Genomic DNA, 51,272 nt, shown 5'->3' with positions numbered 1-51,272 from the left:
GGCGGCGCCTCCGCCGGCGCGGGCCCCGCAGGCCTCCGCTCCCGCCGCGCCGGTCGCGGCTGCGCCCGCGCCCGCCGGCCCCGTGCGCAGCGCCGCGCGCGATCCCATCGCCGACATGATCCGCATGGGCGGCCCGGTGCCGGTCCCGCCCGGCAATGTGGGCCGGGCCGACCAGGGCGACGTGATCCTGGCCGGCCAGCGGGCCCTGGCGCGGCTGGGCTACAGCGTGAAGGTGGACGGCCTGATGGGCTCGGGCACGCGCCAGGCCATCGAGCGCTTCGAGCAGGACCGCCGGCTGCCGGTCACGGGCGAATGGAACGCCAGGACAATCCGCGAGCTCTCCGCCGCGTCCGGCATCGCGGTCCCGTAATGTCCCGGCTTCGCTCGGACTTCTGGGTCTCCGCCTATCTGCGCCGGTGCTCGGTGGAGGGGGTCGACGCCGCCCTGCGCAAGCGCGGCGCCGCCGAGGCCGGGGCGATCTTCGTGAAGGTCGACCGGCTCGACGGCACGGCGAGCCTCTACGGCCCCGCCCCGCAGCTCTTCCTCGACGAGAGCGGCGAGCGCCTGTTCTCGCCGATCCTGGAGGCCGTGATGCCCCTCGACGTGGAGGAGCGCATGGCCCGCGAACTCCGGTTCGACCCGGACCTCTGGCTGGTCGAGGTTGACGACCGGGCCGGGCGCCACTTCCTCGACCTTGCGGCGGACGCTTAGAGCATCGGACGTGAAAAGTGGACCCACTTTTGGGATCGATTCCGATGCTCCACTCTTGGCTGGCGCATCGTTCTTCGCGGACCCGAAGGGCCACGCCAGTGAAAACCGGGTCCACTTTTCCGCACGATGCGCTAGGCGACCGGCAGGGCAGGCAGGTCGAGGCGGTCGAACTGTCCGCCGGCGCTGCGCTGCTGCGTGGCTGGGTCCTGGAGCATCGTGTAGGGGAAGACCGGCGGCAGCGCGCTGACCTGGTCGAGCCGCGCGATCTGATCGGGCGTCAGCCTGAGATCGGCCGCGGCAAGGTTGCTCTCGAGCTGGGCCACGGTGCGGGGGCCGATGATGGGCAGCGCGCCCTTGGCCGCCACCCAGGCGATGGCGACCTCGCCCGGCGTGACGCCGAGGTCTTCGGCGACGGCGAGAACCGCGTCGAGCACCGCGCTGCGCTGGGCGGAGTTCTCGGCCTGGAACACCTTGCCGCCGAAGCCCTGCGCCCGTCCCGTCTCGCCCTTGCGATACTTGCCCGTCAGCATGCCGCCGCCGAGCGGCGACCAGGCGACGAGGCCGAGGCCGAGCGCCTGGGCGGCCGGGATGAGCTCCTGCTCGGTCGTGCGCTCCACCAGGCTGTGCTCGACCTGGAGGCCCGCGATGGGCAACGTTCCGCGCAGTTCCGCGATCGTGGCCGCGCGGGCCACGCGCCAGGCCGGGAAGTCCGAGAGGCCCGCGTAGAGGATCTTGCCGGACCGCGCGAGATCGTCGAAGCCGCGCACGATCTCCTCGACCGGCGTGACGCCGTCCGAGTAATGCGCCCACAGGAGGTCGATGCGATCGGTCTTCAACCGCCTCAGGCTCGCCTCCACGGAGGCGATCATCGCCTTGCGGCTGTTGCCGGTGACCAGGATGCCGTCCTTCGGATCGGCGCGCTGGGTGAACTTCGTCGCCACGACGAAATCGTCGCGCCGTCCCTGCAGCAGGTCGCCCAGGATCTCTTCCGACTGGCCGAACTGGTAGCTGTCCGCCGTGTCGATGAAGTTGCCGCCCGCCTCCGCATAGGCGTCGAAGATGCGGCGGGCTTCGGCGGGCTCCGTGCCGTGGCCCCACCGGGTGCCGAAATTGCCGGTGCCGAGAACGAGCTCGGACACGCGAAGGCCCGTGTGCCGGCCGAAGAGTTTGTAGCGCATGACGTCAGGCCTTTCGGTGCGTGGGATGAAAGATCAGGAGGGCGAGAGCCGAGCCGCCGGTCAGGATGACGCCGAGCGCGCCGGTCGCCGACAGGGGCAGGGACGTGGTCAGGGCGGTGCCCAGCGCCGCGCAGGCCATCTGCAGGAAGCCGAGCAGGGCAGAGGCCAGCCCGGCCTGCCGCCCGAACGGGTGCAGGGCGATGGCCGTGCCGAGCGGATTGACCAGCCCCATGCCGAGCAGGAACACCGTGATCGCCGCGGCGAAGCCCGGAAAGGTCGGCGCCGCGCTCGCCGCAAGGAGCAGGGCGCCGCTGAGAAGCGCCAGGACGATGCCGAGCGTCGCGATGGAGCGCGCTCCCCACTTCTGGGCCAGGCGCGGGGCCAGCAGCCCGCCGGCGAAGACCACGAACACCGTCGCGGCGAAGAACAGGCCGAGCTGCAGCGGGGAGAGGCCGAGGCTCAGGATCAGGATTGCGGGCGCCGCCGCGAAGAAGGCGTAGAGCCCGCCGACGACGAGGCTCACCGCGAGGGCCGGGAGGACGAAGCGCAGGTCCGCCAGAAGCCCGCCGTAGTCGCGCATGGTGGCGCCCAGGGAGGCGGCGGCGCGGCGATCGGCCGGATGGGTCTCGCCGGCTCCCATCGCGTAGCAGAGCGCGAGCAGGGCGGCCAGGGCTCCCACCACGAGGAAGGCGGCGCGCCAGCCGAACTGTGCGTCCAGCGCGCTGCCGAGCAAGGGGGAGAACCCGGGCGCGGCCGCCATGGCCACCAAGGTCAGCGACAGGGCCCGCGCCAGCGTTTCGCCGTCGAAGAGATCCCGCGCGATGGCGCGGGAGAGGACGGACGACGCGCAGACGCCGAGGGCCTGAACGACCCGCCCTGCGATCAGCACCGGGAAGCTTTCGGCTCCCGCGCCGACGGCACTGCCGACGATGAAGACCGTCAGGCCGCCGAGCACGAACCATCTCCGGCCGAAGCGGTCGGACAGGGGGCCGACGAACAGCTGTCCGACCGCGAAGGCGATGAAGAAGCTCGAAAGCGTCAGGCCGAGATCGCGGGGCGGAACATGCAGCGCCGCCGCGATGGACGGAAAGGACGGCAGGATGATGTTGGTGGACAAGGCCCCGATGGCGGCGAGTCCCGCCAGAAGGGCCAGCAGGCCGGGCGTCAGCCTGCGCGCGGCAGCGGGCGTGGCCGCATCGGCCGGTAACGTCTCGATGAGGGACACGGGCGTTCTCCTGCGGGGTTCAGGGCACGATGCGCTCAAGCATCCGGCGTGTCATCGAACTCACGCCCGATGCTTGAGGCTTTTGTTTTGGAGCATCTTTTCGCGCAAAACCGGTTCCCACTTTTGCGCCCGATGCTCTAGGCCGACCGCGCGATGTCTCCGGCAGCCGCCGAGAGAATCCGGCGGGACAGATCCTCGTCGCCGACCGCGCGCGACAGGACCAGCGCGCCGACCAGGGTCGACAGGGCGGCGATGGACTTCTCACGCCGATCCTCGCCCGGCGCCGCCGGCACGATTGTGTCGAGCAGCTCGAGATAGCCCTCGATGCCCTCCTTGAAGGCGGCCTGAAGCTCGGGCGAGGACCGGGGCGCATCCGCGCCGAGCGCCGCCAGGGCGCAGCCCTCGCCGCGGTGGTCCCGATGAACGTCCGACAGATAGAAGCGCGCGAGAGCCTCCAGCTTTTCCTGCGGCGCGTCGGCGAGCACCTGGGCCCATCTGTCCCGGTTCCTGGACAGGGCCCGGCGGCTCGCCTGAACCTTGAGGTCTTCCTTGGACCTGAACTGACCGTAGAAGCCGCCGTGGGTGAGGCCGGCCTCCTTCATCAGGTCGGCGACGCCGATCCCATCGAAGCCGCGCTCCCGGAACAGGCGGCTCGCCCCATCGATCACCTGCTCACGGTTCCTGTCCGCCTGTTTCCGACTGACCCTCATTGGACCTCTCCCGCCTGGAAGGTGCGAAGAATATATGATGATCGACATCTCAATGCAATGATAAATGTTGACCATCATATAAAATAGCCTGGCCTGTGCGCGCGCCGTCCCAGGCCGGCGCCCTCATGCCCGGAACGGCCGGCGAGATCGCGGTTCCGGATCAGACCGGACGGCCGACGCTCATGGTCGCGCGGAATTCGGCATCGTCGTCGATGAACACAGGCTCGGTGCCAGCGCCCATCGCATCGAAGAAGCGGCTGACGAAGCAGCGGAAGGCCGCGCACAGGGCGATGTCGCAGATCTGCTGGTCGGAGAACCCCACGCCGCGCAAGCGGCCGATGTCGGCCGGGGTGATCCGGGACGCCTCCCGGACGACCTTCTCGGCATAAGCCAGCATCTCGACGTCCCGGTCCGGCAATCCTGCGGCGCGGAAGTCCCACTGAACCGCCAGGACGGCCTCCTTCGAGCCGAGATCGTCGATGAGCTGCCTGCTGTAGACATGGGAACAATAGGTCGACGGGATGTGCTTTGCGGCGATCAGCGTGATCAGCCGCCATTCCCGCAGCCCGAGCGAGAAACCGGCGCGGATCCGGTCGGAGAAATCCGTGTAGATCGGCAGGAGGTCCGGCCGAGCCGTGAAGCATTTCGCGGCCTCCATGACGAAACCGAGCTGCGCTTTCTGCCTCTCGTAGATTTCCGCGACCTGGCCGGTGGCTTGCTCTTCCTCGATCGTGCGCAGGTACATCCAACCCTCCGGGCAGACCGCCGATGCAAGCAATCTAGAGCATCGGGCGTGAAAGGGGACCCGGGCCGGCCCGCCTGCGTCCGCACGATGCGCTCGGCGCCTCTCGGATCGGGATCACCGGGACGGGCCCGGCGATGACAGAGGGAGCATGAGACACCCGGCTCGCACGACCCTCCCACGTCATGGCCGGCCTTGTGCCGGCCATCCCAATCCGGCGAGGCGCGGCGTTCCCAACAATCGAGATCACCGGCACAAGGCCGGTGATGACGTGGAGAGGTGGGACAGGCGAGTCACAACACCCTCCACACGTCATGGCCGGCCCTGTGCCGGCCATCCCGATGCGGTGAGGCGCCGCGCTCCACCGGATCGAGATCACCGGGACGAGCCCGGTGATGACGTGGGAGGGTTGTGTGAGCGGGTGATGATACCCTCCGCACGTCATGGCCGGCCTCTTGCCGGCCATCCCGATGCGGAGAAGCGCCGCGCCTCAAACAATCGGGATCACCGGCACAAGGCCGGTGATGACGTGGAGAAGGTGGTAAGGGCCGGCGACAACACCCTCCACACGTCATGGCCGGGCTTGTCCCGGCCATCCCGATCCGATGCTCTCGGAGCCCTTCCTCAGCGCATGTTCAACGGGAGCCGGCCAGGGGGTTTTTAGGCATCCTCCCCCGGGAACAGAAGCGCGGCCGTGATTGTTGTTTTCATGTCAGGGCGAGGGATTTTCTGAAGTGCCGAGCCCCGCGGAAACGAACTGTTAACCATAGGTCACTTTTTGTGAGTCAGTCATAGAGGCAGCCAGTGGCACGATAGAGGAGGGCACAATGCGAGACGTCTGGACCAGATCACCGGGAATGGTGATCGCCTTTCCGGGTCATGCCGAGCGTCCACAGCGCCCCGTCCTGTCCCCCGACGAGCCTCGAGGCGAGATCCTTCTCTTCACCGGCGTGCGCTACGAGCGGCCTTCTCCCAATCCCGGCCCGTCCCATCCGGTGGCCTCCAACAGCCCTGGACGTCGCCGCTCGTAATCCATCCTGATGTCCATGACGACGAGGCGCCGTCAGGCGCCACGCGACGGGCTTGCCAGAGGGTGCATCATGAGCACCGCTTCCGGCCCGTAGCTCGCAAGTTTCGCCGTCAGGCTCCCTGCGGCCAGCACGCGAAAACCAGCTTTCTCCCAGAACGTCCGAGACCCGTTGACGGCGACGAGCGACAGGTTGTCGAGGCCTGCCTCGCGCGCCTGCGCGATCAGCCTGTCCGTCACCTGCGCGGCGTAGCCCCTGCCGCGCGCGGTCGGCAGCAGCGCCACGTCGTGGATGTAATAGGTCGTCGGGCTCGACGGGAGTTCCCCGAGCAGCCTGTTCAGCCGCGGCGGCTCCCCCAGGTGCCAGGGATGGGTGAGCGCGTAGCCGATGACCTGCGCATCCTCGGTCAGCACGAAGCACCCGGACGGGTAAAGGCGCTGGCGTTCGGCCAGCACGGCCCGGTCTTCCGGGTGGTCCACGTGGATTGCGTCCGCGAGAACCTGCACCTGGGCGAGATCCCCGGGCGTCATGAGGCGCCAGGGCACGGGATCAGGGGTCCTGCTCGGCCGTGCAGGACACCGCCTTGGCCGCGTCCTCGGCCTGGGGTCGCAGGCTCGGGCTCGGCGCCGCCACGCGGACGATCACGAAACCCTGCTGTTCCGGAGCGACGATCCTCACGTCGCGCGATGGATCGTTCTCGTCTTCGGCCGCGCGGGCCTCGTCGAGCTGGCGGGCCGTCATGGCGACGATCTCCAGCTCGCCCCGCACGGCGGCGCGGTCCGTGACGGCGAAGAACACGCCGCCGGATTCCTTGTGGAACGAGAAGGACAGCGGGAGCGATCCGGTCCGGGCCGCGATGCGCATGGGGCCGTTGCGCAGGTCGAACGCGCAGGTCGCGACGGCGACCGCCGGATCGGGGCGCGGCAGCCAGGTGTTCTCGCCGCCCGGCGCGCTGATGATCTGCGCCTTGTCGGCCGTCAACGTGCCCTGCACCTTGCCGAAGGCATCCTGTTCGGCAAGGTACGGGCTCGCGAGAATGGCCGCGATATGGACGCCCGCGGCGATCACGATGCCGCACAGGGTGGCGATGAGGAAGCGACCGAAGCCTCTCATGATCCGCACCCCAGGCGCTGGATGACGGGAAAATCCACCTCTTCCAGGTTGGCGCCGGCGGCCCCCGGGGGATCGTATAGCCGCAGGGCGACCGCGAAGGATCCCGATGCGGGAAGCTGGAGCCAGTTGCCGGGCTGGAGCGTGCGGGACAGGACGATGCTGAACCGGTCCTGACTGTCCCGCAGCACCTCGGCCGAGGTGAAGCTCCGGCGTCCGAGCTCGGTCACCGGGAGCCGCCCGTCTCCGTCGTAGAGGGTGAGCGTCCAGAGGCGCGCGACCGGGGCCAGGGACCCGACCGCGTAGGTGCAGGCCGAGTCGAACGGCATGCCGTCGCTGTCGGTGCGGGCGGTGAAGCCCAGGCCCTCGCCGGTGGCCAGGGGAATGTCGCCGCGCCGGGCGAGGATTGCGCGCATGTAGGGATCCGCCTCGGGCGATCCGAGCTTCGGCCAGGCCTGCCAGGGGCCGAGCCGCAGGCTTCCGAACGGCGGGTCGCCGTTGATGGCCCAATAGGCCGAACCCAGCCCGAGCCCCAGCCCCAGAACGAGCGCGTAGACGACGAGGAAGGCGGTCGGGACCCGTCTGACGGTCACGGACGATCCGGAGGGCGATGGCGCGCGCAGGGACGCGGCCGGAGGGGCGTTCGTCAAGGGAGCCTCGGTCTGCATCGTTACGGCATGGCCACTTGGCGGCGGCCATCGACCGCGGAGCTGCTCGGCGTCTCGGGCGCCTTGCCCATGGTGGCGGAGCGGTCGATCGACTTGAACAGGGTGCCGATGCCGCCCAGGACCTCATAGGACTTGCGGGAGAGCGTGCCGGCCAGGAAGGCCTGCGTCGGAGCCTGCGCCTGATCGGCCGCCGGCCCCTTGGCGGAGGCCACCCGCGAGGCATTGGCCGGGCTCGCGCCCGGGATGGGGCGGATCTCCAGGTTCTGGTGAGCGACGCCCATCACTTCGTGCCATGTCATGGCCGGAAGGGTACCGCCGGTCATCTCGTTCATCGGGCTCGAATCGTCGTTGCCGTACCAGACGCTGGCGACCAGGTTTCCGGTGAAGCCCACGAACCAGGCGTCCTTGTAGCCGTTCGTGGTGCCGGTCTTGCCCGCGACCGGAATGCCTTCGAGCGCCGCGCGCTTGCCTGTGCCTTCCTCGACCACCTTGTTGAGCATGAAGTTCATGTCGTTGACCACGCGGATGTCGAGAACCTGCTTGGGCGGCGTATCCCGGTCATGACGGTAGATGACCTCGCCCGACGAGTTGCGGACCTCCCAGGCGGCATAGGGATCGGCGCGCTTTCCGCCATTGGCGAAGACCGCGTACGACGCCGCCATGTCGATCGGGGTGACCTCGGCCGCCCCGATGGGCAGCGAGCTCGAATCCGTCAGCGGGTGGGTCAGGCCCATGCGCTTGGCCGTGTCGATGATCACCGCCCGGCCGGCCTTGGCATTGCCCTTGCCGATCTCGAGCGACATCCGGACCGGGATCGAGTTGATCGATCGGGCCAGGGCCGAGACCAGGGGCATGGAGCCCGAGAAGGAGCGGCCGTAGTTCTGCGGGCACCAATTGCCCAGACAGATCGGCTGGTCGACGACGATCGAGTTGGGGCGCAGTTTCGGATTGGTGGTCAGAGCGGCCGCATAGACGAAAGGCTTGAAGGACGAACCGGGCTGGCGCAGGCCGGCCGTGGCGCGGTTGAACTGGCTCTGGCCGTAATCCCGCCCGCCGACGATCGTGCGCACGGCCCCGTCCACGTCCATGACCACGATCGCGCCCTGGCCGGCCTTGTACTGGCGGCCGTGCTGGCGAAGCATGTTCTCCAGGGTCTCTTCCGTATGCCGCTGAAGGGCCGTGTCGAGGGGCGTCTTCACGATCAGCACGCGCTCGTGGCCGAACTTCTTCTGAGCGGCCAGGGCCTTGACCTGGTCATAGGCCCAGTCGAGGTAAAAGTCCGGAGTCGTCTCGCGCTCCCGGTTCACCGGCGTCGCAGGGTTCCGCCGCGCCGTCTGGATCTGGCCTTCGGTCAGGAACCCGGCCTCGACCATGTTGCGCAGGACCTCGTTCGCCCGGGCGCGGGCGGCGGGCAGGTTCACGTGCGGGGCGTATTTGGTCGGGGCCTTGAACAGGCCGGCCAGCATGGCGGATTCCGCCAGGGTCAGCTCCTTGGCGGGTTTGCCGAAGTAATAGTCGGCCGCCGCCACGACGCCATGGGCGCCGCCGCCCATATAGGCCCGGTCGAGATAGAGCTTGAGGATCTCGTCCTTGGTCAGGTGGAACTCCAGCCACACCGCCAGGAAGGCTTCCTTGATCTTGCGTTCCAGGGAGCGCTCGTTGGTGAGGAAGAGGTTCTTGGCCAATTGCTGGGTGATCGAGGAGCCGCCCTGCACCACGCCGCCGCCCTGGGCATTCACCAGGACGGCCCGGAAGGTGCCGATCGGATCGATGCCCCAGTGGTCGTAGAAGCGCCGGTCTTCCGTCGCCAGCGCGGCCTTGATCATGTAGTCCGGGAAATCCTCGAGCTTGTAGGAATCGTCCAGGTGCAGGCCGCGCCGCCCGACCTCCTGACCGTAGCGGTCGAGGAAGGTGACGGCGAGATCCTGGGTCTTGAGCCAGTCATCCTCGGTTTCGCGGAACGCCGGCAGGGCGAGCGCCAGCATGACGACGGCGCCCAGGGAGCCCAGGGTCGTGGCCTCGCTGGTCAGGTCCAGGACGACCCGGAGGGGCCCACGGAACCGCAGGCCCTTCATCTTCTCCGAGTACCAGCCCCAGGCGCCCGCCAGTCCGCGCCCGCTCTGAAACAGCGCGGAATTGAGCCACGCGTCGAACCAGAGCGCCGCGCGCTTGATCCGCGTCGTCAAGGGGATGGGAGGCTGCTGGCTCACGGCGGTCCTTTGGGCAGTCAGGAACTGACATGCCTCGATTATGATCTTCGAATTCCCTAGAGCATCGGCCCCGAAAGTGGAATGCACTTTCGGGCTGCGGCCGAGGCTCGACCCTCTCGGCAGCGCCTCGCGCGGTGCGGCAGGCCCGGTCCCCTTCGTGCTGACGCGGACGTCCCGTTCGGCTCGATACGCTGGCGGCAACGCCGAAGCGTGGCGCTGCCGATATATATAACTCAGAACCTTGTTTGTAGGTTCACGGAGATTTACCTCTTCGGAAGTAAGGGCGGGCTGCCTTGCGGTTTAGCCCCTTCCTTCAAACCGCCTCAAAGAGACGTCAGACCGCCCCCATGCCAAATGCCGCACCCGTCATTCGCCCTCTGCCGGAGGAGCAGCCCTTCTGGCGCGTGAAGCCGCTCGAAGCCATGAGCCTCGACGAATGGGAGAGCCTGTGCGACGGCTGCGGGCGCTGCTGCCTCGTGAAGCTCGAGGACGAGGACACGGCCGAGGTGATGTACACGGACGTGGGCTGCACCCTTCTCGACGACCAGACCTGCCGCTGCCGGGACTATCCGAACCGTCAGGCCAAGGTGGCCGATTGCGTCCGACTGACGCCTCAGGCGGTGCGCAGCCTCTCCTGGCTGCCGGAGACCTGCGCCTATCGTCGTCTCGCCGAGGGGCACGACCTCTCCTGGTGGCATCCGCTCGTCTCGGGCGATCCGGAGACGGTGCACGCGGCCGGGATCTCGGTCCGCGACCGGGTCGCCGGACCGGAGGAGGAGTTCACGATCTCCGAACTGCTCGAGCGCATCACCGACTGGCCGATGGAAGATCCGAGCGTCAGGAACGGCTGAGCGCCCGGCGACCGCGCGGAGGACCCTGCCGTCCTGCGTCGGGCGGGCGGTTCATCCGGCCGGACAAAATGTCGCAGATCCGGTCTTCGGAAGCCCGTGGCCCGCTGCGGTGCGCAGGAAGCGCTCGGCGTTCCAGACCATCGAGATCACCGGGACGAGCCCGGTGATGACGGGGAGGGTGTGGGTGTGCCGGCTCGCACCACCCTCACACGTCATGGCCGAGCTTGTCCCGGCCATCCCGATCCGAAAAGCGCCGCGCCTCTCAGAAGCGGGATCACCGGCACAAGGCCGGTGATGACGTGGTGCGTGTGTGACCCGGTGATGACGGGGAGGATGGGACAACCGGGCCCGGGCGCCCGCGTTCGTCGGCACGGGACCCGGTTCTACCCCTTTAGAGTCGCCGCCATCTCTTTCGGGTAATTGCCACGGTCGCGCCCAACGGCAAACCTGACCGACCCCGCAACAGGTCTGATCCCGTTATTCTTCAGAATAATTTCCGAACAGGGTGGTTATATGCCTGCTATTGCTTCTTACGGCATGACTGGAAATGCGTATATCGATGGTGTTCTCGGCGGATTTAAATGGGCTTCCAGCAGTTTAACCTATAGCTTTCCCGCAAATGGCTCCTACTACGGAAATTCTTACGGGACAGCGGAGAATATTACGAATTTCGGCAGCCTCAGTGCAGTTCAGCAGACGACGGCGCGCAATGCCCTGAAGGCCTATGCCGCCGTCGCGAACCTGACCTTCACCGAGAGCAGCGAAACGGCGACGCAGCATGCCGACATCCGCTTTGCCATGTCGGACAAGACCGAATCCGCCTGGGCCTACCTGCCCAATACGGCGGCGGAAGGCGGAGATGTCTGGTTGAACAGCTCGAACGGCTATTTCACCAGCCCCGTGAAGGGCAACTACGCCTTCATGGTGTTCCTGCACGAGCTCGGGCACGCGCTCGGGCTCGAGCACACGCATGAAGGCAACGTCATGCCGCAGGACCGGGACTCGCTGGAATATACCGTCATGAGCTACCGCTCCTATGTGGGGGCCTCGACCACGGCAGGCTACACGAACGAGACCTGGAGCTATGCGCAGTCGCCGATGATGTACGACATCGCGGCCATGCAGCAGATGTACGGGGCGAACTACGCCACCAATGGCGGCAACTCGACCTATGCGTGGAGTCCGACGACGGGAGAGATGTCCATCAACGGCGTCGGCCAGGGGAGGCCGGGCGCCAACAAGGTGTTCCTCACGATCTGGGACGGCGGCGGAAACGACACCTACGACCTGTCCGGCTATACGACGAACCTCACGGTCGATCTCCATCCTGGCCAATGGACCAAGACGTCCACGGCTCAACTGGCGAAACTGAATTGGGACGCCACGAAGATCGCCGCCGGAAACATCGCCAATGCCTTGCTCTATCAGGGCGACGGCCGGTCGCTCATCGAGAACGCCATCGGCGGATCGGGCAACGATTCCCTGACCGGGAACAACGGCGCCAACGGGCTCAAGGGCGGTGCCGGATCGGACAAGCTGTACGGGCTCGAAGCCGGCGACTCGCTCGACGGCGGCGCCGGCGCCGATACCCTGTCCGGAGGTGCCGGCGCGGACATCTTCGATTTCAACGCCGTCAAGGATTCCCTTCCGGGCGCGCGGGATACGATCCAGGACTTCCTGCCGGGCTCGGATCGCATCGATCTGCGCACCATCGATGCCAACACGGCGGTCGGCGGGGATCAGGCGTTCGTGTTCATCGGCGCCAAGGCGTTCACGGGCGAGAGCGGACAGCTGGCCTTCTCCGGCGGCGTGCTCTCGGGGGACGTCAACGGCGACAGGATCGCGGATTTCCGCATCAACGTCGCGGGAATCACGGCGCTCGCCGCCACCGACTTCATTCTCTGACGGCCGTTCGCGGAGGCCCGCCGATGAGCGAGTGGATCGACTTCGACCGATGGCCCGGCTGCCGGCAGCTGGAGCGGCCCGGCTTCGTGTTCGAGGTCAGGAACGGGGAGGGGCGCAGCCTGCTGACCACCTGCTCCGTTCCTCTCCAACTGCCATTCGACTGGACGTCGCCCCCCGTGCGGTTCCGCCTCGTGGAGGCGCCGAAGCCGCGCCACTCCGATCCGGTTCCGAAACCGCAGATCTGAGAAGGCCGGGAGGCCGGCCATGCCGATCCGGCGAGGCGCGGCGCCTCTCGCATCGGGATCACCGGGACAGGCCCGGTGATGACGTGGTGTGTGTGTGGTCCGGTCCTGCCACCCTCCCCACGTCATGGCACCCTCCGCCCTTCCTGCCCCCCTCCGCACGTCATGGCCGGCCTTGTGCCGGCCATCCCGATACGGAGAAGCGCCGTACCTCAAACAATCGGGATCACCGGGACAAGCCCGGTGATGACGCGGAGAGTGGGACAAGCCCGGTGATGACGAAGGGGTGCCCATCCGGCCGAGCGGTCAAGACACGGTCCCGGACGATGCTCTACTGGGCGGCTTTCCGGCGACGTGACGTCAGGGTCGGGCTCGTTCCCTGGGCGACCTGCAGGCAGGTGAGCATGTCCACATAGCTGGGCGTCCCGCCGATCTGCGCCTCCTGCCCGCAGGTCGCACGCGTGCCCTCCGGGGCGGTGCTCCAGATGTCCCGGAGCTGGCGTTCCGCCGCCGTTTCGTCCCGCATGCAGCTCTCGTAGGGGTTCGTATCCTGAGGGGTGAGGGGCTGAGCCTCCTTGCAGGTCGCCTCCACGTTGAAGCGGGGGAGCTGCTGCGCGGCGGCAGGCAGGCCCGACACGAGTCCGAACAGCACCAATATCCCGACCGACGACGCCCTCATGCCAGCCTCCTTCCCATGGGGTCCCCGCCGGACCCCGGTCGCGATCGCTCACCCCTGGACGCGAGACCAGGGTTCGACCTGCATGGCGGGCCAGGCGCGGAGCGCGCAGGATCTCGTTCCGCCGCGTAGAAGCTCGCCATAGTCTAAGGCGCAGGCTCAGGCTCTCAAGGGCTCAGGCTCTCAAGGGCTCAGGCTCTCAAGGGCTCAGGCTCTCAAGGGCTCAGGCTCTGGGGATTCCGGGCCCGTGCGACCAGGGCGGCCGTGAGCCCGTGCGTGGACCATCACCCGTGCGAGCCGACCTCCTGCCGGGCGTCGCCGCCGGGCTCGCCCGGAACGTCCGTGGGCTCCCCGAGCGTCTCGCGCACATAAAGCTTCTTCACCAGCACATAGGTGACCACGGCCAGGGGGAAGCCGAAGATCAGCCCCAGGGTGCCGAACAGGACGCTTCCGATCAGGATGGCGAACAGCGCCAGGGCCGGAGGGATGCTGATCACCCGTCGCGCCACCAGCGGGAAGATCACGTTGCCCTCGATCTGCTGAATGGCGATCACCGCGACCACGGTCCAGAGCGCCGCCTCGCCGCTGACGCTGAAGGCGATCAGGACGGCCGGCAGCGCTCCCAGGATGGGCCCGAGAAACGGGATGAAGTCGGCCATGCCCGCGATGAGGCCGAGCGCAAGCGCGGAGGGCAGGCCGATCAGCCAGAACGCGATGGTCGACAGCACCGCCACGCAGCTCATGGCGATCAGCTGCGAGGTCAACCACAGCTTCAGGGCTTGGCCGGAGGCCTGCAGGGAGCTTTCGACCCGCCCATGGTGCTTCACGGGAAACAGCTTGACCAGACCTTGACGGTAGACGCGCGGCGCGGCCGCGATGTAGAGGCCCGCAATCACCACCAGGATGAAGTCCGCCAGCCCGTCCAGGATGGCGCCGCCGATCCCGGCGAGCCGCGCGGCCATTCCGCCGGTCGGCGCCTGGCTCACGATCTCCGAAAGATCGTCGCTGACGGGCCCGACGCCGAGCTGCTTGCTGAAATTGTCGATCGCCGAAGGCAGCTGCTCGACCACGTTGGAGAACTGAGCCCGGACCTGGGTGCCGAACAGCGCGATGATGCCCAGGAACAGGATGAAGATGAGCAGACCGGCGACGGTCAGGCTCCAGCGGCCGGGGACCCTGAGAAAGCGCTCGAGAGCGTCCGAGGCCGCATGCAGCAGAATGGCCACCAGAACGGCCCCGAAGGCGAGAAGAAGCACGTCCGACAGCTTCCACAGGAGCAGGGCGAGCGCCCCGATCCCCAGGACGATCAAGGTCTTACGGACGAATTGCGCATCGTCCATGCGGCCCCATCCGGAACGGTCCTGATCCTTCATCGTTTACGCCTCACGCTGTCCGTTGTGACAATCGAGGGGGCGAGGCTCGGTTCCCTCCCGCGCTAGAGGCGTAGATCAAAGTTATTTCAGACTACATCCTTGTGGTTCCGCGAGAGCTGTTTGCGCAGTTTCGTAGTACGGCGGAACGTATTTCAATGTTACCAGTTATCGTGCCATGGAGGGATTCATATGACTTCGCAGGTCATCTGTTTTATTCTTGGCACTGTTTTTCCGCTCGCGATGGTGGGGTGGTTATTCATCCACTGACGGGTGTTTTGAAGAGGTTGTTCATCGCCGAGGAATGCTGTGAGGAATGCTTTGGGATTGTTTTAGTCCCGCGTAGCGAGAAGCCCGCCTGGGGAACCAGACGGGCTTCTCGGCATCTCGGACCGACGTCGCCGCTATCGAACGACGTCCGTGCAGGCCTGATTGCCGGAGGCGTCCACCGTGCATGTCCGCTGCCGGACCGACCCGGTCGTTGCGGCATCGGGGACCACGACGACGGCCGGGGCGTTCTGCATCTTGGCGTTCTGCTCGGCGAGACCGCCCGCGATGCCGCCGACCCCCGCGCCGACGACCGCGCCCACCGGACCGCCGATGATGGCACCCGTCACGGCACCGGTTGCGACGCCCGCAGCCGTGCCTTCCTGCGCAGAGGCAAGTTGAGGCATGATCAACAGGGAGGCTGCGGCGATTCGGAAAGCAATCTTACGCATCACTTTGTCCTTCATCAGATCATCGTCTGACTGGGAACGCTCATGTTACGCTCAAGGTTCCAGCATTAGCCTTAAAGCTTGGGCCTAGACTTCGTCGCGGCGCTCGCGCGCTTGATCAATTCTTCCCGAAGCGGCTCGGGAAGTTCGATTCCCGTCAGGCGCCAAGTGGTGCCGCTCAGGCGCAGGGTGATCCTGAACTGACGCTCCTTCGGCTCATCGGGCGGGAGCGGGATGGTGACCGATCGGAAGCCTTGGGATTCCGAAAAGAGGAAGGTCCGCCACCCTTTTTCGAGCGAAGAGGCATCGAAGCCGACGGGGAAAAACAGGGCGCCGGTGCCCTGTGGCCCGGCGACCTGCTGCAATTGTCCGTCGTCGAGAAGGTCGATGACCGCCTGCGGCGTGATGAGTTGCTCGAGGACCGGGTTGAGGACGGCGGTGCCGGCCTGCGCGGCCGCCTGCTGGCCAAGCCCGTCGAGGTCCTGGCTCTTCAGATACTCGCCCAGGATCTGCCGGGCCAGGGAGGCGCGCAGCGCATTGAAGTTCACCCGCTCGGTGATCCGGGCGACGTCCCGTGCTTCGACGGCCTTCGAGAGGTCGTAGAGCGCGACGAAGGGGGAGACCATGAAGATCGCCCAGGCGAGGAAAAGAAGGAAACTGATCCGGAACGTCCAACGCATCGTCTGTAGCCGACCCCTTGATACTCACGCGATGGCCCAACGTCCGGCGAGGCGCGAGCGCTCGAGATCCGTTGCCGCGAGGGTGTTATCTGGGCACGACGCGGGCGAGAAAAAAGGGCGGCCTCTCGGCCGCCCCTCGTCACGGTCATGGCTCCGGACGGATCAGCCGCGGGCGCGGGCGCGGATCATGAAGGTGTCGTAGGCGTATTCGGCCACCTGGAACCAGAGATACTCTTCGTTCCGGAACGCCTTGACCGCATCGACGACCTTCTTGAAGTCCGCGTTCTTGGCCGAGACCTCGTCGAAGACCTCGTTGGTCGCCTTGTAGGCGGCTTCGAGGATTTCCTGCGAGAACGGACGAAGCTGCGTGCCGGCCCCGAGGAGGCGGCGCAGGGCGGCCGGGTTGCGGGCGTCGTACTTGGCCAGCATGTCGTTGTTGGCGTAGGCGGCCGCCGTCGTCAGGATGGCCTGATACGATTTCGGGAGTTCCTTCCACTTGCCCTGATTCACGAACAGGTGGATCGCCGGTCCGCCTTCCCAGAAGCCCGGATAATAGTAGTACGGGGCGACTTTCGAGAAGCCGAGCTTCTCGTCGTCGTAGGGGCCGACCCACTCGGCGGCGTCGATGGTGCCGCGCTCGAGAGCCGGGTAGATGTCGCCGCCCGGGATCTGCTGCGGCACCGCGCCGAGCTTCTGCAACACCAGGCCGGCGATGCCCGCGATGCGCATCTTGAGGCCCTGCAGGTCCTGGACGGTCTTGATCTCCTTGCGGAACCAGCCGCCCATCTGCACGCCGGTGTTGCCCGCCGGCATGCCGTAGAGGTTGAACTTGGCGTAGAACTCGTTGAGCAGATCGTTGCCGCCGCCCTGGTAGAGCCAGGCGTTCATCTGACGGGCGTTCAGGCCGAACGGCGCCGCCGTCCCGAGGGCGAAGGTCGGATCCTTGCCGAAATAGTAGTAGGAGCAGGTGTGCCCCAGCTCGACCGTGCCGTTGCCGACCGCGTCGGCGATCTGCGGCTGCGGGACGATTTCGCCCGCCGCGAAGGGCTGGATCTGGAACTTGCCGTCCGTCGCCTCCGAGACGTATTTCGCGATCACTTCGGCGGCGCCGAAGATGGTGTCGAGGGATTTGGGGAAGCCCGATTGCAGGCGCCACTTGATCTCCGGCATCGACTGGGCGATCGCCGGGGCGGCCACCGCGGTCGCGGCGGCGCCGACCGTTGCGGCCTGCAGGAACTGACGACGTTTCATTGCTTTTTTCCCTCTCTGGCTCGTGACTTCTGTCACTTGCGGCCACTTGACACTAAATCCCGCTCCCTCCGCAAGAAGCCTGGCGGTACTATCGACTAATGATCTATGCGCCGGTCCCTCAGGGCCTTGATCTTGCTCGGGAAAGGTGCGGGGCGCGCCCGTCAGCGCCGGCGCCGGGCGGCGCTCGCCGCGCCGCGCTTCGTCCAGGGCATGATGCGGCGCGGGCCCAGGGCGGTTTCGAGGGTCGCCCAGGCGACGAAGTCGCGAGGGGCGGCCGGGCCGCCGATCGCGTCGGGCGGCTCGGCTTCGTGCCGGCATCGCCCCGCCGCGTCGCTCGCCGTGTCGCTCATGGCGACGCCATGGTCGCCGCGCGGGTCGGGTTCGCAGGAGGCCGGAGGGTGAGGGTCGGGCATGGTCATGCCGGAAGGATTAGCACGACCCGATACGAATGCAACGATTTATCGTAGCGACGGCTGAAGAAACGCCGGTGCCGCCATGGTCGGGCCGCCGCTCGCGGCACGGGCGGCCGGTCAGGCTTCAGGGGTCGGAGATCTCTTGTCGAGGGGCGAGCCCTTCGGGATGCTGAAGACCTCCGCGGCGCAGACCAGGGTGAACAGGGCCACGACGCCGCCGATCTCCGCCAGGCTCACAAGAGCCGAGGACAGGGCCGAAGCGAGGTCGCCGACATAGACGAATGCGCCCACGACGAGCGCAACAACAGCAGCCCAAAAGATCATGGGCTTCCTCCCCGGCAAGGCTTGATGCGCACACATAACGGACTTCGCCTAAAAAAGTTCCTAAGGGACGCGCTGAAAAATTCCTGAATCAGGACCGTCCGGCCGGCGGCGGCGCGCCCTATCTGGCCAAAAACCGAGATCATCACCGAGATCATCGCCGAGATCATCGTTGTCAGAGGCCCGCGCATCATGGGGTCCGTCGTCGACAGGGTCGTGCCGCATCTCCCGGCTCCCGAAGAGACCGTCCTGGAGGAGGCCCGCGCCGCATCCCGGCGCGGGCCGGATGCGCATGGGCGCCTGCTGCGGCGGATCCCGGCCTTCGCGGCGATCGAGCAGCGCCCGCCCGACCGCGTCCGGGCCTGTCCGGCGATTCTGCGGATTGCGGCCTTCAACAGCGAGCGCCTCGGAAACCGGCCGGCGACCCGCTTCCTCCTGGAGCAGGCCGGCGCCGATCTCGCGCTCCTGAGCGAGGTCGATTGCGGCATGGCGCGCTCGGGCAACACGCACAATCTGCGCGACCTCACCGCGACCGGCCGCGAGGGCTATCTCTTCGGCGCCGAGTTCGTGGAGCTCGATCTCGGCGACCGGGGCGAGATGCGCGCGCATGCGGGCGAGCGCAACGTCGCAGGCCTCCACGGCAACGCCATCGTGACCGGCCTTGCCCTCGAGGCGCCCCACCTCATCCCGCTGGAGGCGGGAGGCCTGTGGTTCTCCGGCTTCGAGGGCGCGCAGAGGCGGATCGGCCGGCGCATGGCGCTCGCCGCCCGCGTGGGCGATGCGCCGCTCCCCCTCTGGGTCGTGAGCACCCACCTCGAAAGCAAGACCGATCCGGCCGACCGGCAGCGGCAGATCCAGGCCCTGCTGAAGGCGCTCGACGCCATCGCGCCCGATGCGCCCTGCGTGATCGGCGGCGACTTCAACACCAAGGCCCTGCCGCGGTCCGAGGACGAGCGTCATCTGCTCCTCGATGCGCCGGATCGATACGAGCCCCTCTTCGGCGATCTCGCGCAAGCGGGCTTTGCCTGGACGGGCGCCAATCTCGCGCGCCCGACGCAAACGCCGGAGCCGAAGAACAAGCACGCGCCGCCCTTCGGCAAGCTCGACTGGATCGTGGCCCGCGGGCTCGCGGTCGCGAATCCGCGGATCGTCCCGGCCGTCGACCGGGAGGGCAGGGCGGTGTCGGATCACGAGATGATCGCCGTGGACGTGAGGCTCCCCTGACGGAGCGCTCTCCTGTCATCCGACGATGGCCAGGGCTGCCCTTCAGACGATCGGGATGGCCGGGACGAGCCCGGCCATGACGTGTGGAGGGTGTTCGCACCGCCTCACACAACCCTCCACGTCATCACCGGGCTCGTCCCGGTGATCCCGATTGGACGAGCGCCGCGGCCTCGGAATGATCGCCGGTCGGTGCCGGGCAGGAATTCCCATGCCGAATGCCGCCATTCCGACGCCGCATGGAACCGAATCGGGGTTTCCCGTTAATTGGCCACTTGTTCCGATTTCGGTCCCCGAATCCTGTGACATTATCCTTTAATTCCTGGCCTTTCCGGAACATCCGCGAACGCTCCCTAGCTCCGACTCGTCGCCACGCCCGTCCCACCCTTCCCCGCCATCACCGCTCTCACCACCCTCCCACGTCATCACCGCTCACACCACCCTCCCACGTCATCACCGGCCTTGTGCCGGTGATCCCGATTGTTTGAAGCGCCGCGCCCCACCGATAGGGATGGCCGGCACAAGGCCGGCCATGACGTGCAGGGTGTCGGTCCGACTATGGGATGGCCGGGACAGAACTGACCATGGCGGGGAGGGCGGCGCCCTTGGAACGCCCTGTCCCCCTTGACAGCGCCACGCTGCTAGAGTACAAAACGTGAACACTGATGAAGTGTGAATCAGGCCCCCGCATTCACCGCTCGGTGCAACCTCCGCCGCTCAAGCGCCCCCGCTTGGGCGGTTTTTTATGGGCGTCCTCCATCCTCCGCACGTCATCACCGGCCTTGTGCCGGTGATGACGTGCGGAGGGCGCGGTGGCCGGCACGAAGCCTTCGAGAAAAAACGCCCCAGCCGAAGGAGGGTGTTCACGCACGCATCGGCCGGGGCACCGTGACTCCCGTAGGGGCAAGAGATGGAGCCACAACCGTTAAGGTAAGCGGTGCGCCGCGATGCTCAACGTCTCCTGATGAGGTGAGCCTTTCGGGCGAGCCTGTCTCCAAAGGAGCATGGCGGCTGCAGGGCCGGGGCGGATGGCAGTCCATCCGTGCCGAATCCGCCCCGCCGTCTGCCTCGCGCCGTCCCGGATAGGAGACAGGACGGCCGAGCTCGAGAAATCTGATGGTCGCGCCAGCCGAGGGGGGGACCCGCTCGGCTGGCGCGTGAATGTCGCCGGATGCCCCTGCAACGATCACAGCGTACCGCAGGGTCTGTGACCGTCCAATGACATCCGGGCGGAAACTGCCGCCTTCTTCGGCACGCGCTGCGGAAGTTGTCGCCAGCGTGGAGAACCGGCAGGCAGATCGTCCATGCGTTCGCGGTCCACCCACCAGACCCGCACCGGGATCACCGGGCTCGTCCCGGTGATCTCGATTGTTCGAGGCGCCGCGCCTTTCTGATCGGGATGGCCGGGACGAGCCCGGCCATGACGTGGGGTGGGTGTCGTCACCCGCTCACACCACCCTCCACGTCATCACCGGGCTTGTCCCGGTGATCCCGGTCGTTCGAGGCGCCGCGCCTTTCCGCATCGGGGCGGCCGGAACAAGGCCAGGCCCCGACCCCCTCCAACGGAGCTCCATTGCGAGAACAAACCATGAACACATTCGATCAGATCGCCGAAGCCGTCATCCGGCGCGGGGACCTCGCCCATCTGGCCCTGTTCGTCTGGGCGAGCGGGGCCTCTGCCCTGCTGGCCATGACCCTGCGCGACCTCTTCGCGGCGAACCGCCGGTTCGACGAATTCGTGCGCGAATTGTCCCTCTTGAACCGCCGTCACTCGGGAGATTCCTCGTGATCCAGCCCCGAGATCCGGCTCAAGATCCGGACCATCTTGGCCCGCGCCACGCAAGCCGAAGGCCGCCCGCCCGACGCGCGCCTCCGCCGGGCCGCACTGCGATTATTGTCCTGAACCTTGTCCATGGGCGCGCGTTAGTTGAACGCCCCCGCGGATGCGGAAGCGGCGGGCCCTTTCTTCGACGGGAAGGCGTCGGATCTCCGCGTATCTTGGCGCGTATCTTGGGAGGTTGTCATGAAGAAGCTCGCTTTCGTTGCGCTCATCGGCCTGGCGGCCGCGGCCTGCACCACCACGGAGGAGCGCGTCGGCGGCGCGGCCGTCGGGGCGGGCGTCGGCGCCGTGGCCGGTCCCGTGGGCGCGGTGGCGGGCGGCGCCATCGGGGCGGCCACCGGACCGACCGTGACCCGCACGGTGCAGAAGAACACCCGTCGCGCCCGTCACTGAGCCTCGCCCGGCATCGGGCCTTTCTCGTCGACGCGCTCCGACACCACCCGGCGCGTGGGCGGCGTGCGGGACGACGCGGCGATCGCGCTCTTCCCCGTCATCACCGGGCTCGTCCCGGTGATCCCGATGACGAAGAGCGCGGCGCTTCAAACAAGCGGGATGGCCGGGACAAGACCGGCCATGACGTAAGAGGGTGTTCGCACCGCCTCACACAACCCTCCCCGTCATCACCGGGCTCGTCCCGGTGATCTCGATCCGAAGAACGCCGCGCTCAAGACAAGCGGGATGGCCGGGACAGGGTGGTGTGAACGGCGGGCGCTCAGTTGCCCGACCAGGCGCTGCTGAGCCCGCCGAGGCCGCGCATGGTCGAGGCGATCCAGCCCATATGCTCGACGATCGGCGTGACGGCCGTGAGGCCCCCGCAGGCGCTCGGCTGGCGGCTGCGCAAGGGGCCGCTCGACCAGCTCGTGATGCCGTAGAGCAGATAGCCCGACCGGGTGGCGGCCAGGATCGGCCCGCCGGAATCGCCCCGGCAGGCGCCGGCGCCCGCCGTCTCGGCAAGCCGGTCGCGGTCGACGACGATCAGCACCCGGTTGGCCACCTCGATGGGGCCGAGCGACACCAGGTTGGTCTGGCGCAGGGTCCGGGCGGTGCCTCGCGCGCGTTCGGTGAGCACGCCGAAGCCGGCGATCGTGACGCCGTCGCCCACGTCGATCCGGCCGGCCTGGGTCGGATCGAGGGCGAGGAAGTCCGGCCCGACCGGGCGATCGAGCTTGAGCAGCGCGAGATCGATGCCGGGCTGCGTGCGCGGCGTCGTGCCGGGCACGAAGCTCGGATGGACGGCGAGCGCCGCCACGTTGAATCGCTGCTGCCGGAACGCGCGGCTGAGCCCCGTGACCCGGTAGGCGGCGCGGTCCGTCATGCAATGCGCCGCGGTGAGCACCACATCCGGCGCGACAATCACCCCGGAGCAGAGCTCGCCCGTGGAACTCTCGATGGAGACCACGGACCGCCGCAGCCCGTTGGGATCGCGCGAGGCGGCGCCCTGCAGGATGGCCCATGCGGGAGTGGCGACGAGGGTGAACACCGCAAGGGCGAGACTGGGCAGAGCGCGCATGGGAGGATGATGCCGTGAGGGGAATGAATTTTTCAAGGCAAGATCTGGGCAGTCGCGATGGTTCCGGGTTTTTCCGAATTTCCAAGCTGGCTGCTCTCCCTGTCATCGCCGGCCTCGTCAAGGCGATCTCGATTGTCGGTGCGCCGTGCCTCACCGGATCGGGATGGCCGGCACAAGGCCGACCATGACGTGCGGAGGTGACCCAGCCGGAGGAGGCCGGCCATGACGGGGCGGATGGGCGCCACGACCGGGAGGGTGCGAGACTCTACTCGCCGGCCCACAGGGCGGCGCGGCTCCAGCCTTTCAGGATGCGGTCGATCCAGGCGCGCTGCGGAGCCACGAGAATGCCCTGCGTGATGCCCCCGCACGGCCGTCCCCTGGCCGGCGACGACCAGCTCGTGATCGCCGCGACGGTCTCGCCGGACGCCATCGGGCCGCCGGAATCGCCCTGGCAGGCGCCGGCCGGGCCGGAGCCCTCGGCCCAGAGCAGGATCCGGCTCGGACCGAAGGGCTCGACGGCCGTCAGCGACGCGGTGCGGAAGGTGCCCGTGGTCCTGGCGTCGCCGTCCCGCGACAGCCCGTAGCCGCCGACGGTGACGGGATCGTTCTCCGCGACCGTCGCGGTCGCGAGGGTCGCGCGCTCGAAGCGCCCCGGCAGCGCCTCGGGAATGCGCAGCAGGGCGAGGTCGACGGAGCGCTGGCGGGTCTCGATGGCCTTGGCGTTGTAGCCCGGATGCACCGCCTTCGCGGCGGGGGCGATCAGCACCGGCTCGCCGGCCTCGTCGCGGAAATGAACCCGGTGCTCGGCCGCGCCCGTCACGCAATGGGCCGCGGTGAGCACCACGTCGCGCGCCAGCACCACGGCGCTGCAGACGCCGCCGTTCGAGCTCAGCACCATCACGCTGCGGCGGGCGAGGGGGCCGGAATCCTCGCTGCCTCCCACCACGGCATTCGCCCCCGACGCGGCGAGCGACAGGGCGAGAGAGAGCAGCACCACACGTTGCATCACGTCAGAGGATCCCCGTTCGAAATGATGTCCATCGTCATCAGCGGCCCGGCCGTCGAGCCCGTCACGCGCGAGGACATGAAGACCCATCTCGGCGCCGACGGCGTCGACGGCCCACAGGACGACCTGATCGCGGGTCTCGTCAAGGCGCCGCGCTTCACCGAATCGGGATCACCGGGACGAGCCCGGTGATGACGTAGAGAACGTGGTAAGGGCCGGTGCCGACAGGAGGGTGAACACCCGGGACGTCACCCGCCCGCGCGGTCGAGCATCGCCATGATCTCGTCCTTGATCTTCAGGCGGCGGCGCTTGAGCTCCTCCTCGACCTCCTCGGGCTTGGGCTCCACCCGGGTCTCGATCCGGTGGATGGTGCGGTTCAGCTCGTCGTACTCGTCGTAGAGCCGCGCGAAGTGGTTGTCGCTCGTCTTGAGCTGGTGGATCCGCTCGCGCTTGTCGGGGAAATCCTCCGCGAGGTCGTTGGGAGCGTTGCTCATCGCCAGTGGCCTCCGTGCCGTTCGAGGTTCGCACCGTCAACGCCACCCCGGTTCTTTCGTTTCCCGTCCCGGCAGGATCCGTCATGGCCGGCCTTGTGCCGTGGCGACTCCTCCCACGTCATGGCCGGGCCTGTCCGGGCCATCCCGATCCGAAGAGCGCGGCGTATGAGACCCCGATGGCTCCCGGCCGGCGCCCCGTTCGGCGGATCGGCTGGCGCCGTCGGTCCCCTGTTTTCGGGTAACCTGGCCTTCATCGCCCTGCGGGCGGAATCATGGGGGCATGATCATGGGGACACGCGGATGACGGGTTCTTCGTCACGCTTCGAGACGGCGGTCGAACAGGTGCTCCGGCACGAGGGCGGCTTCGTGCAGCATCCCCGCGACCCGGGCGGGGCGACCCGGTTCGGCATCACCCGCGAGACCCTCGCCCGGGCGAGGGGCCGGCCGACCTCCGCGGCCGACGTGCGGCGCCTGAGCCGCCGGGAGGCGGTCGCGATCTACCGGCGGCTGTTCTGGAACGCCGTGCGGGCCGACGAGCTGCCGCCCGGGCTCGATCTCGCGGTGTTCGACCTCGCGGTCAATTCGGGGCCCGCGCGGGCCGTCCGGATGCTGCAGGAAATCCTCGGCGTCCCGGCCGACGGCATCGTCGGGCCGGTCACCCTCGAGGCCGCCCGCGCGGCCGATGTCCCGGAGACGATCCGCCGCCTCACGAAGGCGCGCCTCGGCTTTCTCGGGCGCCTCGCCGCCTGGCCGGTCTTCGGCATCGGCTGGCGCCGGCGCGTCCTGTCCGTCGAGCGGGAGGCCCTCCGGCTCGCATCCCGTCCACCCTCGTCCGCGACGGCCGTCTGACGGGCGTCCCTGCCTCGCCGGCGTTGCGCATCCCGGTCATGAAACAGAAGCCCGGAAACAGATCCCGAACGACAAGCATTTCCAGCAGGATGGGGCCGGTCGCCGGCACAAGGGCCGGCCCGATCGCATTCAGAATTCGTTCAGTGCGGCAAAGGCATGGTCGTCTCATGCGTCTGGTCTGGGTGGTCATAGCATCGTGGGGCATGGTGGGGGCGGCGTCGGCGCAGAGCGCGGCCGCGGCCCTGAAGAACTGCCTGCCTCCCCGCGAGATGCAGGAGGCGGTGGCGGCCAAGGGCGTCGTCGCTCCGGCATCCGCCGTGATGACGGCGCGGCGCCAGATCCCGGGCGCGGATGTGGTCCGGGCCAGCCTCTGCCGCAACAGCGACGACCTTGTCTATGTGATCTCGGTCCTGCAAAAGGACGGTCGCATCGTCCAGGTGACGATCGACGGCCCGTCCGGCCGCGTGAAGTCGGTCCAATAAGGGAAGCTCCAGCCGTGCGCCTACTCGTTGTCGAGGACGACAGAACCCTCAATCAGCAGATCGTGACCGCCCTCGAGCAGGCGGGCTACGCGGTGGATGCCGCCATGGACGGCGAGGAGGGACAGTTCCTCGGCGAGACCGAGCCCTACGACGCCATCATCCTCGACCTCGGCCTGCCGAAGGTGGACGGGGTATCGGTCCTGACCGCCTGGCGGCGGGAGGGGCGCAAGACCCCGGTGATCATCCTGACCGCGCGCGACCGCTGGAGCGACAAGGTCCAGGGCTTCGACGCCGGCGCCGACGACTACGTGACCAAGCCGTTCCACATGGAGGAGCTTCTCGCCCGCGTCCGCGCGCTGCTGCGCCGCTCGGCCGGCCACGCCACGAGCGAGATCGCCTGCGGGCCCGTGAAGCTCGACACCCGCTCGGGCCGCGTCGCCGTGGACGGCAACCCGGTGAAGCTCACCTCGCACGAGTACCGGCTCCTGTCCTACCTCATGCACCACACGGGCCGCATCGTCTCGCGCGGCGAGCTGACCGAGCATCTCTACGACCAGGATTTCGACCGGGATTCGAACACCATCGAGGTCTTCATCGGCCGCCTGCGCAAGAAGCTCGGGGTCGACATCATCCAGACGGTGCGCGGTCTCGGCTATCTCCTCGACGCGAGCCAGACCAAGACGTGACCGGCCTGTCGCCGCTCGTCAAACGCTTCGCCGGCCGGCCCATCGCGGTCCGGCTCGCGGTCTCGTCCGTGTTCTGGAGCTTCGTGATCCTGCTGATCGCCGGGCTCATCCTGTCGACGCTCTACCGCGACAACACCGAGCGCGCCTTCGACCAGCGGCTCCTGGTCTACGCCAACACCCTCGCGTCCAACCTCGTCGGGCCGGGCGATCCGGACCGGGATCTCGGCCCCATCGGCGATCCCCGCTTCGAGCTGCCCCTGTCGGGCTGGTACTGGCAGGTGGCGCGGCCCAACGCGGCCGCGGGCGAGATCCGCGCGTCGAAATCCCTGTTCGGCGGGCCGTTGCCGAGCCTCGCCACCGGGGACAACCGCTTCGGCCAGATCCGCCGCGGCTACGGCCGGGCGCCGGACGAGCGCAACCTGCGCATCATCGAGCGCGACATCGATCTCGGCGAGGACGGACGCTACATCATCCGGGTCGCCGGTCCGGCCGACGAGATCGACGGGGCCGTGCGGGACTTCATCTTCGCGCTCACCGTCACCTTCGCGCTCCTGGGCATCGGGCTCGGCTTCACCACGCTCCTGCAGATCCGCTTCGGCCTGCGGCCGCTCGCCAACCTGCGCAGCGCCCTCGGGGCGATCCGGCGCGGGGAGGCGGAGCGGATCGCCGGCGAGTACCCGCGGGACATCTCTCCCCTGGCGAGCGAGCTGAACCTTCTCCTCGACACCAACCGGGAGATCCTGGAGCGCGCCCGCACGCAGGTGGGCAATCTCGCCCACGCGCTCAAAACGCCGCTCAGCATCATCATGAACGAGGCCGAGAACGCCCCCGAGGACGTGGCCGCCAGGGTTCGCGAGCAGGCGACCACCATGCGCGACCAGGTGAACTACTATCTCGACCGCGCCCGCGCCGCGGCGCTCGCGGGAACCCTCGGGACCCTCACCGAGGCCGAGCCCGTCGTCGCGGGCCTCGCGCGCACCTTCGCCAAGATCTACCGCGACAAGGACCTGGAGGTCGCGCTGGCGATCCCCCCGGACCTGCGCTTCCGCGGCGAGAAGCAGGACCTGGAGGAGATGGCCGGCAACCTCATCGACAACGCGGCCAAATGGGCCGTCGGCAAGGTGGAGGTCTCGGTCGAGTTCGTGCGCGAGGACGACCGGCCCCGCTTCCGCCTGCTCATCGACGATGACGGGCCGGGCCTGCCGGAGGCGGCCCGCGAGGAGGTTCTCAAGCGCGGCCGCCGCCTCGACGAAACCAAGCCCGGATCGGGCCTCGGGCTCTCCATCGTGAGCGATCTCGCGGCCCTGTATCGCGGCTCGCTCCGCCTCGACGCCTCGCCCCTGGGGGGCCTGCGCGCCATCCTGGAACTGCCAGGGGACAGGAGCGCGGCTTAACGCCAGCGCCCGCTTCCCCTTCATCACCCGCTCACACCACCCTCTACGTCATCACCGGCCTTGTGCCGGTGATCCCGATGCGAGAGGCGCCGCGCTTCACCGGATCGGGATGGCCGGCGAGAAGCGCGTGATCACTGGCCGGCCATGACGTGGGAGGGTTTTTATCCTGGCTGGCGCACCGTGCGAAAAACCGGGTCCACTTTTTCGCACGGTGCGCTAAGGACATTTACGCGTGACACCGTGCCACCGTCGTGCTTCAGGGGGACACGCAGTAAATAGGACTTTATGGTGATCTGGATCATTCTCCTGGCGATGACGGCGGCGGCCGTGATGGCGGTGCTGTGGCCGTTGTCGCGTCATTACGCGGTCGCCCGGCAGGCGGATCCGGACACGCAGTTCTACCGCGAGCAGATCGCCGAGATCGAACGGGACCAGGCCCGCGGCGTGCTGATGCCGAGCGAGGCCGAAGCCGCCAAGGCGGAGGCCGGGCGGCGCCTCCTGCGGGCGACCGGCCTGCGCGGCGAGGCCTTCGCGGCGGTCGGCGAGCCGGCCCTGCGCCGCCGTCGGGCGGCCTCGACCCTGGCCCTGTCGATCATCCCGATCCTGGCCCTCGCGACCTATGAGATCTACGGGTCTCCCCAGGCGCCCGTCCAGGCGGCAGCGGTCGCGCCGGCGGCCGCCCAGGCGGCCGGCACCGTCGATCTCATGCAGGCGGTGGCCCAGATCGAGGCCCACCTGGCGAAGAACCCGCAGGACGGCCGCGGCTGGGAGGTCATCGCTCCGGTCTATCTGCGCATGGGCCGGGTGGACGACGCCGTGAAGGCCTACGAGGCGGCGGTCCGCTCCCTGCCTCCGGATTCCGACCGGTTCGCCAGTTACGGCGAGGTCCTGGTGATGGCCAGGGACGGGCTCGTGTCGGCCGACGCCCAGGCGGCCTTCGAACAGGCCCTCACGCTCGATCCGGGCTCGCCCAAGGCGCGGTTCTATCTCGCCCGCGCGGCCGTGCAGGACGGGCAGATCGCGAAGGCCAGGGCGGCCTATGCGCAGCTGCTCGCGTCGTCGCCCGCGGACGCGCCCTGGGTCGAGGCCGTGAGGCAGGAAATGGCCGCCCTCGACGGCCCGGCCGGCGAATCGCCGGACGGCCGGATCGGCCCCGAGGCGATCGCCGGCATGGTGGCGGGCCTCGCTGGCCGTCTCGAGGCGCAGGGCGGCACGGCCGAGGAATGGGCCCGGCTGATGCGCTCCTATGCGGTTCTGGGCCAGCGTGATAAGGCGGTGGCGGCCGCGCGACGGGCCCGCGAGGCGCTGGCGCAGGACAACGCGGCCTTGAAGACCATCGACACGATGGCCCGGGAACTGAAACTGACCGACGCGCAGCCATGACGAGAAAACAACGCCGCCTCACACTCATCGGTGTCGCAGGATGCGTCCTGGCGGTCGCGCTCGGCCTCGTGCTCTACGCCATGAACGACACCATCGTGTTCTTCAATTCGCCGGCCGACATCCAGGCGAAGAACGTGCAGCCCGGCACGCGCATCCGCCTCGGCGGCCTCGTCAAGGAAGGCTCCGTGCAGCGCGGCTCCGACCAGCAGATCTCCTTCGAGGTCATGGACGCGCAGGCGGCCGTCCAGGTGACCTACAAGGGGCTGCTGCCCGACCTGTTCCGCGAAGGGCAGGGGGTGGTGGCCGAGGGCGTTCTCGTCGGCCCCGGCACGTTCCGGGCCGATTCGGTGCTCGCCAAGCACGACGAGAACTACATGCCCCGCGAGGTGGCCGACACCCTGAAGAAGCAGGGCCACTGGATGGGCGAGGCCAATGCCGCGCCCAAGACCCAGTGACCTGACCCGGTAACGTGACGCAGTAGCAAGGGAGAGCCTTCGTGTTGGTCGAGGCCGGACATTTCGCACTCGCGCTGGCGCTTGGGCTGTCCCTGATCCAGTTCGTCGTGCCGCTCTGGGGCGCGCGCGCCAACGACCCGGTGCTGATGGCCGTGGCGCCGGCCGGCGCGCTCGCGGTGCTCGCCTGCATCGCGTTCTCGTTCCTGGCCCTGACCCTGGCCTATGTGAGCTCCGACTTCTCGGTGCTCAACGTGGTCCAGAACTCCCATTCGGCCAAGCCCCTGATCTACAAGATCTCCGGCGTGTGGGGGAACCACGAGGGCTCCATGCTGCTCTGGGTGCTGATCCTGGCCCTGTTCGGCGCCGTGGTGGCGGTGGCCCGAAACACCATCCCGATGCGGCTGCAGGCGAACACCCTCGCCGTTCAGGCCCTGATCACCATCGCGTTCCTGCTGTTCATCCTCACCACGTCCAATCCCTTCACCCGCGTCATCCCGGCGGCGCCCGAGGGGCAGGACCTCAATCCGCTGCTGCAGGACCCGGGCCTCGCGATCCATCCGCCGCTTCTGTACATCGGCTATGTGGGCTTCTCGATCTCCTTCGCGTTCGCCTGCGCGGCCCTGATCGACGGGCGCATCGATGCGGTCTGGGCCCGGATCGTGCGGCCCTGGACGCTCGGCGCCTGGGCGTTCCTGACCCTGGGCATCGCCATGGGGTCGTACTGGGCCTATTACGAGCTCGGCTGGGGCGGATGGTGGTTCTGGGACCCGGTGGAGAACGCCTCGCTCATGCCGTGGCTCGCCGGCACGGCGCTCCTGCATTCCACCGTCGTCATGGAGAAGCGCGACGCGCTCAAGGTCTGGACGATCCTGCTCGCCATCCTGACCTTCTCCCTGTCGCTGCTCGGCACCTTCCTGGTCCGCTCGGGCGTGCTCACCTCGGTGCATTCCTTCGCGGTCGATCCGGAGCGCGGCACCTTCATCCTCGGCATCCTGATCCTGTTCATCGGCGGATCGCTGGCGCTCTTCGCCTGGCGCGCCCCGATGCTCCGGCAGGGCGGCCTGTTCGCGCCCGTATCGCGCGAGGGCGCGCTCGTCCTCAACAACGTCTTCCTCGCCACCGCCTGCGCGACCGTGTTCATCGGCACGCTCTATCCGCTCGCCCTCGAGGTCCTGGCCGCCGAGAAGATTTCCGTCGGGGCGCCGTTCTTCAACTTCACCTTCCTGCCGCTGATCGTGCCGCTGCTGCTGCTGCTGCCGCTCGGCCAGACCCTGGCCTGGAAGCGCGGCAACTTCCTCGGCACGGCCCAGCGCCTATATGCGGTGTTCGGGGTCTCGCTGCTGGCCACCATCGCCCTGCTGGCGCTCCGGCACGGCGGCCCGGTGGCGGCGCCGCTCGGCATCGGGCTCGGGGTCTATCTGGTTCTCGGCTCCCTCAATGAGATCCTCACCCGGTCCTGGTCCCGGGGCACGCCGCTGTCCGTCGCCTGGCGCAAGGCGCGCGGCCTGCCGCGCTCCGCCTGGGGCACGGCGATCGCCCATGCGGGCGTGGGCCTCACGGTCATCGGCATCGCGGCGACCGCCTGGGGCGTCGAGACCATCGGCAGCCTGCGGGTCGGCGAGCGGCTCGGGGCGGGCGATTACGAGGTGCGTCTCGAGCGCGTCATCCCGCGCGTCGAGGCGAACTACCGGGAGGACGTGGCCATCCTGACGGTTTTCGGCGCGGGCCGGGAGCTCGGCACGATCGAGACCATGAAGCGGCTCTACGTGACCCGCGGCATGCCGACCACGGAGGCCGGCATCCTGACCACGGGCCTCGGACAGATCTATGCCAGCATCGGCGAGGTCCAGGCGGACGGCTCCATCGGCATGCGGCTCTACCACAAGCCCCTGGTCCTGCTGATCTGGATCGGGGCCCTCGTGATGGCGGCCGGCGGCGCCCTGTCCCTGACCGATCGGCGCCTGCGCATCGGCGCGCCGGCCCGCGCCAAGACGGCGCCGCCCGCCGCGGTTCCGGCGGAGTAGGCCATGCGCTTCGTGCTCGCTCTCCTCGCGGCCCTCCTCGCGGCCCTCGTGCTGGCCGGTCCCGTCCTCGCCGTGCAGCCGGACGAGGTGCTGAAGGATCAGGCCCTGGAGAAGCGCGCGCGGGACATCTCGGCGGGCCTGCGCTGCCTCGTCTGCCAGAACCAGTCCATCGACGATTCCGACGCGCAGCTCGCCAAGGATCTGCGGCTCCTCGTGCGCGAGCGCCTGATGGCGGGCGACACGGACGCGCAGGTGCGCGACTTCCTGGTGCAGCGCTACGGCGAGTTCGTGCTGCTCAAGCCGGCCTTCCGGGGGCACACCCTGCTGCTCTGGCTGACGCCGGCTCTCGTCCTGGTCCTCGGCGGCATCGGCGCCTACGCGGCCCTGCGGCGCCGCCCGCGGCCCGCCGCTCTCGACGCGCAGGAGCAGCAGGCGCTCGAGGACCTGCTCAAGCGCGATCAGGGCGCCTGAGGGCACGGGCCGGCCCCTCGAATGGCGCTGCGGCGCGCGTTAGAGCATCGGACGGACCCAGCGGGCCGCGTCAGCGACCCGAAGGGCCACGCCAGTGAAAAGTGGATCCGGTTTTCGCTGGCGCGGCCCGCTGGGTCCGTTCTGACCGATGCTCTCATTCAAGAAGAAAGCATCGGATGGATCCCAAAAGTGCAAGTCCACTTTTGGGTCCGATGCGTTAAGCACGTTCGATCCTTTGTGTTGAGCACGCCATTTTGTCGCGGCGCCAAGGGTCGAATCGGCTGATATCCGACACCGACATTTCCCGATATTCCCCTGCGAAAGGTCCGGTCGTGAAGCTTGCGGCCCATGGATTGTGTCTGTTCCTTCTCGCCCTGCCTTTCGCCGCCCGCGCGAGCGAGGATCTTGTGGCCAAACGCGAGGCCTGCCGCATCGAGGCGCGGAGCCGGATCGTGCCCAAGCGCAAGATCCAGGTGGACGATTACCGGCGCATCGTGGAGCGGCGCGCGGCCTACGTGACCCAGTGCCTCAGCAGCACGGTGGTGGCCCGCAGCAGCGCGCCGCTTCCGCCGCAGCGGGTGCTCGACGATGCGGCGGGCGGGCATCCGGACGTGGTCCCGTCCGGGCGTGACGAGCCGGGCAGGACCGCGCGCGCGAGCCGGCGTGACTCGAAGGTGGCGGCGGCGAAGCCGGCCAAGGCGGCGAAGTCCAAGGCCAGGAAGGCCAGGGTCTCGTCGCGACGGGGGCGGTGACGTCCCCCCCCTCATCACCGGGTCACACACACACCACGTCATCACCGGCCTTGTGCCGGTGATCCCGCTTCCGTAGGGCGCCGTGCCTCACATCATCGGGATGGCCGGCACAAGGCCGGCCATGACGTGTGGAGGGTGGCAGGACCGGGCCACATACACACCACGTTATCACCGGGCTTGTCCCGGTGATCCCGCTTCCGAGAGGCGCCGCGCCCCACCGGTCGGGATGGCCGGGACAAGCCCGGCCATGACGGGGGAGGGGCGCTCGGCGCGCCCCGTGCCCGACCCTCGAACCTTACCAACAATTCATCTGCGCGTGAGGGTGCCGTAAGGCGTGAGCCCCCATCTTGCTCCCATGACGAACCCGACAGGGTTCCGCCGAAGATTCTTCGAGGAGAGACAAGACATGTTGGACAAGATTTCCACTCCCGCCCGCACGCGCACCGCAAAGTGGCTCGGCGCAGCGGCCGTGGCCGCGATCATCGCGGGCGGCGCCGTCGAGAGCGGTCTGGTTGCTCCCACGCCCGCCCATGCCGAACTGCGCTCGATGGCGCAGCCGGTTCAGAACGTCCCGTCCTTCGCCGACGTCATCGACCGGGTGAAGCCCGCCGTGGTGGCCGTGAAGGTCAAGGTGCAGAACGTCGCCGACCGCAACAGCGACGACGACGAGGACGGCCAGCAATTCTCGATGCCCGACCTGCCCCCGGGCCATCCGATGGAGCGCTTCTTCCGCCAGTTCCGCGACCAGATGCCCGGCCGCGGCGACCGCGGCCCGCGCCAGGAGCGTCCGCGCCAGTTCGGCCAGGCTCTCGGCTCCGGCTTCTTCATCTCGGGCGACGGCTACGTGGTGACCAACAACCACGTGGTCGAGAACGGCTCCGCGGTCGAGATCACCATGGACGACGGCAAGACCCTCGACGCCAAGGTGATCGGCACCGATCCGAAGACCGACCTCGCCCTGCTGAAGGTCGAAGGCAACGACTTCCCCTATGTCCGCCTCGCGCCCCAGAAGGCCCGCATCGGCGACTGGGTGATGGCGATCGGCAACCCGTTCGGTCTCGGCGGCACCGTGACGGCCGGCATCGTGTCGGCCCAGCACCGCGACATCGGCTCGGGCCCCTACGACGACTACATCCAGATCGACGCCTCGGTGAACAAGGGCAATTCCGGCGGCCCGACCTTCAACCTGGCCGGCGAGGTGGTCGGCGTGAACACGGCGATCTTCTCGCCGTCGGGCGGCAATGTGGGCATCGCCTTCGCGATCCCGGCGAGCACCGTCGAGAGCGTGGTGGCGTCCCTGAAGGACAAGGGCTCCGTGACCCGCGGCTTCATCGGCGTGCAGATGCAGCCGGTGACCAAGGAGATCGCCGAGGCGATCGGCCTGAAGGAGCCCAAGGGCGCCCTCGTGGCCGAGGCCCTGAAGGACAGCCCCGCCGCCAAGGCGGGAATCCGGACCGGCGACACCATCGTGGCCGTCGACGGCGAGCCGATCAAGGAGGCCAAGGACCTGTCCCGCAAGGTGGCCAGCGTCGCTCCCGGCAAGTCCCTGTCGCTCACCCTCTGGCGCGAGGGCAAGGAGCGGACCGTGACCCTGGAGGTCGGAGCCCAGCCGAAGGGCGCCTGATCCATACAAGGTAGTGAGACACCGGGGTTTTGAGTTGATTGCCCCTGACACCTGGTGTCTTCTGCCCACGGCAGGCCGGCCTCTCCCCCTCCAAGGCCGGCCTGCCGTCGGGTTTTTCCATCGCGTGACAAGCGGGCAGATGCGCATTCTCATCATCGAGGACGACAAGGAGGCTGCCTCCTATCTCGTCAAGGCGTTCCGGGAAGCGGGCCACGTGGCGGACCACGCCGCCGACGGGCTCGACGGCTACGCCATGGCCGAGGAGGGCGATTACGACGTGCTCGTGGTCGACCGCATGCTGCCCAAGCTCGACGGCCTCTCCCTGATCCGGTCCCTGCGCGAGCAGCGGGTCGAGACGCCGGTCCTGATCCTGTCCGCCCTGGGCCAGGTCGACGACCGGGTGAAGGGCCTGCGCGCCGGCGGCGACGATTACCTGCCCAAGCCCTATGCCTTCTCCGAACTGCTGGCCCGCGTCGAGGTGCTCTCCCGCCGCCGCAGCTCGGCTCCCAGCGCCGAGCCGACGATCTATCGCGTCGCCGACCTGGAGCTCGACCGCCTGTCCCACCGGGTGACGCGCTCGGGCCAGGAGATCGTGCTGCAGCCGCGCGAGTTCAGGCTGCTCGAATACCTCATGAAGAACGCCAACCAGGTGGTGACCCGCACCATGCTGCTGGAGCACGTGTGGGACTATCACTTCGATCCGCAGACGAACGTGATCGACGTGCACGTGTCGCGCCTGCGCGCCAAGATCGACAAGGGTTTCGACAAGCCCCTGATCCACACCATCCGCGGCGCCGGCTACATGGTGCGCGTCGGCCAGGAGGGCGACGAGGAATGAACGGTCCGGGATCATTCCTTCATCGCTCGCGCCCCCGCCGTGTCATCACGGGTCTTGTCCCGGTGATCCCGGTTCCGGAAAAAGCCGCGTTCTTCCTGATCGGGATGGCCGGCGCGAGGCCGGCCATGACGTCGAGGGTGAGACGACCGGAAAGAATGGTTCTCCCCGAGATCCGGAGAAGAGGTGAGGGCGGAGGCGCATCATGAGCGCCCTCGGCAAGCTCGTCCGGACGACGGCGTTCAAGCTGTCCCTGGCGTATCTCCTCATCTTCACCATCTTCGCCTTCGTGGGCCTGGGCTACGTGGCCTGGAACGCCCAGCGGCTGCTCACCGATCAGTTCGTGTCGACCATCGAGAGCGAGATCAACAGCCTGTCGGACCAGTACCGGTTCGGCGGCCTGCGGCGTCTCGTGAACATCGTCGAGCGGCGCTCGCGCGCGCCGGGCGCCATGCTCTATCTCGTCACGACGGAAGCGGGCGAGCGCGTCGCCGGCAACGTGGGGGCCCTGCCGCCCGGCGTGATCGGCCGCACGGGCCAGTTCGAGACGCTCTACAACCGCACGGACGAGACCGAGGCGCGGCCCGACATGGCGATCGTGCGCGTCTATCTCCTGCCGGGCGGGTTCAGGCTCCTGGTCGGGCGGGACATCGAGGAGCGCCGGCGCCTGCAGGAGGTGATCTACCGGGCCTTCTTCTATTCGCTGCTCTTCATCGTGGTGCTCGGCTGCGTCGGCGGCTGGTTCATCACGCGGCGCGTGCTCAAGCGCGTCGACGACATGACCGAGATCACGCGCCACATCATGACCGGCGACCTGGGCGGGCGGCTCAAGATCGCCGGAACCGGCGACGAGCTCGACCGCCTGGCGCAGAACCTCAACGACATGCTCGACCGCATCGGCGAGCTGATGCGCGGCATGCGGGAGGTCTCGGACAACATCGCCCACGACCTGAAGACGCCGCTCACGCGCCTGCGCAACAAGGCCGACGAGGCCCTGCGCACCGCGAGCACCCCCGACGAGCTGAAATCCGCCCTCGAGGCCACCATCGAGGAGAGCGACAACCTCATCCGCATCTTCAACGCGCTGCTCATGATCGCGCGGCTCGAGGCCGGCAACGCCCGCGAGGGGCTGGCGGATTTCGACGCCGCCGAGGCCGTGCGCGACGTGGCGGAGCTCTACGACGCCCTGGCCGAGGAGGCGGGCGTGTCGCTCACGGTCTCCGTCGAGGACGACCTGCCGGTCCACGGCAGCCGCGAGCTGCTGGGGCAGGCCATGGCGAACCTCCTCGACAACGCGCTGAAATACGGCTCCGCGGCCGGCGGCAAGCCGCAGACGATCGGCGTCTCGGCCCATCGCCGCGACGGCGAGGTGCGGATCGCGGTGGCCGACCGCGGCCCCGGCATCCCGGCCTCCGAGCGCGGCCGCGTGCTCGAGCGGTTCGTGCGCCTGGAGACCGCGCGCTCGCGGCCCGGGTTCGGCCTCGGCCTCAGCCTGGCGGCCGCCGTCGCAAGGCTTCACGGCGGCGCCCTGCTGCTGGAGGACAACGAGCCCGGCCTGCGGGTGATCCTGGCCATGCCCCTCAAGGCCGCCGAGCTGCCGCCCGCGCCCCTGCAATCGGCCGCGTGAGGACACCCTCCCGCGTCACGGCACCCTCCCCACGTCATGGCCGGCCAGTCATTACCCGCCTCTCGCCGGCCATCCCGATCCGGTGAAGCGCCGCGCCTTTCCGATCGGGATCACCGGGACAAACCCGGTGATGACGGGGGCGTGGATCCTCGGGCCGAACGACGCGAAGGCGCGGCCGAACTTTTCGATTGCCTCCTCGGCTGCGGCGTGAACACTCAGGGGCCCCGCAGACACCCGATGGATTGGCCGTGCCGGACCCGACGAACTCCCTGCTCGAACGCCTGACGAAGGCCCCGCTGGTTTCGGATGCGAGGCGCGCCAAGGCGCAGCTGGCGGATTTCGTCAGGCGGATCCGGGACGAGCCCGAGGCCGAGGCGCTGGCGGGCGCTCTCGACGGCGGCCTGTTCCGCGACCTCCTGCTGGCGCTCGCCGATCACTCGCCCTTCCTCTGGCAGCTCGTGGTCAACGATCCGGCCCGGATCGCCGGGCTCGCCCTCGCGCCGCCGGAAGAGGCCCACCGGGCCATCGTCGAGAAACAATCCGGTCTGTTCCGCGAGGTGCGGTCCGGCGCCATGACGCGCAACGACGCCGTGCGGGCGTTCCGGCAGAACCGCAACGCCCATGCCCTGCTCGTGGCCCTGGCCGACATCGGCGGGCTCTGGAGCACGGAGCAGGTCACCCAGGCCCTGTCCGATTTCGCCGACGCGTCCGTGACCGGCGGCGTGAACCTGGTGCTGACCGAGGCGGCCGATCTCGGGCGCATCCGTCTCGCGAACCCCGATTCTCCCGGCGAGGGCTCCGGCTTCACGGTCCTGGCGCTCGGCAAGCACGGCGCCGGCGAGCTCAACTACTCGAGCGACATCGACCTGGTCATCTTCTTCGATCCCGACGCGACGGCCCTGAAGGACCCGTCGGAGGCCGCCACGGTCTACACGCGCATCGCCCAGCAGCTCGCCAAGCTCCTGCAGGAGCGCACGGCGGACGGCTACGTGCATCGGGTCGATTACCGCCTGCGCCCCGATCCGGGCTCCACGCCGACCGCCATGTCGTTGTCCTCCGCCTATGTCTACTACGAGACCGTCGGGCAGAACTGGGAGCGCGCCGCCTTCATCAAGGCGCGGCCCGTGGCGGGCGACCTCGCGCTCGGCGAGACCTTCCTGAAGGAGCTTCGCCCCTTCATCTGGCGCAAGTATTTCGACTTCGCGTCCATTGCCGACGTGCACGCCATGAAGCGCCAGATCCATGCGGTGCGCGGCCATGACGAGATCGCCGTCGCGGGTCACGACATCAAGCTCGGACGCGGGGGCATCCGCGAGATCGAGTTCTTCGTGCAGACCCAGCAGCTCGTCTTCGGCGGGCGCCGGCCGGCCCTGCGCGGGCGGCGGACCCTCGACATGCTCAAGGCCCTGCACGACGAGGGCTGGATCACCGACAGGGCGCGCGACGAGCTCTCCGACGCCTATCGCTTCCTGCGCACTATCGAGCACCGGCTTCAGATGGTGGCCGACGAGCAGACGCAGCGTCTGCCCGCGGACGAGGACGCGCTCAAGCGCTTCGCCCGGTTCTGCGGCTATCCCACCACGAAGGCCTTCGCCACGGCCCTGACCGATCAGGCCAAGATCGTGCAGGGCCATTACGCGCTCCTGTTCGAGGAGGGGCCGGAACTCGCCTCCGATGCGGGAAGCCTCGTCTTCACCGGCACCGGCGACGATCCGGAAACCCTCGCCACGCTCCAGCGCCTCGGGTTCCGCGAGCCGGAGCGCGTGGCGGAAACGGTGCGCGGCTGGCATTTCGGCCGCCGTCCCGCGATCCAGAGCGCGCGGGCCCGCGAGGTCCTCACGGAGCTGACGCCGGCGCTGCTCTCGGCGCTCGGCGGCACCGCCGAGCCCGACGGCGCCCTGGCCGCCCTCGACCGCGCCTTCGGCCGCATGCCGGCCGCCGTCGAGCTCCTCACCATCCTGCAATCCCACGACCGCCTCCGGCTCCTGTTCGCGGACCTGCTCGGCACCGCGCCCCGGCTCGCCGATACGGTCGCGCAGTCGCCGCACGTGCTCGACGCGCTCATCGACCCCGCCTTCGGCACGCCGGCCGTCGACGAGGCGACCGTCGAAAGCCAGGTCCGGCAGCTGATCGGCCCGCCGCGCGACTTCGAGGATTTTCTGGACCGGGTGCGCGACGCGGCGCGCCAGATGCGCTTCGTCACCGGGGCCCGGCTGCTCTCCGGGGTCGTCTCGCCGGCCCAGGCGGGCGAAGCCTATGCGGCCATCGCCCGCGCCGTGATCCGGGCCTCGTTCGACGCGGTGCGCCGGGCGTTCGAGGCCGAGCACGGCACGGTGCCGGGCGCCAGGATCGCGATCCTCGGCCTCGGGCGCCTGGGCAGCCGCGAGCTGACGGCGGGGTCCGACCTCGACCTGGTGGTGATCTACGATTTCGACGAGAACGCCCGCGAGAGCACGGGCGCCCGCAGCCTCGATGCGGTCGTCTACTTCACGCGCCTCACGCAGCGCCTGGTCTCGGCCCTCACGGTGCCGACCCGGCGCGGCCTGCTCTACGACGTGGACCTGCGCCTGCGGCCGCAGGGCGGCAAAGGCCCCGTGGCGTCGCAGTTCAAGGGCTTCGTGGCCTATCAGACGGGCGAGGCCGATCTCTGGGAGCACATGGCGCTCACCCGCGCCCGGGTGATCGCCGGCGACGACGCGTTCGGCGCCGAGGTGTCGGAATCCATCAGGGGGATCCTGGCGGCGCGGCGCGATCCGAAAAAGGTTTTCGAGGACGTGCGGTCCATGCGCGAGCTGATCGCCCAGGAGAAGGGCGACGCCGATCCGTGGGATCTCAAGCTCGCCCGGGGCGGCCTCACGGACCTCGACTTCATCGCGCAGGCGCTCGTGCTGGCCCATGCGCACGCGCATCCGTCGCTGATCGGATGTCCGACGGAAGCGGCCTTCGCGCAGGCTCAGGCCGAGGGCCTGCTGGACCGGGAGGCCGGGCGGAGCCTGATCGAGGCGCACAAGCTCCTCAACGACATCTTCCAGTGGCAGCGACTGACCATCGAGGGCCGCTTCGACGCGGAATCCGTGCCGCAGCCGATCCTGAAACGGCTCGCCACGGTGGCGGGGCTGCCGAACGCCACCGTGCTGCTGTCGCATCTCGCCGAGCAGTATCGCCGCGTGGGGGACGTCTACCGCGAGGTGATGGGCTAGCGCATCGTGCCGACCACCACCCGCACGTCATCACCGGGCTCGTCCCACCCGCCACGTCATCACCGGGCTTGTCCCGGTGATCCCGATTGTCTGAGGCGCGGCGCTGTTCCGTATCGGGATGGCCGGCACAAGGCCGGCCATGACGTGGGGAGGGTGGCGGGAAGGGCGGAGGGTGGCCATGACGTGGAGGGTGTTCGTACCGGGTCACACACACCACGTCATCACCGGGCTTGTCCCGGTGATCCCGATTGTCTGAGGCACGGCGCTTCTCCGCATCGGGATGGCCGGCACCGGGCCGGCCATGACGTGGGGAGGGAGGCAGGAAGGGCGGAGGGTGGCCATGACGGACGCGGCCCTCTGGGTCCGTCCGATGCGCTAGGCGGCCGCGTCCGCCAGGGCGATGTCGGCGTTGGTGGCCTCGGTGAGCGGCAGGTGGACGAGCACGATGGTGCCGACGCCTTCCTGGCTCCTGATGCGCAGGCTGCCGCCATGGAGTTCCGCGAGGGAGCGGGCGATGGCGAGGCCGAGGCCCGAGCCCTTGTAGCTCTTCGAGAACTCGGTCTCGACCTGCTCGAAGGGCTGGCCGAGCTTGTGCAGGGCATGATCGGGAATGCCGATGCCGTTGTCCTCGACATAGATGTTGACGGCGTTGCCGGCCTGGCGCGTGCGCACCGTGATGCAGCCGCCCTCGCTGGTGAACTTCGTGGCGTTCTGGAGCAGGTTGACGAGGATCTGGTGCAGGGCGCGCTCGTCCGCCGGCACGATGATGTCCTCGGGGTTCACGTCCACCGTGACGGAGAGGTTCTTGGCCTTGGTCTGCTCGCCCACGAGCTTGAGGGCGCGCTGGATCGAGGAATGGACCTCGATCGGCTGCTTGGTGAGGGACGTGCGGCCGGCCTCGATGCGCGACATGTCGAGGATGTCGTTGATCACCGACAGGAGATATTCGCCGCTGGAGCGGATGTCGGAGCAGTATTCCTCGTATTTCTCGGAGCCGAGCGAGCCGAAGATGCCGCTCTGCATCACTTCCGCGAACCCGATGATGGCGTTGAGCGGCGTGCGCAGCTCGTGGCTCATGTTGGCGAGGAATTCGGACTTCGCCCGGTTGGCGCTCTCGGCCTGCGCCTTCTGGTCGAGATAGCGTTCGGCGAGATCGGCGAGCTGATGGGTCTGCGCCTCGAGCTTCTGGCGCGACTGCTTGAGGTCGAGAACGGTGGCGATGAGCTCCTTCTCGGACTCGACGAGGCGGTGCTCGTGGCGCTTGAGCGCCGTGATGTCGGTGCCGACCGACACGTAGCCGCCGTCCTTGGTGCGGCGCTCGTTGATCTGAAGCCAGCGCCCGTCCTGCAGGCGGGCCTCGAAGGTGCGCGCGCCCACATCCTGCTGCTCGCGGCGCAGGAACTGATGCTGCACCTCCGGCGGACGGCCGAGAGCCATGACCTCCGCGTAGGACTTGCCCTGGAGATTGGCGTCGGCGGGCAGCTCGTGGAGCTTCTGGAACTTCGAATTGCAGAGCACGAGGTTGTTGTTGGCGTCCCAGAGCACGAAGGCCTCGGAGATCGCCTCGATGGCGTCGTGCAGGCGGGCGTCGGCCTTGGCGGTCTTCTCCTCGAGACCGCGCTGCTCGGTCACGTCCACGGCGATGCCGACCAGGTGGCTCGCCGCGTCGTCCGGATCGTTCATCAGCTCGGCGCGGGCGCGCAGCCACACCCAGTCGCCCGAGATGCTGCGGATGCGGAACTCGTAGTCGACCAGGGAGGTGCTGGCGGAGGCGAGCTGCTCGGCCAGGGTGAAGAGATCCTGATCCTCGGGATGGATCATGGCGTTCACTTCGCCGAAGGACAGGAACTCGTCCTGGCGCTCGTAGCCGAGGAGCTCGTACATGGAATCGGACCAGTAGATGCGGCCGCGGCCGATGTCCCAGTCCCACAGGCCGCACCGGCCGCGGTTGAGCGCGGAATCGATCCGGTCGCGCACCTTCTCGCAGACCTCGTCGGCCGCGCGGGCGCGGTTCGCCTGCATCACGTAGGCGACCCCGATGCCGAGCAGGACCATGATCGTGGCGCCGAGCAGCGACACGTGCCCGATGGTGCGCGTCCACCAGCCGGACAGGATGTGCGGCATCGGCTGAACCAGCGCGATCTGGCCGGACGAGGCGTGCAGCGCGCGCACCGTGGCCATGCCTTCGGAGCCGCCGGGAAGCCTGATCGTCATGACGCCGGCGCGGTCGGCGAACAGCATCAGGGGCTGCGCTTCGCCGAGGATGTCCGTCAGCTTGGCCGGGGCCTCCTCCATGGGCGGGTGGACGGCCAGGACGGTGCCGGCCTGATCGACCAGCATGAGGGAGCGGTTCTGCGTCAGGGCGCTCGGCGGCATGTCCTTGGCGAGGCGCTCGAGCTGGGCGGCCGCCTGCGCGCGGTCGGCCGGGGCGCGGATTGCGCCGAGCTTCGCGGCCGAGAGCGACGCGATGATGTCGATGTCGTTGATGGCGTCAAACAGGGTGTCCTTGCGGCCGTCGCGGATCTGGATCCAGGCGCTGCCGGCCAGGGTGACGAGGAACAGGATCAGGAGCGCGGGAACGGCGAGCCTGAGCAGGGGCTCATATTGCTCGAGCCGTCGATAGGCCGGGTTCGCGTCTGATCGCGTCACCCCTAGAATCGTACCCGCGCGTGCGGGTACGCATGCGGTCACCGCCCCCGCCATGCGATGTTTCCTCCGGAACCATTTTCGTCCTGTTTCGGAGGACGTGCCGCATCTCTCCGAATCACTAACAATAGAATCTTGAGCGGGTGATTTGTCCAGTTAGTAGAACCCGAAGGTTAATAAAAAATTTCCCATCCCGCATTCCCTTGGGGAAATCTGGGACAACCCGGTAACCTCTTGAAACAAGGAGGTTATTTCGCCCCGCCTTCTTCCAGGGAACGGCTCACGATATCCCCTACATCGCGGGAAAGATTGGGCTTTTGCGCGATGGATCGGAGGGCCTGTTCGGCCTGCGCCCGGCGGGCGCTTTCCATCATCCGCCAGGTGCTGAAAGCGGTCAGGAGACGGGCCGCGAGCTGCGGGTTCAGCTCGTCCACGCGCAGCACGATGGAGGCCAGGAAGCGATAGCCCGCGCCGTCGGCCCGGTTGAACTGGACCTGGTTGAGCATGGCGAAGCTGCCGATGAGCGCGCGCACGCGATTGGGGTTGGAGATGGAGAAGGCCGGGTGCTGCATCAGCCCGGTGACCCGTTCCAGGGTGCCGTCCTCCGGGATCGCGGCCTGCAGGGTGAACCACTTGTCGAGCACGAGCGGCTCGTTGCGGTAGCGGTCGCCGAACCGGGCGATGGCCTCCTCGCGCACGGCGCCGGGCAGGGTGGTCAGAACGCTCAGGGAGGCGAGCCGGTCGGTCATGTTGCTCGCCGATTCGAGCTGCCGCACGGCGAGCGCCTCGCCGGTGCCCGCATCGGCCGCGGCGAGAAGGTCGAGGCACGCGTTGCGCAGGGAGCGCCGTCCGGCGCTGGCCGCGTCGGGACTGTAGGGACCGGAATCGCTCAAGGCGTCGTAGAAGCGCTGCAGGGGCTGCGCGCAGCTCCGGCCGATCCGCTGGCGCATCTGCGAGCGCGCCCGGTGGATCGCGTCGGGGTCCACGTCCTGCCCGATCTCCTGCGCCACGTCGGCCTCGCTGGGAAGCGTGACCACGAGCGCCGCGAAGGCCGGATCGGCGAGGGCGTCCCTGCCCATGAAGGAGCACAGCGCCCCCGACAGGGCGCCGATATCCTGGTCGGCCGCGTCGACGCCCTTCGCCAGGCCGACCAGCAGGCGCATGGCCACGGTCTGGGCGGCCTGCCAGCGGTTGAACGCATCCGTATCGTGCCGGAGGAGGGCCAGCAGCTCCTCGTTCGGAAGATCGAGCGACAGCTTCACCGGGGCCGAGAAGCCCCGGAGCAGGGAGGGAACGGGCCGGGACGTCACGCCCGTGAAGGTGATGCTGTCCTGGGGCTTGTCGAACAGGAAGACGCCGCGGGAATCCAGGCGCTCGCAGGCGGCGTTCGCCCACGAGCGGTCCTGAGCCGAGTCGTCCTGATCCGAGCCGTCCTGATCCGAGCCGTCCTGAGCCACAAGCCCGAGCGCCACCGGGATCGCCATGGCGCCCTTCTCCGGCTGGCCGGGGGTCGGGGGCGTGCTCTGGGTGAAATCGAGGCGGAACGTCTTCGCGTCCGGGTCGTGGTGTCCCTTCACCGTGACCCTGGGCGTGCCGGACTGCTCGTACCAGCGGGCGAAGTGGGACAGATCCCGGCCGGTCACCTCCGCGAAGGCGGAGAGGAAATCCTCGACCGTGGCGGCCGTGCCGTCGCAGCGCTCGAAATAGAGATCCATGCCGCGCCGGAAATCGGCCTCGCCGATGATCGTCCTGAGCATGCGGACGATCTCGGCGCCCTTCTCGTAGACCGTGGCCGTGTAGAAATTGTTGATCTCGCGATACTGGGTCGGGCGCACCGGATGGGCGAGCGGGCTCGCATCCTCCAGGAACTGGCGCGCCCTCAAGGTCTTCACCTCGGCGATGCGGTGCACCGGGCGGGAGCGCTCGTCCGAGGAGAATTCCTGGTCGCGGAAGACCGTCAGGCCCTCCTTCAGGCACAGCTGGAACCAGTCGCGGCAGGTCACCCGGTTTCCGGTCCAGTTGTGGAAGTACTCGTGCGCGATGATCGCCTCGATATGGGCGTAGTCCATGTCGGTCGCGGTCTCGGGGCTCGCCAGGACGTATTTGTCGTTGAAGATGTTGAGACCCTTGTTCTCCATCGCGCCCATGTTGAAGTCGGACACGGCCACGATGTTGAACACGTCGAGATCGTATTCGCGGCCGAACACCCGCTCGTCCCAGCGCATGGAGCGCTCGAGCGCGTCGAGGGCGTAATCGGCGCGGCTCTCCTTGCCGGGCTCCACGTAGATCGCGAGATCCACCGCGCGCCCGCTCATGGTCGTGAAGGTCTTGGAGACCCGCCCGAGGCGCCCGCCCACGAGGGCGAACAGGTAGGACGGCTTCGGGTGCGGATCGTGCCAGACGGCATAATGCCGGTCGGATCCGTCGACGACCCCGCCCGCGACCGGGTTGCCGTTGCCGAGAAGCACCGGAGCGTCCTCGCGATCCGCTTCGATCCGGGTGGTGTAGACGGCCATGACGTCGGGCCGGTCGAGGAAATAGGTGATGCGCCTGAAGCCCTCGGCTTCGCACTGCGTGCAGTAATTGCCGCCCGACCGGTAGAGGCCCATGAGCTTGGTGTTGGCCGTCGGGTTGATCTCGGTCTCGATGGTGAGCGTGAACGGCTGGCGCGGCGCCTGGGCGATGGTGAGGGATTGGGGAGAGGCCTCGAATTCCTCCGCCGACAGGGAGCGTCCGTTCAGGGCCAGCGCCTTCAGGTTCAGCTCGTCGCCGTCGAGCACCAGGGGGGCGTCCGGACGTCCCTCGGGGTTGGGCCTCATGGTCAGGGTCGCCACGACCCTGGTCGCGGTGGGATGGAGTCCGACGTCGAGCTCGACGCGGTCGATCAGGAAGTCGCTGGGCCGGTAATCCTCAAGGCGGACGATCTGCTGAGTGTCGGTGCGCATCAAATACCCGCGTGAAACAAGGTTTCGTCGAAAGCAAGGGCCTTGGGGCAAGGGCCTTGGGAAAGGGCCTCGGGAGAACGACCTTCGGTCTGCTCGAAGCAGCCTTCATAAGAGGCCATGCGATCTTGAGCAAATCCAAGGCTTTTTCCGCGCGAGAAAAAGGTACCTCTTGAACTCTCCGGCAATTACGCCATGACCTATCCCCGGCCCATAAGGAATGTGACCATGGAATACCTGCACACGATGGTTCGCGTGTCGAACCTCGAGGAATCCCTCGATTTCTTCGTCAACAAGTTCGGGCTCGTCGAGGTCCGTCGGACGGACAACGAGAAGGGGCGCTACACCCTCGTGTTCCTGGCGGCTCCCAACGACGTCGAGAAGTCGAAGGACTCGAAGGCCCCGCTGCTGGAGCTCACCTACAACTGGGACGAGAACGAATACGCGGGCGGCCGCAACTTCGGTCATCTCGCCTATCGGGTCGACGACATCTACACGTTCTGCCAGAAGCTGATGGACGCGGGCGTCACCATCAACCGTCCGCCCCGCGACGGCTATATGGCCTTCGTCAAGACCCCGGACAACATCTCGATCGAGCTTTTGCAGCGCGGCGAACCCAAGCCGGTGCAGGAGCCCTGGGCGTCCATGCCCAACACGGGCACCTGGTAGGCCGCGCCCGCGCGGCTTTTTCCGGAGCTTCGGGATCACCGGCCTTCGGGCCGGCGCTCCCCTTGGCGAAAAGCCCTTGCTCCGCCATTCTACCCGGCCCACCATAACAAGGCCGGGTCAACCGGCGGAGGATCATTGTGGTACGAGACACAATCCGCTTCTGGCGGAACGGACAGGCGGTCGAGGTTTCAGGCTTTCACCCGAGCACCATGCTTCTGGACTACTTAAGGCTTCAGGAGCGTCGCGTCGGCACCAAGGAGGGTTGCGCGGAGGGCGATTGCGGCGCCTGCACCGTGGCCCTGGGCCGGGTCAGGGGCGGGCGCGTCCATTACGAACCCGTCAATGCCTGCATCCTGCTCCTCGGCCAGGTCGACGGGGCGGAGCTCGTGACCGTCGAGGATCTCGCGGCGAGCGGCGAGCTGCATCCCGTGCAGTCCGCCCTGGTGGCGCATCACGGATCCCAGTGCGGCTTCTGCACCCCCGGGATCGTGATGAGCCTCTTCACCCTCTATCACGAGGGCGAGCGGCCCTTGAGCCGGGAGAGCGCCAACGATGCGCTGGCCGGCAATCTCTGCCGCTGCACCGGCTACCGGCCGATCGTCGATGCGACCCTGCAAGCCTGCGGCGGACCGGCCGACGATTCGTTCTCGGCGAGGAGCGAGCCGACTGCGCAAGGTCTCGCGAGCCTTGCCGATGGGCGCGACGTCTTCGTCGGCGACGAGACCCGCTTCTTCGCCGCGCCCGCGAGCGAGGCCTCCCTGGCGGAGCTGTATGGGCGGCATCCCGATGCGACCCTGGTGGCCGGCTGCACCGATGTGGGGCTGTGGATCACCAAGGCCATGATGGAGATCGAGAAGATCATCTGGCTCGGGCGCGTGGCCGGTCTCGATCTCGTCGACGATTCCCCGGAGGCGCTCGGCATCGGCGCCACCGTGTCGCACGCAGCCATCCATCCCGCCCTCGCGCGGATCGACCCGGATCTCGGCGAGGTGATGCGCCGCTTCGGCTCGGTGCAGGTGCGCGCCTCGGGAACCGTCGGCGGCAGCATCGCCAACGGGTCGCCCATCGGCGACCTCGCGCCGGTCTTCATCGCGCTCGGCGCGGCGCTGGAGCTGCGCCTCGGCGAGGCGACGCGCACCCTGGCGCTCGAGGATTTCTTCATCGCCTATCGCCGGCAGGACCGGCTGCCGGGCGAGTTCGTGCGCCGGGTGACGGTGCCGAAGCTCAAGGCCGACGAAGCCTTCCGCGCCTACAAGATCTCGAAGCGTTTCGACGAGGATATCTCGTCGGTGCTCGGCGCCTTCAAGTTCACCCTCGACGGGCGGCGCATCGCGGCGTCCCGCATCGCGTTCGGCGGCATGGCCGGCACCCCGAAGCGCGCCGCCGAGACGGAGCGGGCGCTGGCGGGCGTGTCCCTGGACGAGCCCGGGTCCTGGGGAGACGCCATGGCGGCCATCGCGCGGGATTACCAGCCCCTCGACGACCACCGGGCCTCGTCGGCGTACCGCTCGACGGTCGCGCGCAACCTGGTCTTCAAGGCCTTGAGCGAAACGGCGTCGGGCGACACGCGGGCGACGCGGATCGTCGGCCGGCGCGAAGCCCTTCAGGCGGCGGAGTAGGACCATGAACGCACCCGCCAAGCCGATGATCGAAGCAGAGGTCCTTCGCCACGTCCGCCAGCCGCTCCCGCACGATTCCGGCCTCAAGCACGTGCAGGGCTCGGCGCAGTACATCGACGACATCCGCGAGCCGGACGGCACCCTGCATGTGGCCGTCGGGCAGTCGCCGAAGGCGCGCGGGCGCCTCGTGTCCCTGGACGTGTCCGCCGTGCGCGCCGTGCCCGGGGTCGTGGCGGTGCTCACCGCGGCCGACATCCCCGGCAAGAACGACGTGTCGCCGGCCTTCGGCGACGATCCGCTCTTCGCCGACACCGCCATCGGCTTTCTCGGCCAGGCTCTCTTCGCCGTGGTGGCGACGAGCCGCGACGTGGCGCGCCGCGCCGTCAAGCAGGCCGTGATGGCGATCGACGCGGAGGCTCCCAGCATCACGGTCGAGGACGCCCTCGAGCGCGGCGAGACCGTGCTGCCCGACTACGCCTATGGCCGCGGCGATCCGGAGGCCGCCATCGGGCAGGCGCCTTTGCGGCTGGACGGCCGGTTCCGGGTCGGCGGGCAGGAACACTTCTATCTCGAAGGGCAGATCGCCCTGGCGGTCCCGGGCGAGGACGGGGACATCCATGTCTATTCCTCGACCCAGCACCCCACGGAAGTGCAGCACGTGGTGGCCCGCGTGCTCGACATTCCGGACGCCTATGTCACCTGCGAGACGCGCCGCATGGGCGGCGGCTTCGGCGGCAAGGAAAGCCAGGCGACGCAATGGGCCGTGACGGCCGCCCTCGCGGCCCGCGCGACGGGCCGGCCGTGCAAGCTGCGCCTCGACCGGGACGACGATTTCATCCTCACCGGCAAGCGCCACGATTTCCGCTGCGACTGGTCGGTCGGCTTTGACCGCGACGGGCGCATCCAGGGTTACGCGGTCGATCTGCTCGCCCGCTGCGGCTATTCGGCGGATCTCTCCAGCGGCGTGGTCGACCGGGCCATGTTCCATGCGGACAACGCCTATTGGATGCCGGCCGTGCGCATCGCGTCGAAGCGGCTCAAGACCAACACGGTGTCGAACACCGCGTTTCGCGGCTTCGGCGGCCCGCAGGGCATGCTCGCCATCGAGCACGTGATGGACCGGATCGCCTGGGCGACGGGGCGCGACCCGCTCGATGTGCGTTATGCGAACTTCTACCGCGAGGCCGAAAACGTCACGCCCTACGGCATGGAGGTCGAGGAGACCGATACGCTCCTCAATCTCGTGCGCACCCTCGAGCAGACCTCGAACTACCGCGCGCGCCGCGAGGAGATCGCCGCCTTCAACGCGTCCTCGCCGATCATGAAGCGCGGCCTCGCGCTCACGCCGGTGAAGTTCGGCATCAGCTTCACGCTCACCCACATGAACCAGGCCGGCGCCCTGGTGCACGTGTATCAGGACGGGTCCGTGCATCTGAACCACGGCGGCACCGAGATGGGGCAGGGGCTCTACGTCAAGGTGGCGCAGGTCGTGGCCGAGGAATTCGGCATCGCCCTGGAGCGCGTGCGCATCACGGCGACCACCACCGCGAAGGTGCCGAACACCTCGCCGACCGCCGCGTCCTCCGGGTCCGATCTCAACGGCATGGCGGCGCGCGTCGCCGCCGGGGCGATCAAGCGGCGCATGACCGCCCACGCGGCCGAGGCCTATGGGGTTCCGGAGGATCAGATCGCGTTCCGCGACGACCGGGTCTTCGTCGGCAACCAGAGCCTGGCCTTCGACGAACTGGCGAAGAAATGCATCGCGGCCCGCGTGCCGCTCTCGGAGGCCGGGCACTACAAGACGCCGAAGATCACCTGGGACCGCGCCAAGGGGACGGGGCGGCCGTTCTTCTACTTCGCCTATGGGGCGGCCTGCTCGGAGGTGATCGTCGATACGCTCACGGGCGAGAACCGCCTGCTGCGCGCCGACATCCTCCACGATGTGGGCCGCTCGCTCAATCCGGCCATCGACATCGGCCAGATCGAGGGCGGCTTCGTGCAGGGCATGGGCTGGCTCACCACCGAGGAGCTGGTCTTCAGCCGGGACGGGCGCCTGCTCACCCACGCGCCCTCGACCTACAAGATCCCGGTGGCCTCCGACGTGCCGGCGGATTTCACCGTGGCGCTCTATCCCAACGAGAACCGGGAGGAGACGATCTACCGCTCCAAGGCCGTGGGCGAGCCGCCGATCATGCTGGCGAACAGCGTGTTCTGCGCCCTCGCCGACGCGGTCCATGCGCTCGACCCCGCGCGGCCCGTGCCGCTCGACGCCCCCGCCACGCCCGAGGCGATCCTGCGGGCCTGCGAGACGCTGCGCGGGAGGCCGATGGGGTGAGGGTCTGGCGCCAGCTCACCGATCTCGTGACGCGGCACGGCTCCGCCGCCCTCATCACCGTGCATGACGTGAAAGGCTCCGCGCCCCGGGAGGCGGGTGCCCGCATGGCGGTGCGGCCCGACGGGGCCTTCCACGGCACCATCGGGGGCGGGCAGCTCGAATTCCGCATGCTCGACATCGCCCGCGAGATGCTGACGGCCGGGCGCGGGCCGGCCAGGATCGTCGATCAGGCGCTCGGGCCCGATCTCGGCCAGTGCTGCGGCGGCCGGGTCAAGATCCTGATCGAGACCTTCGACGGGCGCGATCTCGAGGATCTGGCCCCCCTGGTCGAAGCGGAGGCCGGCGGCGGGTCGTTCGTGGTCGAGTGCCGGCTGGAGGAGGGGCGCGTCAGGCGCGAATTCGCCTCCGCGGTGGGCGACGACCGCTGGACGGGCTGGCGCGAGACCCACGGCGAGGCGCGCACGCCCGTCCTCGTGTTCGGCGCCGGCCATGTGGGGCGCGCGCTCGTCCTCTCCCTGGCGCCGCTCCCGTTCGCCGTGCGCTGGCTCGACGACCGGGAGGACGCGTTTCCGGCCCATCTCCCGGCGAACGCCCGGGCGGTGCGCCTGCGCGACCCGGAGGCCGAGATCGCCGGGGCCGATCCCGCCGCCCTGGTCCTCGTCATGACCCATGACCATCCCCTCGACCTGGCGATCACGGCCGCGGCCCTGAGGCGGGACTTTCCCTATGTGGGCCTCATCGGCAGCGCCACGAAGCGGGCGCGCTTCGAGAAGCGGTTCCGGGAGCTGCATCTGCCGGACGAGAGGATCCGCGCGCTGGTCTGCCCCATCGGGCTCGCCGGCATCGTGGACAAGGACCCGGCCGTCATCGCGGCCTCCGTGACGGCGCAGCTTTTGCAGGTTCGGGAGAGGATCGCGTCGCGCCCCCCTCCCACGTCATCACCCGCTCACACCCCCTCTACGTCATCACCGGGCTTGTCCCGGTGATCCCGCTACGGTGAGGCTCGGCGCTTCAAACAATCGGGATGGCCGGCACAAGGCCGGCCATGACGTGCGGAGGGTGGCATCACCGGACCACACACACCACGTCATCACCGGGCTCGTCCCGGTGATCCCGCTTCTGTGAGGTGCTGCGCTTCACCGGATCGGGATGGCCGGGACAAGCCCGGCCATGACGTGCGGAGGGTCGTGGGGAGGGTCGT

General features: G+C 68.5%; 47 protein-coding genes. 27 read left to right on the top strand and 20 right to left on the bottom strand.

Features of this window, described 5'->3' with window-relative positions; genetic code table 11:
- Positions 1-370 (top strand): peptidoglycan-binding domain-containing protein (locus tag NF876_RS24390; protein WP_262271050.1); only part of this gene is annotated, 370 nt, incomplete at its 5' end.
- Positions 370-711, top strand: a complete 342-nt coding sequence (locus NF876_RS24385) for a DUF1491 family protein (RefSeq protein WP_262271049.1) — start codon at positions 370-372, stop codon at positions 709-711. The genes NF876_RS24390 and NF876_RS24385, both read left to right, overlap by 1 nt.
- A 131-nt stretch (positions 712-842) precedes the next feature.
- Here the strand turns inward: NF876_RS24385 and NF876_RS24380 are convergent, their stop codons facing one another.
- The 4 genes from NF876_RS24380 to NF876_RS24365 form a co-directional block, all read right to left on the bottom strand.
- A complete protein-coding gene (locus tag NF876_RS24380; protein WP_262271048.1) occupies positions 843-1,889 on the bottom strand; it encodes an aldo/keto reductase in 1,047 nt (348 codons plus the stop codon).
- Between the two features lie 4 nt (positions 1,890-1,893).
- Positions 1,894-3,114 (bottom strand): multidrug effflux MFS transporter, encoded by a 1,221-nt coding sequence (locus NF876_RS24375; RefSeq protein ID WP_262271047.1) that lies wholly within the window; start codon positions 3,112-3,114, stop codon positions 1,894-1,896.
- 137 nt (positions 3,115-3,251) lie between these two features.
- Positions 3,252-3,824: a TetR/AcrR family transcriptional regulator gene (locus NF876_RS24370; protein ID WP_262271046.1), complete on the bottom strand. Its 573-nt coding sequence runs from the start codon at positions 3,822-3,824 to the stop codon at positions 3,252-3,254.
- Between the two features lie 160 nt (positions 3,825-3,984).
- Positions 3,985-4,569, bottom strand: coding sequence for a carboxymuconolactone decarboxylase family protein (locus NF876_RS24365; RefSeq protein ID WP_262271045.1), 585 nt, complete (start codon positions 4,567-4,569; stop codon positions 3,985-3,987).
- Positions 4,570-5,393: 824 nt separating this feature from the next.
- Between NF876_RS24365 and NF876_RS24360 the strand changes: the two genes are divergently transcribed.
- A complete protein-coding gene (locus tag NF876_RS24360; RefSeq protein ID WP_262271044.1) occupies positions 5,394-5,597 on the top strand; it encodes a hypothetical protein in 204 nt (67 codons plus the stop codon).
- Between the two features lie 32 nt (positions 5,598-5,629).
- Here the strand turns inward: NF876_RS24360 and NF876_RS24355 are convergent, their stop codons facing one another.
- Genes NF876_RS24355 through NF876_RS24340 form a run of 4 tightly spaced genes read right to left on the bottom strand, consistent with a single transcriptional unit; the run spans position 5,630 to position 9,582 of the window.
- Positions 5,630-6,139: a GNAT family N-acetyltransferase gene (locus NF876_RS24355; protein WP_262271043.1), complete on the bottom strand. Its 510-nt coding sequence runs from the start codon at positions 6,137-6,139 to the stop codon at positions 5,630-5,632.
- Positions 6,140-6,143: 4 nt separating this feature from the next.
- Positions 6,144-6,707, bottom strand: a complete 564-nt coding sequence (locus NF876_RS24350) for a DUF1254 domain-containing protein (RefSeq protein WP_262271042.1) — start codon at positions 6,705-6,707, stop codon at positions 6,144-6,146.
- Positions 6,704-7,354 (bottom strand): DUF1214 domain-containing protein, encoded by a 651-nt coding sequence (locus tag NF876_RS24345; RefSeq protein ID WP_262271041.1) that lies wholly within the window; start codon positions 7,352-7,354, stop codon positions 6,704-6,706. Before NF876_RS24345 ends, NF876_RS24350 begins: the two co-directional genes overlap by 4 nt.
- A 20-nt stretch (positions 7,355-7,374) precedes the next feature.
- Positions 7,375-9,582, bottom strand: coding sequence for a transglycosylase domain-containing protein (locus NF876_RS24340; protein WP_262271040.1), 2,208 nt, complete (start codon positions 9,580-9,582; stop codon positions 7,375-7,377).
- A 347-nt stretch (positions 9,583-9,929) separates the two neighbouring features.
- Between NF876_RS24340 and NF876_RS24335 the strand changes: the two genes are divergently transcribed.
- The 3 genes from NF876_RS24335 to NF876_RS24325 all read left to right on the top strand — a co-directional run bounded on the left by NF876_RS24335 (position 9,930) and on the right by NF876_RS24325 (position 12,583).
- Positions 9,930-10,433 carry a YcgN family cysteine cluster protein gene (locus NF876_RS24335; RefSeq protein WP_262271039.1) on the top strand — a complete coding sequence of 168 codons (504 nt, stop codon included), beginning with the start codon at positions 9,930-9,932 and terminating at the stop codon, positions 10,431-10,433.
- A 513-nt stretch (positions 10,434-10,946) separates the two neighbouring features.
- The gene (locus tag NF876_RS24330; RefSeq protein WP_262271038.1) at positions 10,947-12,338 is read left to right on the top strand and encodes a M10 family metallopeptidase; all 1,392 of its coding nucleotides are present in this window, start codon (positions 10,947-10,949) and stop codon (positions 12,336-12,338) included.
- Positions 12,339-12,361: 23 nt separating this feature from the next.
- Positions 12,362-12,583, top strand: coding sequence for a hypothetical protein (locus tag NF876_RS24325; RefSeq protein ID WP_262271037.1), 222 nt, complete (start codon positions 12,362-12,364; stop codon positions 12,581-12,583).
- Between the two features lie 328 nt (positions 12,584-12,911).
- Here the strand turns inward: NF876_RS24325 and NF876_RS24320 are convergent, their stop codons facing one another.
- The 7 genes from NF876_RS24320 to NF876_RS24290 all read right to left on the bottom strand — a co-directional run bounded on the left by NF876_RS24320 (position 12,912) and on the right by NF876_RS24290 (position 18,010).
- Positions 12,912-13,259 carry a hypothetical protein gene (locus NF876_RS24320; RefSeq protein ID WP_262271036.1) on the bottom strand — a complete coding sequence of 116 codons (348 nt, stop codon included), beginning with the start codon at positions 13,257-13,259 and terminating at the stop codon, positions 12,912-12,914.
- 281 nt (positions 13,260-13,540) lie between these two features.
- A complete protein-coding gene (locus tag NF876_RS24315; RefSeq protein ID WP_262271035.1) occupies positions 13,541-14,596 on the bottom strand; it encodes an AI-2E family transporter in 1,056 nt (351 codons plus the stop codon).
- A gap of 434 nt (positions 14,597-15,030) precedes the next feature.
- Positions 15,031-15,345 (bottom strand): glycine zipper domain-containing protein, encoded by a 315-nt coding sequence (locus tag NF876_RS24310; protein WP_262271034.1) that lies wholly within the window; start codon positions 15,343-15,345, stop codon positions 15,031-15,033.
- A 71-nt stretch (positions 15,346-15,416) separates the two neighbouring features.
- The gene (locus NF876_RS24305) at positions 15,417-16,022 is read right to left on the bottom strand and encodes a DUF2939 domain-containing protein (protein WP_262271033.1); all 606 of its coding nucleotides are present in this window, start codon (positions 16,020-16,022) and stop codon (positions 15,417-15,419) included.
- Between the two features lie 162 nt (positions 16,023-16,184).
- Positions 16,185-17,273, bottom strand: coding sequence for a TRAP transporter substrate-binding protein (locus NF876_RS24300; RefSeq protein ID WP_262271032.1), 1,089 nt, complete (start codon positions 17,271-17,273; stop codon positions 16,185-16,187).
- 161 nt (positions 17,274-17,434) lie between these two features.
- Positions 17,435-17,686: a hypothetical protein gene (locus NF876_RS24295; protein WP_262271031.1), complete on the bottom strand. Its 252-nt coding sequence runs from the start codon at positions 17,684-17,686 to the stop codon at positions 17,435-17,437.
- Between the two features lie 117 nt (positions 17,687-17,803).
- The gene (locus NF876_RS24290; RefSeq protein ID WP_262271030.1) at positions 17,804-18,010 is read right to left on the bottom strand and encodes a hypothetical protein; all 207 of its coding nucleotides are present in this window, start codon (positions 18,008-18,010) and stop codon (positions 17,804-17,806) included.
- A 189-nt stretch (positions 18,011-18,199) separates the two neighbouring features.
- Between NF876_RS24290 and NF876_RS24285 the strand changes: the two genes are divergently transcribed.
- The 3 genes from NF876_RS24285 to NF876_RS24275 all read left to right on the top strand — a co-directional run bounded on the left by NF876_RS24285 (position 18,200) and on the right by NF876_RS24275 (position 21,461).
- On the top strand, positions 18,200-19,231 hold the full coding sequence (locus tag NF876_RS24285; RefSeq protein WP_262271029.1) for an endonuclease/exonuclease/phosphatase family protein: 1,032 nt from the start codon (positions 18,200-18,202) through the stop codon (positions 19,229-19,231).
- Positions 19,232-20,816: 1,585 nt separating this feature from the next.
- Entirely contained in the window at positions 20,817-21,017 is a 201-nt protein-coding gene (locus NF876_RS24280; RefSeq protein WP_262271028.1) for a hypothetical protein, read from the top strand.
- A gap of 234 nt (positions 21,018-21,251) precedes the next feature.
- A complete protein-coding gene (locus NF876_RS24275; RefSeq protein WP_262271027.1) occupies positions 21,252-21,461 on the top strand; it encodes a hypothetical protein in 210 nt (69 codons plus the stop codon).
- Between the two features lie 319 nt (positions 21,462-21,780).
- Here NF876_RS24275 and NF876_RS24270 read toward each other — a convergent pair whose 3' ends face one another.
- Together NF876_RS24270 and NF876_RS24265 are read right to left on the bottom strand one after the other, a co-directional pair.
- Positions 21,781-22,578 (bottom strand): S1 family peptidase, encoded by a 798-nt coding sequence (locus NF876_RS24270; protein WP_262271026.1) that lies wholly within the window; start codon positions 22,576-22,578, stop codon positions 21,781-21,783.
- Between the two features lie 265 nt (positions 22,579-22,843).
- Positions 22,844-23,584 (bottom strand): S1 family peptidase, encoded by a 741-nt coding sequence (locus tag NF876_RS24265; protein WP_262271052.1) that lies wholly within the window; start codon positions 23,582-23,584, stop codon positions 22,844-22,846.
- 24 nt (positions 23,585-23,608) lie between these two features.
- Between NF876_RS24265 and NF876_RS24260 the strand changes: the two genes are divergently transcribed.
- Positions 23,609-23,776 (top strand): head-tail connector protein, encoded by a 168-nt coding sequence (locus NF876_RS24260; protein WP_262271025.1) that lies wholly within the window; start codon positions 23,609-23,611, stop codon positions 23,774-23,776.
- A 56-nt stretch (positions 23,777-23,832) separates the two neighbouring features.
- Here the strand turns inward: NF876_RS24260 and NF876_RS24255 are convergent, their stop codons facing one another.
- Complete coding sequence (locus NF876_RS24255; protein WP_262271024.1) at positions 23,833-24,078, bottom strand: HP1242/YdcH family protein; 246 nt, start codon at positions 24,076-24,078, stop codon at positions 23,833-23,835.
- A 300-nt stretch (positions 24,079-24,378) separates the two neighbouring features.
- On the opposite strand from NF876_RS24255, the gene NF876_RS24250 reads away from it, so the two are divergent.
- From NF876_RS24250 to NF876_RS24190, 13 genes are all read left to right on the top strand, one after another.
- Positions 24,379-24,927 (top strand): glycoside hydrolase family 108 protein, encoded by a 549-nt coding sequence (locus tag NF876_RS24250; protein ID WP_262271023.1) that lies wholly within the window; start codon positions 24,379-24,381, stop codon positions 24,925-24,927.
- Between the two features lie 167 nt (positions 24,928-25,094).
- A complete protein-coding gene (locus NF876_RS24245; RefSeq protein ID WP_262271022.1) occupies positions 25,095-25,409 on the top strand; it encodes a PepSY domain-containing protein in 315 nt (104 codons plus the stop codon).
- A gap of 14 nt (positions 25,410-25,423) precedes the next feature.
- A complete protein-coding gene (locus NF876_RS24240) occupies positions 25,424-26,095 on the top strand; it encodes a response regulator transcription factor (protein ID WP_262271021.1) in 672 nt (223 codons plus the stop codon).
- Positions 26,092-27,489, top strand: coding sequence for an ATP-binding protein (locus tag NF876_RS24235; RefSeq protein WP_373371466.1), 1,398 nt, complete (start codon positions 26,092-26,094; stop codon positions 27,487-27,489). Before NF876_RS24240 ends, NF876_RS24235 begins: the two co-directional genes overlap by 4 nt.
- A 285-nt stretch (positions 27,490-27,774) precedes the next feature.
- A complete protein-coding gene (ccmI, locus tag NF876_RS24230) occupies positions 27,775-28,872 on the top strand; it encodes a c-type cytochrome biogenesis protein CcmI (RefSeq protein WP_373696713.1) in 1,098 nt (365 codons plus the stop codon).
- On the top strand, positions 28,869-29,327 hold the full coding sequence (ccmE, locus tag NF876_RS24225; RefSeq protein WP_262271019.1) for a cytochrome c maturation protein CcmE: 459 nt from the start codon (positions 28,869-28,871) through the stop codon (positions 29,325-29,327). Before ccmI ends, ccmE begins: the two co-directional genes overlap by 4 nt.
- 41 nt (positions 29,328-29,368) lie before the next feature.
- On the top strand, positions 29,369-31,351 hold the full coding sequence (locus NF876_RS24220) for a heme lyase CcmF/NrfE family subunit (protein ID WP_262271018.1): 1,983 nt from the start codon (positions 29,369-29,371) through the stop codon (positions 31,349-31,351).
- A 3-nt stretch (positions 31,352-31,354) separates the two neighbouring features.
- Positions 31,355-31,822, top strand: coding sequence for a cytochrome c-type biogenesis protein (locus NF876_RS24215; RefSeq protein WP_262271017.1), 468 nt, complete (start codon positions 31,355-31,357; stop codon positions 31,820-31,822).
- Positions 31,823-32,154: 332 nt separating this feature from the next.
- The gene (locus NF876_RS24210; RefSeq protein WP_262271016.1) at positions 32,155-32,574 is read left to right on the top strand and encodes a hypothetical protein; all 420 of its coding nucleotides are present in this window, start codon (positions 32,155-32,157) and stop codon (positions 32,572-32,574) included.
- A gap of 406 nt (positions 32,575-32,980) precedes the next feature.
- Positions 32,981-34,198, top strand: a complete 1,218-nt coding sequence (locus NF876_RS24205; RefSeq protein WP_315975068.1) for a S1C family serine protease — start codon at positions 32,981-32,983, stop codon at positions 34,196-34,198.
- A 139-nt stretch (positions 34,199-34,337) separates the two neighbouring features.
- Complete coding sequence (locus tag NF876_RS24200; protein WP_262271015.1) at positions 34,338-35,036, top strand: winged helix-turn-helix domain-containing protein; 699 nt, start codon at positions 34,338-34,340, stop codon at positions 35,034-35,036.
- A gap of 202 nt (positions 35,037-35,238) precedes the next feature.
- A complete protein-coding gene (locus NF876_RS24195) occupies positions 35,239-36,660 on the top strand; it encodes a HAMP domain-containing sensor histidine kinase (RefSeq protein WP_262271014.1) in 1,422 nt (473 codons plus the stop codon).
- Positions 36,661-36,908: 248 nt separating this feature from the next.
- Entirely contained in the window at positions 36,909-39,860 is a 2,952-nt protein-coding gene (locus NF876_RS24190) for a bifunctional [glutamine synthetase] adenylyltransferase/[glutamine synthetase]-adenylyl-L-tyrosine phosphorylase (RefSeq protein WP_262271013.1), read from the top strand.
- Between the two features lie 375 nt (positions 39,861-40,235).
- Here the strand turns inward: NF876_RS24190 and NF876_RS24185 are convergent, their stop codons facing one another.
- A complete protein-coding gene (locus NF876_RS24185) occupies positions 40,236-42,509 on the bottom strand; it encodes a PAS domain-containing sensor histidine kinase (RefSeq protein ID WP_262271012.1) in 2,274 nt (757 codons plus the stop codon).
- 245 nt (positions 42,510-42,754) lie between these two features.
- Complete coding sequence (gene pepN / locus NF876_RS24180; protein ID WP_262271011.1) at positions 42,755-45,451, bottom strand: aminopeptidase N; 2,697 nt, start codon at positions 45,449-45,451, stop codon at positions 42,755-42,757.
- 225 nt (positions 45,452-45,676) lie between these two features.
- Here pepN and NF876_RS24175 point away from each other — a divergent pair, with 225 nt between their 5' ends.
- From NF876_RS24175 to xdhC, 4 genes are all read left to right on the top strand, one after another.
- Positions 45,677-46,117 carry a VOC family protein gene (locus NF876_RS24175; protein WP_262271010.1) on the top strand — a complete coding sequence of 147 codons (441 nt, stop codon included), beginning with the start codon at positions 45,677-45,679 and terminating at the stop codon, positions 46,115-46,117.
- 137 nt (positions 46,118-46,254) lie between these two features.
- Positions 46,255-47,736 carry a xanthine dehydrogenase small subunit gene (gene xdhA / locus NF876_RS24170; protein WP_262271009.1) on the top strand — a complete coding sequence of 494 codons (1,482 nt, stop codon included), beginning with the start codon at positions 46,255-46,257 and terminating at the stop codon, positions 47,734-47,736.
- Positions 47,737-47,740: 4 nt separating this feature from the next.
- Positions 47,741-50,071, top strand: a complete 2,331-nt coding sequence (xdhB, locus tag NF876_RS24165; protein ID WP_262271008.1) for a xanthine dehydrogenase molybdopterin binding subunit — start codon at positions 47,741-47,743, stop codon at positions 50,069-50,071.
- Complete coding sequence (gene xdhC, locus NF876_RS24160) at positions 50,068-51,057, top strand: xanthine dehydrogenase accessory protein XdhC (RefSeq protein WP_262271007.1); 990 nt, start codon at positions 50,068-50,070, stop codon at positions 51,055-51,057. Before xdhB ends, xdhC begins: the two co-directional genes overlap by 4 nt.
- The last annotated feature ends 215 nt before the right edge of the window (positions 51,058-51,272 follow it).

The organism is Microvirga yunnanensis (genome assembly GCF_025460875.1).
This window is presented reverse-complemented; position numbering and strand designations above follow the sequence as displayed.

Coding starts and splice junctions, on each gene's coding strand:
- NF876_RS24385 (WP_262271049.1), top strand. CDS start 370: ATGTCCCGGCTTCGCTCGGACTTCTGGGTCTCCGCCTATCTGCGCCGG.
- NF876_RS24380 (WP_262271048.1), bottom strand. CDS start 1,889: ATGCGCTACAAACTCTTCGGCCGGCACACGGGCCTTCGCGTGTCCGAG.
- NF876_RS24370 (WP_262271046.1), bottom strand. CDS start 3,824: ATGAGGGTCAGTCGGAAACAGGCGGACAGGAACCGTGAGCAGGTGATC.
- NF876_RS24365 (WP_262271045.1), bottom strand. CDS start 4,569: ATGTACCTGCGCACGATCGAGGAAGAGCAAGCCACCGGCCAGGTCGCG.
- NF876_RS24360 (WP_262271044.1), top strand. CDS start 5,394: ATGCGAGACGTCTGGACCAGATCACCGGGAATGGTGATCGCCTTTCCG.
- NF876_RS24350 (WP_262271042.1), bottom strand. CDS start 6,707: ATGAGAGGCTTCGGTCGCTTCCTCATCGCCACCCTGTGCGGCATCGTG.
- NF876_RS24335 (WP_262271039.1), top strand. CDS start 9,930: ATGCCAAATGCCGCACCCGTCATTCGCCCTCTGCCGGAGGAGCAGCCC.
- NF876_RS24330 (WP_262271038.1), top strand. CDS start 10,947: ATGCCTGCTATTGCTTCTTACGGCATGACTGGAAATGCGTATATCGAT.
- NF876_RS24325 (WP_262271037.1), top strand. CDS start 12,362: ATGAGCGAGTGGATCGACTTCGACCGATGGCCCGGCTGCCGGCAGCTG.
- NF876_RS24320 (WP_262271036.1), bottom strand. CDS start 13,259: ATGAGGGCGTCGTCGGTCGGGATATTGGTGCTGTTCGGACTCGTGTCG.
- NF876_RS24315 (WP_262271035.1), bottom strand. CDS start 14,596: ATGGACGATGCGCAATTCGTCCGTAAGACCTTGATCGTCCTGGGGATC.
- NF876_RS24310 (WP_262271034.1), bottom strand. CDS start 15,345: ATGCGTAAGATTGCTTTCCGAATCGCCGCAGCCTCCCTGTTGATCATG.
- NF876_RS24305 (WP_262271033.1), bottom strand. CDS start 16,022: ATGCGTTGGACGTTCCGGATCAGTTTCCTTCTTTTCCTCGCCTGGGCG.
- NF876_RS24300 (WP_262271032.1), bottom strand. CDS start 17,273: ATGAAACGTCGTCAGTTCCTGCAGGCCGCAACGGTCGGCGCCGCCGCG.
- NF876_RS24295 (WP_262271031.1), bottom strand. CDS start 17,686: ATGCCCGACCCTCACCCTCCGGCCTCCTGCGAACCCGACCCGCGCGGC.
- NF876_RS24290 (WP_262271030.1), bottom strand. CDS start 18,010: ATGATCTTTTGGGCTGCTGTTGTTGCGCTCGTCGTGGGCGCATTCGTC.
- NF876_RS24285 (WP_262271029.1), top strand. CDS start 18,200: ATGGGGTCCGTCGTCGACAGGGTCGTGCCGCATCTCCCGGCTCCCGAA.
- NF876_RS24280 (WP_262271028.1), top strand. CDS start 20,817: ATGAACACATTCGATCAGATCGCCGAAGCCGTCATCCGGCGCGGGGAC.
- NF876_RS24275 (WP_262271027.1), top strand. CDS start 21,252: ATGAAGAAGCTCGCTTTCGTTGCGCTCATCGGCCTGGCGGCCGCGGCC.
- NF876_RS24270 (WP_262271026.1), bottom strand. CDS start 22,578: ATGCGCGCTCTGCCCAGTCTCGCCCTTGCGGTGTTCACCCTCGTCGCC.
- NF876_RS24265 (WP_262271052.1), bottom strand. CDS start 23,584: ATGCAACGTGTGGTGCTGCTCTCTCTCGCCCTGTCGCTCGCCGCGTCG.
- NF876_RS24260 (WP_262271025.1), top strand. CDS start 23,609: ATGATGTCCATCGTCATCAGCGGCCCGGCCGTCGAGCCCGTCACGCGC.
- NF876_RS24255 (WP_262271024.1), bottom strand. CDS start 24,078: ATGAGCAACGCTCCCAACGACCTCGCGGAGGATTTCCCCGACAAGCGC.
- NF876_RS24250 (WP_262271023.1), top strand. CDS start 24,379: ATGACGGGTTCTTCGTCACGCTTCGAGACGGCGGTCGAACAGGTGCTC.
- NF876_RS24245 (WP_262271022.1), top strand. CDS start 25,095: ATGCGTCTGGTCTGGGTGGTCATAGCATCGTGGGGCATGGTGGGGGCG.
- ccmI (WP_373696713.1), top strand. CDS start 27,775: ATGGTGATCTGGATCATTCTCCTGGCGATGACGGCGGCGGCCGTGATG.
- ccmE (WP_262271019.1), top strand. CDS start 28,869: ATGACGAGAAAACAACGCCGCCTCACACTCATCGGTGTCGCAGGATGC.
- NF876_RS24215 (WP_262271017.1), top strand. CDS start 31,355: ATGCGCTTCGTGCTCGCTCTCCTCGCGGCCCTCCTCGCGGCCCTCGTG.
- NF876_RS24205 (WP_315975068.1), top strand. CDS start 32,981: ATGTTGGACAAGATTTCCACTCCCGCCCGCACGCGCACCGCAAAGTGG.
- NF876_RS24200 (WP_262271015.1), top strand. CDS start 34,338: ATGCGCATTCTCATCATCGAGGACGACAAGGAGGCTGCCTCCTATCTC.
- NF876_RS24195 (WP_262271014.1), top strand. CDS start 35,239: ATGAGCGCCCTCGGCAAGCTCGTCCGGACGACGGCGTTCAAGCTGTCC.
- pepN (WP_262271011.1), bottom strand. CDS start 45,451: ATGCGCACCGACACTCAGCAGATCGTCCGCCTTGAGGATTACCGGCCC.
- NF876_RS24175 (WP_262271010.1), top strand. CDS start 45,677: ATGGAATACCTGCACACGATGGTTCGCGTGTCGAACCTCGAGGAATCC.
- xdhB (WP_262271008.1), top strand. CDS start 47,741: ATGAACGCACCCGCCAAGCCGATGATCGAAGCAGAGGTCCTTCGCCAC.